Annotated in this window: 52 protein-coding genes and 2 other annotated features (1 of these 54 running past the window's edge); of the genes, 8 read left to right on the top strand and 44 right to left on the bottom strand. The window is 35.5% G+C overall.

Translation table 11 applies throughout. The annotated features are described in order from the left end of the window. From D1606_RS09350 to parE, 6 genes are all read right to left on the bottom strand, one after another. Positions 1-491, bottom strand: partial view of a DUF294 nucleotidyltransferase-like domain-containing protein gene (locus D1606_RS09350; protein ID WP_369973783.1) — the 5' end (the start) only. It extends 493 nt beyond the left edge of the window; only the first 491 of its 984 coding nucleotides appear in the window; it begins with the start codon at positions 489-491; its stop codon lies beyond the left edge, outside the window. Between the two features lie 38 nt (positions 492-529). After that, entirely contained in the window at positions 530-1,828 is a 1,299-nt protein-coding gene (locus D1606_RS09345; protein ID WP_119415743.1) for an ammonium transporter, read from the bottom strand. A 397-nt stretch (positions 1,829-2,225) separates the two neighbouring features. After that, positions 2,226-3,803, bottom strand: coding sequence for an ABC transporter substrate-binding protein (locus D1606_RS09340; RefSeq protein WP_119415742.1), 1,578 nt, complete (start codon positions 3,801-3,803; stop codon positions 2,226-2,228). A gap of 97 nt (positions 3,804-3,900) precedes the next feature. Further along, the gene (locus D1606_RS09335) at positions 3,901-5,112 is read right to left on the bottom strand and encodes an MFS transporter (RefSeq protein ID WP_119415741.1); all 1,212 of its coding nucleotides are present in this window, start codon (positions 5,110-5,112) and stop codon (positions 3,901-3,903) included. Between the two features lie 98 nt (positions 5,113-5,210). After that, positions 5,211-7,649 carry a DNA topoisomerase IV subunit A gene (gene parC / locus D1606_RS09330; protein ID WP_119415740.1) on the bottom strand — a complete coding sequence of 813 codons (2,439 nt, stop codon included), beginning with the start codon at positions 7,647-7,649 and terminating at the stop codon, positions 5,211-5,213. Further along, positions 7,646-9,622: a DNA topoisomerase IV subunit B gene (gene parE / locus D1606_RS09325; RefSeq protein WP_119415739.1), complete on the bottom strand. Its 1,977-nt coding sequence runs from the start codon at positions 9,620-9,622 to the stop codon at positions 7,646-7,648. The genes parC and parE overlap by 4 nt, the downstream gene beginning before the upstream one ends. 248 nt (positions 9,623-9,870) lie before the next feature. Here parE and plsY point away from each other — a divergent pair, with 248 nt between their 5' ends. Further along, positions 9,871-10,473 (top strand): glycerol-3-phosphate 1-O-acyltransferase PlsY, encoded by a 603-nt coding sequence (gene plsY, locus D1606_RS09320; RefSeq protein WP_119415738.1) that lies wholly within the window; start codon positions 9,871-9,873, stop codon positions 10,471-10,473. Positions 10,474-10,497: 24 nt separating this feature from the next. Next, positions 10,498-10,788: a HesB/YadR/YfhF family protein gene (locus D1606_RS09315; RefSeq protein ID WP_119415737.1), complete on the top strand. Its 291-nt coding sequence runs from the start codon at positions 10,498-10,500 to the stop codon at positions 10,786-10,788. Positions 10,789-10,832: 44 nt separating this feature from the next. Here D1606_RS09315 and D1606_RS09310 read toward each other — a convergent pair whose 3' ends face one another. Next, entirely contained in the window at positions 10,833-11,258 is a 426-nt protein-coding gene (locus D1606_RS09310; protein WP_119415736.1) for an acyl-CoA thioesterase, read from the bottom strand. A 189-nt stretch (positions 11,259-11,447) separates the two neighbouring features. On the opposite strand from D1606_RS09310, the gene D1606_RS09305 reads away from it, so the two are divergent. Continuing rightward, the gene (locus D1606_RS09305) at positions 11,448-11,828 is read left to right on the top strand and encodes a VOC family protein (RefSeq protein WP_119415735.1); all 381 of its coding nucleotides are present in this window, start codon (positions 11,448-11,450) and stop codon (positions 11,826-11,828) included. A 164-nt stretch (positions 11,829-11,992) separates the two neighbouring features. Here the strand turns inward: D1606_RS09305 and D1606_RS09300 are convergent, their stop codons facing one another. The 21 genes from D1606_RS09300 to D1606_RS09205 all read right to left on the bottom strand — a co-directional run bounded on the left by D1606_RS09300 (position 11,993) and on the right by D1606_RS09205 (position 37,174). Next, complete coding sequence (locus D1606_RS09300) at positions 11,993-13,900, bottom strand: M14 family zinc carboxypeptidase (RefSeq protein WP_119415734.1); 1,908 nt, start codon at positions 13,898-13,900, stop codon at positions 11,993-11,995. A gap of 124 nt (positions 13,901-14,024) precedes the next feature. Beyond that, positions 14,025-16,730 carry an aconitate hydratase AcnA gene (gene acnA, locus D1606_RS09295; RefSeq protein ID WP_119415733.1) on the bottom strand — a complete coding sequence of 902 codons (2,706 nt, stop codon included), beginning with the start codon at positions 16,728-16,730 and terminating at the stop codon, positions 14,025-14,027. Between the two features lie 140 nt (positions 16,731-16,870). Further along, positions 16,871-17,260 carry a thiol-disulfide oxidoreductase DCC family protein gene (locus D1606_RS09290; RefSeq protein WP_119415732.1) on the bottom strand — a complete coding sequence of 130 codons (390 nt, stop codon included), beginning with the start codon at positions 17,258-17,260 and terminating at the stop codon, positions 16,871-16,873. Positions 17,261-17,438: 178 nt separating this feature from the next. After that, entirely contained in the window at positions 17,439-18,149 is a 711-nt protein-coding gene (locus tag D1606_RS09285; RefSeq protein ID WP_119415731.1) for a LutC/YkgG family protein, read from the bottom strand. Then, positions 18,146-19,582, bottom strand: coding sequence for a LutB/LldF family L-lactate oxidation iron-sulfur protein (locus D1606_RS09280; protein ID WP_119415730.1), 1,437 nt, complete (start codon positions 19,580-19,582; stop codon positions 18,146-18,148). The genes D1606_RS09285 and D1606_RS09280 overlap by 4 nt, the downstream gene beginning before the upstream one ends. A gap of 17 nt (positions 19,583-19,599) precedes the next feature. After that, positions 19,600-20,316, bottom strand: a complete 717-nt coding sequence (locus D1606_RS09275) for a (Fe-S)-binding protein (protein ID WP_119415729.1) — start codon at positions 20,314-20,316, stop codon at positions 19,600-19,602. A gap of 389 nt (positions 20,317-20,705) precedes the next feature. Continuing rightward, the gene (locus D1606_RS09270; RefSeq protein ID WP_119415728.1) at positions 20,706-21,233 is read right to left on the bottom strand and encodes a chromate transporter; all 528 of its coding nucleotides are present in this window, start codon (positions 21,231-21,233) and stop codon (positions 20,706-20,708) included. Further along, positions 21,230-21,781: a chromate transporter gene (locus D1606_RS09265; RefSeq protein WP_119415727.1), complete on the bottom strand. Its 552-nt coding sequence runs from the start codon at positions 21,779-21,781 to the stop codon at positions 21,230-21,232. The genes D1606_RS09270 and D1606_RS09265 overlap by 4 nt, the downstream gene beginning before the upstream one ends. Before the next feature lie 10 nt (positions 21,782-21,791). After that, a complete protein-coding gene (gene ggt, locus D1606_RS09260) occupies positions 21,792-23,429 on the bottom strand; it encodes a gamma-glutamyltransferase (RefSeq protein WP_119415726.1) in 1,638 nt (545 codons plus the stop codon). A gap of 22 nt (positions 23,430-23,451) precedes the next feature. Next, positions 23,452-24,633 carry an amidase gene (locus D1606_RS09255; RefSeq protein WP_119415725.1) on the bottom strand — a complete coding sequence of 394 codons (1,182 nt, stop codon included), beginning with the start codon at positions 24,631-24,633 and terminating at the stop codon, positions 23,452-23,454. A 238-nt stretch (positions 24,634-24,871) separates the two neighbouring features. After that, complete coding sequence (gene leuD, locus D1606_RS09250) at positions 24,872-25,459, bottom strand: 3-isopropylmalate dehydratase small subunit (RefSeq protein ID WP_119415724.1); 588 nt, start codon at positions 25,457-25,459, stop codon at positions 24,872-24,874. 14 nt (positions 25,460-25,473) lie between these two features. Beyond that, positions 25,474-26,883 carry a 3-isopropylmalate dehydratase large subunit gene (gene leuC, locus D1606_RS09245; protein ID WP_119415723.1) on the bottom strand — a complete coding sequence of 470 codons (1,410 nt, stop codon included), beginning with the start codon at positions 26,881-26,883 and terminating at the stop codon, positions 25,474-25,476. Between the two features lie 17 nt (positions 26,884-26,900). Continuing rightward, positions 26,901-28,001, bottom strand: coding sequence for a 3-isopropylmalate dehydrogenase (gene leuB / locus D1606_RS09240; protein WP_119415722.1), 1,101 nt, complete (start codon positions 27,999-28,001; stop codon positions 26,901-26,903). A 142-nt stretch (positions 28,002-28,143) separates the two neighbouring features. Then, entirely contained in the window at positions 28,144-29,166 is a 1,023-nt protein-coding gene (gene ilvC, locus D1606_RS09235) for a ketol-acid reductoisomerase (RefSeq protein ID WP_119415721.1), read from the bottom strand. 44 nt (positions 29,167-29,210) lie between these two features. Then, complete coding sequence (ilvN, locus tag D1606_RS09230; RefSeq protein WP_119415720.1) at positions 29,211-29,726, bottom strand: acetolactate synthase small subunit; 516 nt, start codon at positions 29,724-29,726, stop codon at positions 29,211-29,213. Then, the gene (ilvB, locus tag D1606_RS09225) at positions 29,723-31,480 is read right to left on the bottom strand and encodes a biosynthetic-type acetolactate synthase large subunit (protein WP_119415748.1); all 1,758 of its coding nucleotides are present in this window, start codon (positions 31,478-31,480) and stop codon (positions 29,723-29,725) included. The genes ilvN and ilvB overlap by 4 nt, the downstream gene beginning before the upstream one ends. 76 nt (positions 31,481-31,556) lie before the next feature. Then, positions 31,557-31,803: a binding site (T-box leader), on the bottom strand. Positions 31,804-31,824: 21 nt separating this feature from the next. Further along, on the bottom strand, positions 31,825-33,492 hold the full coding sequence (ilvD, locus tag D1606_RS09220) for a dihydroxy-acid dehydratase (RefSeq protein ID WP_119415719.1): 1,668 nt from the start codon (positions 33,490-33,492) through the stop codon (positions 31,825-31,827). Between the two features lie 12 nt (positions 33,493-33,504). After that, the gene (gene ilvE / locus D1606_RS09215; RefSeq protein WP_119415718.1) at positions 33,505-34,401 is read right to left on the bottom strand and encodes a branched-chain-amino-acid transaminase; all 897 of its coding nucleotides are present in this window, start codon (positions 34,399-34,401) and stop codon (positions 33,505-33,507) included. A 297-nt stretch (positions 34,402-34,698) separates the two neighbouring features. Next, positions 34,699-35,484 carry a D-arabinono-1,4-lactone oxidase gene (locus D1606_RS19065; RefSeq protein WP_233548062.1) on the bottom strand — a complete coding sequence of 262 codons (786 nt, stop codon included), beginning with the start codon at positions 35,482-35,484 and terminating at the stop codon, positions 34,699-34,701. 2 nt (positions 35,485-35,486) lie between these two features. Further along, a complete protein-coding gene (locus tag D1606_RS19060) occupies positions 35,487-36,011 on the bottom strand; it encodes an FAD-binding protein (protein WP_233548061.1) in 525 nt (174 codons plus the stop codon). Continuing rightward, positions 35,999-37,174, bottom strand: coding sequence for an alanine racemase (locus D1606_RS09205; protein ID WP_233548060.1), 1,176 nt, complete (start codon positions 37,172-37,174; stop codon positions 35,999-36,001). Before D1606_RS09205 ends, D1606_RS19060 begins: the two co-directional genes overlap by 13 nt. A gap of 367 nt (positions 37,175-37,541) precedes the next feature. On the opposite strand from D1606_RS09205, the gene D1606_RS09200 reads away from it, so the two are divergent. After that, the gene (locus tag D1606_RS09200; protein ID WP_119415717.1) at positions 37,542-38,090 is read left to right on the top strand and encodes a cysteine hydrolase family protein; all 549 of its coding nucleotides are present in this window, start codon (positions 37,542-37,544) and stop codon (positions 38,088-38,090) included. A 346-nt stretch (positions 38,091-38,436) separates the two neighbouring features. On the opposite strand, the gene D1606_RS09190 is transcribed toward D1606_RS09200, so the two are convergent. After that, positions 38,437-39,879, bottom strand: coding sequence for an MFS transporter (locus D1606_RS09190; RefSeq protein ID WP_119415715.1), 1,443 nt, complete (start codon positions 39,877-39,879; stop codon positions 38,437-38,439). A gap of 247 nt (positions 39,880-40,126) precedes the next feature. Between D1606_RS09190 and mscL the strand changes: the two genes are divergently transcribed. Together mscL and D1606_RS09180 are read left to right on the top strand one after the other, a co-directional pair. Beyond that, positions 40,127-40,498, top strand: coding sequence for a large conductance mechanosensitive channel protein MscL (gene mscL, locus D1606_RS09185; RefSeq protein ID WP_119415714.1), 372 nt, complete (start codon positions 40,127-40,129; stop codon positions 40,496-40,498). An 804-nt stretch (positions 40,499-41,302) separates the two neighbouring features. Further along, entirely contained in the window at positions 41,303-41,818 is a 516-nt protein-coding gene (locus tag D1606_RS09180) for an AAA family ATPase (RefSeq protein WP_255416308.1), read from the top strand. A 156-nt stretch (positions 41,819-41,974) separates the two neighbouring features. On the opposite strand, the gene D1606_RS09175 is transcribed toward D1606_RS09180, so the two are convergent. The 4 genes from D1606_RS09175 to D1606_RS09160 all read right to left on the bottom strand — a co-directional run bounded on the left by D1606_RS09175 (position 41,975) and on the right by D1606_RS09160 (position 43,367). After that, positions 41,975-42,574: an SCO family protein gene (locus tag D1606_RS09175; RefSeq protein ID WP_119415713.1), complete on the bottom strand. Its 600-nt coding sequence runs from the start codon at positions 42,572-42,574 to the stop codon at positions 41,975-41,977. A 105-nt stretch (positions 42,575-42,679) separates the two neighbouring features. After that, positions 42,680-42,802, bottom strand: coding sequence for a YvrJ family protein (locus tag D1606_RS09170; RefSeq protein WP_119415712.1), 123 nt, complete (start codon positions 42,800-42,802; stop codon positions 42,680-42,682). Between the two features lie 92 nt (positions 42,803-42,894). Continuing rightward, the gene (locus tag D1606_RS09165; protein ID WP_119415711.1) at positions 42,895-43,110 is read right to left on the bottom strand and encodes a DUF2922 domain-containing protein; all 216 of its coding nucleotides are present in this window, start codon (positions 43,108-43,110) and stop codon (positions 42,895-42,897) included. Between the two features lie 38 nt (positions 43,111-43,148). Further along, positions 43,149-43,367: a DUF1659 domain-containing protein gene (locus D1606_RS09160; RefSeq protein ID WP_119415710.1), complete on the bottom strand. Its 219-nt coding sequence runs from the start codon at positions 43,365-43,367 to the stop codon at positions 43,149-43,151. A 105-nt stretch (positions 43,368-43,472) separates the two neighbouring features. Between D1606_RS09160 and D1606_RS09155 the strand changes: the two genes are divergently transcribed. Next, on the top strand, positions 43,473-43,901 hold the full coding sequence (locus D1606_RS09155; RefSeq protein ID WP_119415709.1) for a DUF2621 domain-containing protein: 429 nt from the start codon (positions 43,473-43,475) through the stop codon (positions 43,899-43,901). 47 nt (positions 43,902-43,948) lie between these two features. Here the strand turns inward: D1606_RS09155 and D1606_RS09150 are convergent, their stop codons facing one another. The 8 genes from D1606_RS09150 to D1606_RS09115 all read right to left on the bottom strand — a co-directional run bounded on the left by D1606_RS09150 (position 43,949) and on the right by D1606_RS09115 (position 51,366). Further along, the gene (locus tag D1606_RS09150; protein WP_119415708.1) at positions 43,949-44,440 is read right to left on the bottom strand and encodes a CcdC family protein; all 492 of its coding nucleotides are present in this window, start codon (positions 44,438-44,440) and stop codon (positions 43,949-43,951) included. 26 nt (positions 44,441-44,466) lie between these two features. Continuing rightward, positions 44,467-44,826, bottom strand: a complete 360-nt coding sequence (locus tag D1606_RS09145) for a response regulator (protein ID WP_369973782.1) — start codon at positions 44,824-44,826, stop codon at positions 44,467-44,469. A 26-nt stretch (positions 44,827-44,852) separates the two neighbouring features. Beyond that, positions 44,853-45,563 (bottom strand): cytochrome c biogenesis CcdA family protein, encoded by a 711-nt coding sequence (locus D1606_RS09140; RefSeq protein ID WP_119415706.1) that lies wholly within the window; start codon positions 45,561-45,563, stop codon positions 44,853-44,855. Between the two features lie 177 nt (positions 45,564-45,740). Beyond that, entirely contained in the window at positions 45,741-46,406 is a 666-nt protein-coding gene (locus D1606_RS09135) for a nuclease-related domain-containing protein (protein ID WP_119415705.1), read from the bottom strand. Between the two features lie 210 nt (positions 46,407-46,616). Beyond that, complete coding sequence (argH, locus tag D1606_RS09130; protein ID WP_119415704.1) at positions 46,617-47,999, bottom strand: argininosuccinate lyase; 1,383 nt, start codon at positions 47,997-47,999, stop codon at positions 46,617-46,619. Further along, positions 47,996-49,207, bottom strand: a complete 1,212-nt coding sequence (locus D1606_RS09125; protein WP_119415703.1) for an argininosuccinate synthase — start codon at positions 49,205-49,207, stop codon at positions 47,996-47,998. Before D1606_RS09125 ends, argH begins: the two co-directional genes overlap by 4 nt. A gap of 475 nt (positions 49,208-49,682) precedes the next feature. After that, on the bottom strand, positions 49,683-50,435 hold the full coding sequence (locus D1606_RS09120; protein ID WP_119415702.1) for an SDR family NAD(P)-dependent oxidoreductase: 753 nt from the start codon (positions 50,433-50,435) through the stop codon (positions 49,683-49,685). After that, positions 50,422-51,366: an MBL fold metallo-hydrolase gene (locus tag D1606_RS09115; RefSeq protein ID WP_369973781.1), complete on the bottom strand. Its 945-nt coding sequence runs from the start codon at positions 51,364-51,366 to the stop codon at positions 50,422-50,424. Before D1606_RS09115 ends, D1606_RS09120 begins: the two co-directional genes overlap by 14 nt. Positions 51,367-51,481: 115 nt before the next feature. Further along, positions 51,482-51,692: a binding site (T-box leader), on the top strand. Positions 51,693-51,796: 104 nt separating this feature from the next. Between D1606_RS09115 and proC the strand changes: the two genes are divergently transcribed. Next, complete coding sequence (gene proC, locus D1606_RS09110; protein WP_119415701.1) at positions 51,797-52,612, top strand: pyrroline-5-carboxylate reductase; 816 nt, start codon at positions 51,797-51,799, stop codon at positions 52,610-52,612. A gap of 89 nt (positions 52,613-52,701) precedes the next feature. Here proC and D1606_RS09105 read toward each other — a convergent pair whose 3' ends face one another. From D1606_RS09105 to D1606_RS09095, 3 genes are all read right to left on the bottom strand, one after another. Continuing rightward, complete coding sequence (locus tag D1606_RS09105) at positions 52,702-53,025, bottom strand: LPXTG cell wall anchor domain-containing protein (RefSeq protein ID WP_119415700.1); 324 nt, start codon at positions 53,023-53,025, stop codon at positions 52,702-52,704. Between the two features lie 298 nt (positions 53,026-53,323). Beyond that, on the bottom strand, positions 53,324-56,401 hold the full coding sequence (locus D1606_RS09100) for an AAA family ATPase (RefSeq protein ID WP_119415699.1): 3,078 nt from the start codon (positions 56,399-56,401) through the stop codon (positions 53,324-53,326). Next, positions 56,398-57,564, bottom strand: a complete 1,167-nt coding sequence (locus D1606_RS09095; protein ID WP_119415698.1) for an exonuclease SbcCD subunit D — start codon at positions 57,562-57,564, stop codon at positions 56,398-56,400. Before D1606_RS09095 ends, D1606_RS09100 begins: the two co-directional genes overlap by 4 nt. Positions 57,565-57,671 lie beyond the last annotated feature (107 nt).

Below are 57,671 nucleotides of genomic sequence, written 5' to 3'. Positions count from 1 at the left end.
TCACCTACAAGAACTCTTGCATCATAAAAAATTTGCAAATACCGGATAGCTTCCCAACTCTCTGATTCCATCCATGTTCGTAATTGTTCTTTCCAACTTTCCAAAGATTTACACCAAAGCGGATTTGAACTCATGATGTAGCCTTTACAATACGGATAGCCAACTAATGCAAGGCCATCTGAAAGTTCCTCCCCAAGAGCTTTAAAATAGCTACGGCATTCTTCAGTATCTTCCACATAAATCATTCCGTGATCTTGATCACTGATAAAACCTTGTTCGAATCTACCACCACTTCCAGTTATAAACCAGGAAAAAGCACAAGGCGGCAATCCTTTTTGTAATTGAACGATTGCCACCTCTAATACTTTTTTCATAACCTGATCATGAAAAGCGTTCAGACCAGCTAAATCTCCCTTGTATTTAGAAATATTTTGTTCTTTCCAAATCTTGATTGATTTGTATGTTAACACCCCAGTGTCCAACAATAGCACTTCCTTTTGGCGAGTAGCCTACCTATTAGGCTTTTTACTTATGAACTTACATGAGTTTTACTAGCAACAACATTTGCTTCTTTTGCTAATTTATCCATTTGTTCTGGATAGCCATAGCTACCATGTTCACTAATATCTAACCCCATGATTTCTTCTTCTTCAGATACACGAATTCCTCCCATAACTTTCTTCATAACCCAAAGAATTGCGAATGAAACGACAAATGCATAGATTCCAGAAACAGCTACACCCATAAATTGAACGCCTAGTTGATCGAAACCGCCACCGTAGAATAATCCAGGTTTACCAACTGAAGCAAGTTCTTTTGTTGCAAAGAATCCTGTTGATAATGTACCCCAAATACCAGGAATACCATGTACAGAAACTGCGAAGATTGGATCGTCGATTTTTCTTTTTTCTAAGAAACGTGCACCATAGAAAGTTAAAATACCAGCAACAAAACCAATTACGACTGAAGCCCATACATCAACAAATGCACATGACGCTGTAATCGCAACTAACCCTGCTAATGCACCATTTAAAATCGTTGGAATATCAGGTTTACCTAATACAAACCAAGAGATTAAAGTTGCTGCTACCGCACCTGCTCCTGCAGCTAAGTTCGTGTTAAGAGCTACAAATCCGAAGAATGCACCATCTACTGATACAGTACTACCAGCGTTAAATCCAAACCAACCAACCCAAAGGATTAGAACTGCTAATGCAGTATATACTTGGTTGTGACCCGCAATGTTATTAGATGAACCATCTTTGTTGAATTTACCAATACGTGGTTTTAATAGAATTGTTGCTGCAAGAGCTGCCATCGCACCTGTTAAGTGAACTACTGTAGAACCGGCAAAATCTTGTTTACCATGTTCTGCTAACCAACCGCCACCCCAGATCCAGTGAGCAATAACGGGATAAACTAAAATTCCAAAAAGAATGGTGAAGACTACATAAGCTGAAAACTTCGCACGTTCTGCGAAACCGCCAAGAGCAATTGTCACGGAAATTGCCGCAAATGCTAATTGGAATACAAAGAATACAGTTGTAGCAAGACCGCCTTCTTCAGGTTTAGCTAAATCACCTGAGTAGAAAAAGTCTGTCATACCTACTAAGAAGTTTGCGTTACCACCGAAGATCAATCCATAACTGAGTGTCCAAAATACTATTGATGCTAAACCAAATGTAAAAATTGTTTTACCAGCTACGTGCCCCGCATTTTTCATTCTTGTGGAACCGGCTTCTAATAATATAAATCCACCAATCATAAAAATAACTAAAATTGCCGCTACCATCGTCCACAAGCTATTCATCAGATACATTGCATCCATGAACATCAACTCCATTTCTTATGTTATTTTTCTAAACAAATTCATGTTAGTTTTTATAACATGTTTGCTATTAATCTTAATTTTACACATAAATGATTAATAGTCAATACAATTTTCTGAATTTTTTAAAATAACGTAATGTTTTCTAACGCAATATTGTATAAAACGCTTTCATTGCAAATTTTCAATATTTTGTATTTTATCTTTGCCATTCGCCTCAAATTTTGAATATATCTTTAAAGGTTTAGTGAATCGATAGTCATCTTATTATATATTTTAGAAGAAGACTAACTCTCTTTTTTCCTCATTAGAAGTCACATCTTTACGTTGGAATCAAAAGCACCTATTAGTTAAATAGGTGCTTTATAACATATTGCTGACAATCCGTACGCTTTTTTTATTTCACAATTACACTTTTTAAATCATCTGCTTCAGTAGGATGCGGCTTGTAATTTTCCACGTTACTTCTTGCACCTACTATAGGCGTTGAATGAACCAGCGGTAAAACAGGCACAATTTCACGTAAACGATTTTGTATTTCTCCATAAATTTCTTCTCGTTTCGTTTCATCTGTCGTAGAACGTGCTTCTGCTAACCAGTTTTGTATCTTCACATCATTTAGTTGGGAATTATTCAAAGATCCTGATTCATCAAAGAATAAGGATAGCAAATTATCCGGATCCCCATTATCACTTGTACCTCCAAGTAAAAATAACTGTGCTTCACCTTTTCTCGTTTTATCTAAATAAGTTGCCCATTCATACGTAACAATCTTTGTTTTCATCCCAATAGTTTCTAAATTCTTTTGGATTGCTTCTGCAACTTTTTGTCCATCAGGCATGTATGGACGTGGTACCGGCATTGCCCATAATTCTACTACTTTACCGTCATACGAAGATTCTTTTAATAATCCTTTTGCCTTCTCTACATCGAAAGTATATGGCTCTGTATTTTCGTTATAGCCAAGAGAAGTCGGTTGTAAGGGGTTTTTTGCTTCTGTCGCTAATCCCTCAAAAAAGCTACTTACAATTGCTTGACGATCAATTGCTAAACTAACAGCTTGCCTTATTTTTGAATCATTAAGCGGTTTTTGAGTCATCGTCATTCCTAAATACCCCACATTAAACGAAGGCCTTTTTAGTAATTGTAGATTTGAATCTTCTTCAATACGCTTATGATCACTTGGACTTAAGCCATCTGCAATATCAATTTCACCTGTTACCAAACTATTTAATCTAGCAGCGTTGTCTGGCAATGTACGGTAGATTAACTTTGTCACTTTTGGATATCCATTTTGCCAGTAATCTTCATTCTTTGTAAGTTCAATTGAATCATTTCGCTTCCAACTTTTAAATTTAAATGGTCCAGTTCCAACAGGATTTTCACCGAATTTATCTCCTTCTTTTTCAATAGCCGATGGACTTGCAATTGAAAATGCTGTCATTGCCAAATTATTTAATAATGCTGCAGAAGGTTTTTTTAACTTTATTTCGAAGGTATGTTCATCTAATGCTTTCACCGTATCAATAATATGGTTTTTATCATCTACAAAACCCCCAAACATATCACCGTAATATGGAAATTGATCAACAGTGCCATTCATCCAACGCTCAAAGTTTTTGACAACTGCTTCTGCATTAAAAACTGTTCCGTCGTGAAATTTAACACCTTCTTGCAGGGTGAATGTATAGGTCAACTGATCTTCAGATATTTCCCATTCTTTCGCTAAGCTTGGTTTAATCGATGTATCATCTTCCCCAAATTGTACGAGCGTTTCATAAATATTACGAGCTACCTTAAACGATTCACCGTCTGTAATCGTAATTGGATCAAGAGAAACTGAATCGGTGCCCCGGCCATAAACAAGAGAACTTTCTTTCGAATCTGCGCCTTTGTTTCCGGTATCTTTATTCCCACAAGCACTCAAAACAATAACCCCTAACACCATAAAAATGTACAATAACACTTTCTTCATACTATTCCCCCTTTTAAAATACTGAAATTTCAGAATATAATATCTATTATACATAATAGAATTATAGATAGAAATCTCTAAACCAAAAAAGCAGCTATTAGGCAGCTGCTTTTTGTCCTGTTTCTATTTGAATTTTATCTTTCTTCATTTTCCATAAATAATATAAAGTTATCAAAAGACTACAAGCTCCAAAACACATTACCATATTTTCAAGTCCTATGAGATCTAATAATGCACCTGTTGACAATAAAACGATTTGAAATGAAGTGCGATCTAACATATTGCGAAAAGAGAAGAAACGACCATGAAACTCTTTTGGCACTTGTTGTTGGAATATCGTCATGACAGTTGGGTAGAAACACCCTACTGAGAAACCTACTAAACCAAATGTTATAAGGGATAAAATAGGAAGATGCGCGAAATGCAGCAATAATTCAGCGGCTCCAACGATAAACAATGCAAAGAATAATATGTGATTTGTTTTCCACTTTAAACCGATATATTTAATAACAAACGATCCAATCATAAAACAAACCCCTTCGACTGTATAAATAAGCCCTTTAATCGAAGATGAATCTTGAATTTCACTAATAGAAATAACGAGTAAATTAAATGACCCTAAAAATAAAACAGGGATAAAAGACAAAATAAGTGTATATTTAATGCCCGGATCACGTTTTAATAATGGGAATACTTCTTTAAAATTACGTTTAGCATCCTTCTTAGCCGTTTTTTGAAGACTTTCTTGCGTGTTGGGTAGTTTCAGCATAAAAGTAAATAACAACATGACAGAATACGCTACCATCGATATTACGTACAGTGCACTAAGTGGTGCATATACAAGAACTAAGCCTGCAAGTGCAGTACCTGCTACCCTTGCAATTGTTGAGATATTCATATCCCAGCCGTTAAGTTGCAATAAATCTTTTTCCTCTACAATAAGCGGTAAACACGCTTGTAAGGCTGGAAAATAAAATGCAACTGCAATTTGTATAGTGATTAGAAAAATAACCATCCACATAATAGAATCTGTTGCTAACGCTATAAACATAAACACTATACTTACTATACGGGCAGCACTTGAATAAATCATTACTGTTTTTTTGTTAGATTGATCAATAATTCTTCCTGCCATTGGCCCTACTAAAATCCCTGCAAATAATCCACTTGCTAAAATAAGAGATTTCATAAAATCAGACGGTACTTTTTCCTGCATAAATTCTAAGTTTCCAATGATTCCTGCCCATAATCCTAAACCTGCAATCAACTCACCGCTCAAAATAATCCAAACATTGCGATTTTTCAGCATACTTTCACCTCCAAAAAAGAAAGGAACTGATACCAGTTCCTTTCATAACTCATAATGATATTGTAACTTAAATCGAATATTTAGACTACCTAATGTTTTTATGATTTTTTTGCATCAATCGCAGGAAGTTTTTGAACGTGAATAATTTCGCCGTCTGTATCAACATCCACTGCATAGGAACCATTTGAAAATCTGTCGGCCAATCGATAGTGACCTTCTCGAAGTTCTTCTTGAATTCCTTTTTCAGTAGTAAGTTGAATTCCTTCCCCTTCTTCAACATAAACAACAGCACAAACTCTATGTGGATTTTTCTTTAATTCACGTAAAGTAAGAACGCCTCGTAATGCGCGATTACCTGTTTCTACTTCATCTAATGCCATCTTCTTCACTGCTCCGCGTTGAGTCACAATCATTACTTTTCCTTTGTGATGTTCAGGGATAGCATTAGCCGCTTGAATATAATCATCATCTTTTAAATTCATCGCTTTAACACCAGCAGTTTTAATGCCAGTAACTTGTACTTCGTCTAATTTGAAACGAATAGCATAACTGCAATAAGTGGTTAAATAAACTTCAATTGTTGGTTCTACGATGTCAGCAAAAATAACTAAATCGTCTTTCTTAACCTTCATCATTTTCAATGGTTTTGTATATCTTTGGACAAAGAAATCAGCTAATGCTGTGCGCTTAATTTGCCCATTTTTTGTAATTGTTAGAACGTATTGATCTGCTTTAAAGTCTGTTACACCACATGCATTGATAATATTTTCATCTGCATCAAGTGGCACAATACTAGAAATATGCTGTCCTAGGTCTTTCCAACGAATGTCTGGTAACTCATGCACCGGTTGGAAAATATAATGCCCTTTATCAGTGAATAACAATATGTGTTGTTGTGTATTTAACGTAGATTCATATAATAAGTAATCTGATTCCTTCATGGCAATGTCCTTACCATTTGAAGCATTATACGAGCGAATACTTGTACGTTTGATATAACCATCTTGCGTAACTGTAACGACTACTTCTTCACTAGGAATAAGTGCTTCCATATCTAACTTAATATCTTCAATTTTCTCTTGAATCACTGAACGTCTAGGTTCAGCAAATCTTTTCTTAATATCTTGCAATTCTTTTTGAAGTACTTTTACTAATATTACATCACTATCTAAAATGCTTTGTAATTCAAGAACTTTCTTGTGTAGCTCATCTTGTTCTTCTTGCAATTCAGTAATATCAGTATTAGTTAAGCGATACAATTGTAACGAAACGATTGCTTCGGCTTGAACTTCCGTAAAGGCAAATTTTTGTATTAAATTGTTTTTTGCGTCTTTTTTATCTTTGGAAGAACGGATGGTGGCAATAACCTCATCCAAAATCGATAATGCTTTCATCAGACCTTCAACAATATGTAAACGATCTTTTGCCTTTTTTAAGTCGAATTTCGAACGTCTAATAACTACTTCTTTTTGATGATCGATATATGCATCTAAAAGAAGTGGTAAAGTCATCATCGTTGGACGACGATTGTAAATGGCAATCATGTTGAAGTTATAAGTTACTTGAAGATCTGTGTTTTTCAATAAATATTTTAGAATTGGTGCACCGCTAATATCCTTTTTCAGTTCAACAACGATACGTAATCCTGTACGGTCAGATTCATCACGAACTTCTGCAATTCCCTCTAAACGTTTATCAAGGCGCATTTCATCCATTTTCTTAACAAGGTTAGCCTTATTCACATCGTAAGGTATTTCAGTGATAACAATTTGTTCTTTCGATCCTTTTAATTGTTCAATTTCTGTTTTAGCTCGAACAATTATTTTTCCTCTACCTGTTTCGTATGCCTTTTTAATGCCCTCGATACCTTGAATAATAGCACCAGTAGGGAAATCTGGACCTTTAATCACAGTCATTAACTCATCAATTGTTACATTTGGGTTTTTCAAACGCATTAAGACTGCATCTAATACTTCAGCTAAGTTGTGTGGAGGAATATCGGTAGCATAACCAGCAGATATCCCCGTAGAACCATTTACTAATAGATTTGGGAAACGTGATGGTAATACAGTTGGTTCCATGTCTTGGTCATCGAAGTTAGGCACTAAGTCAACTGTTTCTTTTTGAATATCACGTAACATTTCAGCAGAAATAGTAGAAAGTCTTGCCTCTGTATAACGCATTGCTGCTGGTGGGTCACCATCTAAAGAACCATTATTACCATGCATTTCGATCAGTACATGGCGTGCTTTCCAATCTTGGCTCATACGAACCATGGCTTCGTATACGGAGCTATCACCATGTGGATGATAGTTACCAATTACATTACCTACTGTTTTAGCAGATTTACGGAATGGTTTTTCATGTGTATTTCCTTCCATGAACATCGCATATAAAATACGACGTTGCACGGGTTTAAGTCCATCTCTTGCATCTGGAAGAGCACGGTCTTGAATAATATATTTACTATATCGACCGAAACGATCACCGATGACTTCTTCTAAAGGCAAGTCTTGATATTTCTCTGACTGTGTCATTTAAGCTCTTCCTCCTCTTGTTGAATAAAATCACTTTCTAAAATGTTGTTATCTTCTTCTAAACCAAAATCTACATGTGATTCAATCCATTTACGACGAGGTTCAACCTTGTCCCCCATCAATGTCGCTACGCCTTTTTCTGCGCGTTCTACATCATTAATCTTAACACGTACTAATGTACGAGTTTCTGGATTCATCGTAGTTTCCCAAAGTTGGTCGGCATTCATCTCACCAAGACCTTTATAGCGTTGTAAGATATAACCTTTACCGATTTTTTTAATGGCTTTTTGTAAGTCTTTTTCTGTCCAAGCATATTCCACAACTTCTTTTCGTCCAGTACCTTTTGATACTTTATAAAGCGGTGGTAGTGCAATATACACTTTCCCTGCTTCTACAAGCGGTCTCATGTAACGGAAGAAGAATGTTAATAATAATACTTGGATATGCGCACCATCGGTATCAGCATCGGTCATGATAATGACTTTATCGTAAGCTGAGTCTTCTACATTAAAATCAGAACCAACACCCGCACCTATTGCATGTATAATCGTTGAAATTTCTTCGTTTTTCATAATGTCTTGCAATTTAGCTTTTTCCGTATTGATAACTTTACCTCGAAGCGGCAAGATTGCTTGGAACGTACGGTCGCGTCCTTGTTTTGCAGATCCACCGGCAGAGTCACCTTCGACAAGGTACAATTCGTTCTTCGCAGCATTTTTAGATTGTGCTGGTGTTAACTTTCCAGATAAAATTGTACTTTGTTTTTTTGACTTTTTACCGTTTCGGGCATCTTCTCTTGCTTTACGTGCTGCTTCACGAACTTGTTGTGCACGAATAGCTTTGCGGACAAGTGAAGCACTTAACTCAGCATTTTCCTCTAAAATGTACATTAACTTTTGAGAAATTACAGCATCAACTGCTCCACGTGCTTCTGAAGTACCTAGTTTTCCTTTTGTTTGACCTTCAAATTGTAATAGATTTTCAGGAATACGAACGGAAATTATGGCAGATAGGCCTTCTCGAATATCTGAACCGTCTAAGTTTTTATCTTTTTCTTTTAATAGACCAATTTTTCTTGCGTAATCATTGAATACTCGAGTCATTGCTGATTTTGTACCAGTTTCGTGTGTTCCGCCATCACGAGTTCGAACATTATTGACGAATGACAAAATGGTTTCAGAATAGCCATCGTTGAATTGGAATGCAAATTCTACTTCAATATCATCCTGTGTACCTTCTACGTATTTAACCGGATGAAGAACATCTTTTTCCTCATTCAAATATGCTACAAACGCTTCTATACCATTTTCGTAATGATATACTTCATGACGTTCTGTAGCTTCTTCGATTAACTCTATTTTTAAATTTTTCAATAAGAATGCGGATTCGCGTAGTCGTTCTGCTAATGTGTCAAAATTATAATTTGTTGTAGAAAATATCATAGCATCTGGTTTGAAATGTATAAATGTACCTGTTTCTATTGTAGAACCTATTTTCTCTAATGTTGTTACGGGCTTTCCACCATTTTCGAAACGCATACGATATTTACTTCCATCACGATGGATAATTACTTCTAACCATGATGATAATGCATTCACGACGGATGCACCTACACCATGTAATCCACCACTTGTTTTGTAGCCACCTTGTCCAAATTTCCCACCTGCATGTAATATGGTGAAAATTACTTCTGGAGTTGGTTTACCTGTTTTATGCATACCTGTTGGCATACCTCGTCCATAGTCACGTACACTAATGCTTTGATCAGCGTGTATTTTTACAATGATATGATTACCAAAACCAGCTAGTACTTCATCCACAGCATTATCGACGATTTCATACACTAGATGGTGTAAACCTCTACCATCTGTTGAACCGATATACATACCTGGACGTTTTCTAACTGCTTCTAATCCTTCTAGTACTTGAATATCATCTTCATTGTAAGACGTGATTGTCTGTTTACTTGTCAAAAAAATTCCCCCTAAATACAAACACCCGTTCTACTTCTATTCATATTAAACACAAACTTTAGAACTGTCAACTTCTTGCATTTTTATTTACATACAGCATTTATTGTATCAAACGTTGAAACGAAAAGAAAATAAGAATATTATTATAAAGAAGAAATAAAGTTGTTGTATTGTGTATTCTAGCGAATTCATGATAAACTATTAGTACATTATAATAGTACCAACTACTAAGTAAGAAGGAGTTTTTTATGATTATTTTTCTAGTTTTGGTTTTAGCCTATTTAATAGGATCTATTCCTTCTGCGCTATGGATCGGACAAATATTTTATAAAACAGATATTCGTAAACATGGCAGTGGCAATCTAGGTGCAACAAATACCTTCCGTGTGTTAGGAAAAAAAGCGGGTATTGTTGTAATGGTTATGGATATTTTAAAAGGAACAGTTGCTACCCTTTTACCAACATTAGCTATTTTCGCAGACAGTGGCTTGCATCCTCTTGTCGCTGGACTTGTAGCAGTATTCGGTCATATGTTTCCGATTTTCGCCGGTTTTAGAGGTGGTAAAGCAGTTGCAACTTCAGGCGGTATGCTATTAGGTTATCACTGGCCACTCTTTATTTTACTAGTCATTGCCTTTTTAATTTGTTTAAAATTATTTAAAATGGTTAGTCTTGCATCTATTTTTGCAGCTGTTGTTGCATTTATCTACGCACTTATCTTTGCTATTTTGGAAAAAGAATATTTGCTATTATTTATTGTTACAATACTAGCTGTCTTTATATTTTATCGTCATCGTTCCAATATTTCACGTATAAAAGATGGTACAGAACCAAAAGTAAATTGGTTATAACAAGTTTTCCAGAGGAGAGCTCACATGAAAATTGTCATTACAGAACAAGCTTTAAAGTGGTTTTATGATGAAATGAATGCGCAATCGGGTGATTACATTCGCTTTTACGCACGTTATGGGGGCTCTAATCCTTTTCATACAGGGTTTTCACTTGGTATGAGTAAAGATGATCCTCTTACCCCATCCATTGTTTTACAAAGAAATGGAATAACATTCTTTATCGAAAAAGATGATGAATGGTTTTTTAATGACCATGATTTGATCGTAGATTTTGATGAAGAGATCGATGAATTGAAGTACGAATATAAACAATAACAAACAAAAGCATGCTAATAGCATGCTTTTTGTTTTGGACAATATTATTGTTGGATTTCTGCAATTTCTTTATATTTATTAAACCATACTTCATCCACACGATTAAAAGGAACGGGTCGAAAACTTTCTTTTTTTACAACTATATGTTCAGAAGTTGCAGTTGCAGCAACAGTTCCATCAGTATGTAGGATTTCATAAGCATATACGGTACGTAAACGATCTTGTGATTTAACCCAAGTACGTATAATGGCTTTTTCTCCATATCGCATCGCTGCCTTATAACTAACATTGATATTCATAACTGGAGAAAGATAACCATCCTCTTCAAATTTTGTAACAGAAAATCCAAGATCGTGAATCAACTGTGTTCTTCCTAATTCCAACCAAATGACATAGTTCGCATGATATACTACCCCCATTTGGTCCGTTTCTGCATATCGAATTTCTATTTCTTTTTCACTTACAAACATTTCTTTCACCTCTTCTTCAGTATAGCGGACTTTCTATAAAAAATCTTATTGTTTACACTGATATGCCAGGAATCTCAAAGAGAATATTATCGGTAATTGTTAATTAAACTAAGTTAGTTTAATCGAAGAAGGTTTTAACAGATGATTTCTCGAAGTTAGTATTATGTTGTACACAGGAGGTTATATGATATGACAAATGCACTTTTAAAAGGTGTTGAGGGAGTTTTTATCCCCGTTAAAGATCCTGCAAATTCAGCAATATGGTATGAGGATATTCTTGGATTCAAACTAATTTATATAGAAGAAGAGGCTGCAGTAATGAGGATTGGCGAACACTCTCAGACGGTAGTATGCCTGGTTAGAACGCTAAATCACCAACCAATGAATTTTCCAGAAAATAAGTTTGGAGTAAGTAAATATTATAACTTTATTCCCGATGATGACATAGAAGAAATTCATAAACATTTAGTCTCAAAGAAAGTAAAAGTAAACCAAATAAGTGGAGACGAGAATACTAAATTTTTCACCTTTTACGACCCAGACGATAATCCTTTGGGCGTTTGTCAATAGTACGAGCCTTTCATTAATGGGATGATGTTAAATGACATGGGGTGGAACATCCTTTTTGTTGCCCTACCACATTTTTACTCCATACAAAAAACAAAGACAGGAATTTTTCTCCTGCCTTTGTTTTTAATCTAGCTTTTAACTACCTTGAGTTTTTCAATTCAATTTTATTTACTTGCCTCTTTCGCTCCAAATAGACCGATAGATTTGTTTTTGTTCCAAACACTAGTCCAGTAGCGATGCGGAACTGGTCCATTCCCTGCGTATGGTGCAATTTCGATTGTTAAACCTGGTTTCTTTTGATTTAAAATAAACCAATCGGCAGAAGAACCTGATCCTCGATAATACATTGGTGGAACTACTGAATATCCTGTTATTCTAGCTACATTTCTTGCTAATTTTAAATCTCGTTTGTAGTTAGAGCCTTTTTGGAAGTTAAACCAATAAACAATTTGTCCTGATGAATGGTATGATAAGTCCATTTTAAAATGATGACGTTGTACAAATGCTTTTAAAGCTTGTGCTTCGGGTTCTGAGAATGCACTTGGCCCTTTATAATTCATGAATGATTTCGGTGTGTATGCTAAGTATTTCCACAAACCATCGAAGTTGCGGTTCAAATCAACCCCACGGCCATTTGCTTTCCAGCGATTGAAATTATTGCTGCCATGATTATATTTTTTCAAAGTAGATTTATATTTCGAATCCATAGAATTGATGCCTTTTTGAACTAAGGTTACACCATCTGGGTTCATCATTGGCACAAACCAAATACTTGTCTTATTTAATGTACTTTTTACATTATACCCAGCGAAATGTGCTCCTTTACGGTACGCTACTGTATAATTATCTATCATTTCCATTAAAACGTTTGTTGTCATATGTTCTCTAGCATGTATGGCACCATCCATTAAAATTTCCTTTTTACCATTCCCAACTCGTAGTGCATAAATAGATCTACCTTGTACTGATTTTCCTATTTTTTCAATCTCAGTGAATTCGGGGTATAACTGTGCTATAACACGAAGGTAATAATTGTACCTACCATACGTAATACTTTTCTTAGGGTTTACCATATTTGAATGGTTATAGTACTTAAGATTTACATAACCTGATTTACCCATGAAATTGATAATACCCTTATTCTCTTTTAAGCCTTTAAGGGTAATTGATTGTCCTTTTAAAATAGTCCCGATTTTATTTCCCTTAGAAGAATAAACATAATTCGTTGAGCTTACCTTTAATGTGACTGGGTACACTTCTTTTACTAATTTACCTAGAGAAGCAGACTTTTCAGTAGGTATTGTTCCTTTTTTAGGTATTGCATATCTTTGTGAGCCAATTTGGATTTGATGGTAATTCGTTGTCGATTTAGTAACCTTTACAACCGCACCACTTTTTAGTGTACCAATTGTTTTGTATTTACCCTTGATGCTCTTATAGACTTTGATAGATTTAGTGGCAACTTCAACATTGCTATTTTTTTTATAATTGAGATTCACTTGACTGATTGGAATATATCCTTTTACACCAGCAACTTCAACTACATAATAGTCATTAACTATATCTAAAACATGGAATTTTGAAGCTGTTGTTCCTTCTAGTAGAACGTCTGATTGGTTATTATTTGATGCATAAACAGTAAATTTACTTTTTGTTTTAATCGTTAAATGACGCTTTTCTTCCAATTTTTTTGGTTGTTCTTCGGAAGCTGTTAAATTGTCGATTTTAACCCAATATGTATTCCCGCCAATCTGTACTTCAGCATAATCCTTGTTGCTCGATTGCTTTACATTGTATGTATATTGGCTTACAGGTAAAGATAGATGAGTGGATTCTAGTGTTTCTGGCGTGACAAGCTCAACAGATGATAATACTTTAGCAAATTGAAATTCTTGTTGCTGTTCGTTTGTTTCATCTGTAATGGTAGTATCATTTTCATTAATAGTATTTAATGATGTACTTGTTCCATCGTTATGATCCTCTGCGTTTGCATTAACAGAAAATAAAGTCATACCTAAAATGAAACTTGCAGAGTATAATACCTTTCGTTTGTTCAGTTTTATTTTTCTCATTTAAAATATCGCCTCATTTTTATTTATATAGTAATAATATATCATAAAAACATTACATTTTTACTAAAAAAATACACGTGCACAAAATTTTGTGCACGTGTAAGGAGTATTACCTATGATTAACTTATTTAGCTAATTTGTTACGTAATACCATTTGTAGGATACCGCCGTTACGGTAGTAATCTACTTCCACTTCTGAGTCGAAACGAGCAAGTGCTTTGAATTGTTTTGTAGAACCATCTTTAGCAGTTGCTGTTACAGTTAAGATATCACGAGGTTTAACACCTTCAGCGATGTTAACTGCAAATGTTTCTTCACCAGTAAGGCCTAGAGATTCAGCGTTTTGACCATCAACAAATTGTAATGGAAGAACACCCATCATTACTAGGTTAGAACGGTGGATACGTTCGTAAGATTCAGCGATAACTGTTTTAACACCTAGAAGGTTAGTACCTTTAGCTGCCCAGTCACGTGAAGAACCCATACCGTAATCTTTACCAGCAAGTACTACTAAACCTGTGTGGTTTTTAGCGTATTTCATTGCTGCATCATAGATGTATTCCACTTCGCCTGTTGGCCAGTAAGTAGTGAAGCCACCTTCTGTACCCGGAGCGATTTGGTTACGGATACGGATGTTTGCAAATGTACCACGCATCATTACTTCGTGGTTACCACGACGAGAACCGTAAGAGTTGAAGTTACGTGGTTCTACACCGTTTTCACGTAAGTATTTACCAGCAGGAGTATCTTTACCAATTGCACCTGCAGGAGAAATGTGGTCAGTTGTAATAGAATCACCAAATTTAGCTAACACACGTAAGCCAGAAAGTGTTTGGATATCTTCTGGTTTAGCAGATAAGTGTTGGAAGAATGGTGGGTTTTGGATGTAAGTTGATTTGTCATCAAATTCATATAATGAGTCAGATGAAATTTCAATTGCATTCCATTTTTCGTTTGCGTTGAATACTGTTTCATATTCTTTTTGGAATAATTCACGAGTAACAACTTTAGAAAGTACTGCGTTTACTTCGTCAGCTGATGGCCAGATATCATCGAAGAATACGTCTTTACCATCTTTGTCTTTACCGAATGAATCTTTACGTAGGTCAACATCTACAGTACCAGCTAATGCATAAGCAACAACCAATGGAGGTGAAGCTAAGTAGTTAGCTTTTACTAATGGGTGTACACGACCTTCGAAGTTACGGTTACCAGAAAGTACAGATGTTACGAATAAATCGTTAGATCTGATTGCATCTTCGATTTCAGGAAGTAATGGACCTGAGTTACCGATACATGTAGTACAACCGTAACCTACAATGTTGAAACCAAGTTGATCAAGGTATGGTTGTAAACCAGCGTCTTTTAAGTAACCAGTAACAACTTTTGAACCTGGTGCCAATGAAGTTTTAACCCATTTAGGAACTTCTAAGCCTTTTTCAACAGCTTTTTTCGCAACAAGACCTGCAGCGATTAAAACGTATGGGTTTGAAGTATTTGTACAAGAAGTGATTGCAGCAATACCAACAGCACCTGCTGGGATTTCTACATCGCCATCTGCAAATTTAGCAGTTGCAGTTTTAGTGAATTCTTCTTCAGTTAAACCGAAGCCTTGAACACCAGCTGGAGCAACTACTACTTCGTGGTAGCGTTTTTTCATTTCAGAAAGTGGAATCAAGTCTTGTGGACGTTTAGGACCTGAAAGGTTTGATTCGATATCTGCTAAGTTAATTTCTACAACGTCAGTGTAAGTTGGTTCTAATTCTGGGTCAAAGAACATGTTGTTTGCTTTTAAGTAAGCTTCAACAACTTGGATATGTTCTTCGTCACGACCAGTTAAACGCATGTAATCAAGTGATACGTTATCGATTGCGAAGTAACCACAAGTTGCACCATATTCAGGAGCCATATTAGAGATTGTTGCACGGTCAGCTAAAGGAAGTTCAGGTACGCCAGGTCCGAAGAACTCAACGAATTTACCTACAACACCTTTTTTACGTAGTTCTTGTGTAACTTTAAGAGCTAAGTCAGTAGCTGTAGAACCACTTGGAAGTTTACCAACTAGTTTTACACCGATAACTTCTGGAATTGGGAAGTATGAAGGTTGTCCAAGCATACCTGCTTCGGCTTCGATACCACCAACGCCCCAACCAAGAACGCCTAGACCGTTGATCATTGTAGTATGAGAGTCAGTACCTACAACTGAATCTGGGAAAGTTTCGAATGTCCCATCAGCATTTTCGTTTACGTGTACAACTGGAGCTAAATACTCTAAGTTTACTTGGTGAACGATACCAGTTGCTGGTGGAACAGCACGGAAATTATCATATGCAGTTTGAGCCCATTTAAGGAAGTTGTAACGTTCTGCATTACGTTCAAATTCAAGATCCATGTTAGCTTGTAAAGCTGAAGAGTTACCGTATTTATCAACTTGAACTGAGTGGTCGATAACTAAATCAACTGGAATTGCAGGGTTGATTTCGTTAGGGTCGCCGCCCATTTCTTTCATAGCTGTACGTAGTGATGTTAAGTCAACTACTACTGGTACACCAGTGAAATCTTGAAGTACAACACGAGATGGTTTGAAAGGTACTTCAGCATTTGCATCTGAATCTTTACCCCATTTAGCCAAATTGTCTACGTGTTCTTCTTTGATTACGTAACCATCATATTGACGTAATACTGATTCTAATAATACTTTGATTGAATAAGGAAGGCGTGATACTTTTGCAACGCCTGCTTCTTCGATTGCAGCTAAACGATAAAAGTTATAAGTTTTACCGTTAACTTCAAATGAAGAGCGACTGTTATGCAAGTTTTTGTTTGCCATTGTTCGGTTCCCCCTCTAATTAACTTATGAAAAGGCTTAAATAATTGAGCTACTTTTCTCCACACACAATAATAAGCGATTATTATACATAAGTAAATAACATTAAAATTATACTTTGTTATAAATTTTTTGAATGACCTCTAGTTAAGAAAACGTTTTCGTTGAATTTCATCAGGAATTTTACACATTTTACTTAATCCTGTAAATTTATAACGATTTCTAGCAACTAATTGGTAAAAATAATTGCGAATTGAAACCGGCACTAATTTAAAAATAAGAAGAATGATAAAAGGAAATTTTAATTTCCTTACTATTAAAAGTATTGCATCGGATTCAGTTAACACTTTTCCATTTTGATAAACAACGACAGAATCCAGATTTTGTGTTAAATCTTGTGGCAATAATTTTGCAGCTACTTCCCCTTGTAAGGAAGCGAAACTCAAAGAATGTTTCCGCTCATGTTTTAAAACAAATTGAACGGATTGTTGACAAAATCCACAGTCTCCATCATAGAAAAGAATTGAATTCATAACATCCTCCCTTCTTTCTATAGTAAAAACATTCCTTCTTTCTAATCGTGCATCTCTAGATGATTAGTGTGGATATAAAATTCCGTTTGGGTCATTCTAATGATTACACAGACAGAGATGCTTTAAACGTTTTAAAATATCCAACTTAGGCTTAGCAATTTCCGAGAATTTATTCACATTATTGGTCGGTTAAAACAATATATGTCGCGTGTATTGGTCCGTGAACACCGACAACTAATTTCATCTCTATATCAGCAGAATTACTTGGTCCTGAAACAAAATCAATTGCAGATGGTAAGACTTCTCCATTTTCTACACGCTTTGTTAAGGCTTCGGAAACTTGAGTCATGCGTGGAACGATTGTACTTTTTTTCACAATAGCTACAAAATTAGTCGGTAATAGCCCAACTGATTTACCATGATGTTGGTTAGAATATAATACAACTGTACCAGATTCAGCTAAAACGTTCTCTGCAAACGTAATACCGATATTCGCTTTCTCTGCATTTTGAATGTTTTGATCTGCTAACTCTTCTTTCCAAAGATGCACGTTGTAACCTTTTTCAATCCACTGATCATTATAAAGGTTTTGTAATTGGTATTGTTCAAATCGGGGATCTTGCCACATCGAAATGGAACCACCATTATAATTTTCAACTACTTGATCTAATATTTGTGGTAATTGACTAGCTGTTGTTTTGACAACATCCGTATGAATGTTCTTGCATTGTACTTCAAGAATTGCAAGTAGTTCATCATTTGTTAATCCTTCATATCCTTTTTTTTGAGGAGCATATTTCCAATTTCTTTCTGGCTTTTTGGTTGTATTAACAGGACGGCCAAGTGATTGCCCAATAGTTGTTAAAAATTCTTCACGGTTTTGAATCATTTTTTGTCACTTCCCTTTTCATGTTCTTTAAACCAGTCTCTTAATCGTTCTTTTTTAGGCGCTGGGAAGTCACGTATTTCGGTCCAAGCTTTTAACGGTCCTGGCCCTTTTGAAATTTTACCATTTTTTGCAATTGGCGAGATAACTCTAGAAGCGATTTTAGCACCCGTTGCGTATATAGAACTTGAAGAGCCGCCTAAACTAAATGCTTTCATCAACATCGCTTCTGAAATTGGTGCTTTCCCTTCAATTTCAACAATTCTTTCTCGATGTTTTAAAAGTAACTCGTGTAGTGGGATTTTAACAGGACACGCTTCCGAACAAGCTCCACAAAGAGATGATGCATATGGTAATTCTTTATGTTGATCATAACCGTCAAGTAACGGTGTTAGAACTGCTCCGATTGGTCCAGAATAGATTGAGTTATAGGAATGTCCGCCAATGTGTCGATAGACTGGGCATACATTAACACAAGCAGCACAGCGAATACATTGTAAAATGGATTGGAAGTCGGTTCCTAAAATATCTGAACGACCATTATCTACAATGACTAAATGAAAATCTTCTGGTCCATCCGTTTCACCTGATTTACGTGGACCAGTAATGACATTGACATAACTAGGTAATTTTTGACCTACTGCACTTCTAGTAAGCATATTGACTAAAACTTCTAATTCTTCAAATGTAGGTACGATTCTTTCCATACCCATAACTGTTATTTGCGTTTTTGGAATAGTCGTTACCATCCCTGCATTTCCTTCGTTTGTCACAAGACTAATCGAACCAGATTCTGCAACGGCAAAGTTACATCCTGTAATACCAACATCAGCTGTTAAAAAGTCGTTTCTTAGTATAGAACGAACGTGTCTTGCTAGATCTGCTGCTTCAGCAGGTTTTTCTGGATCGTACCCTAACTTGTCAACAAATACATCTTTTACTTGATGCGCATTTTTATGTAATGCTGGTGCTACAATATGTGAAGGCTTATCATGATTATCAGTTTGTAGAATATATTCGCCTAAATCCGTTTCAACAACATTACATCCTATATCTTCAAGTGCTTCGTTTAAGCTAATTTCTTCTGTTACCATCGACTTCGATTTAACAATTTTCTTAGCATTCTTTTCCTTCACCACTTGTTGAATATAATCTGTCGCATCTTTTGGTGTTTTTGCAAAAAATACATGACCACCAGCTTTTTCAACATTGTCAGCTAATTCGTTTAGATAATAATCTAGATTATTGAGAACATGTTGGCGAATTTCTTCTCCATGGTTTCGCCATTCTTCCCAATCGCCTAATTCTTCTGCTGCATTTAGACGACCTGTTCTTAAACGATTTTGAGCGGATACAACTGCACCTCTCATAAATGTATTTTTTAAGTTTTCTTCAACGTTATCTTTAAATTTTTGATCGTTATATTTGATAGACATGTAGTTTCCTCCCCTCTTTAATGATGATTAAGTACTTCTGCAATATGCATTACTTTTACATTTTCCTCGCGACGTTGCATACGACCTCCGATATTCATCAAACAACCACCGTCTGCACCGATTAAATAATCTGCACCAGTTTGTAAAGTACAATCTACCTTTTCATCAACCATTTGTTCGGATATATTGCCCATTTTCACTGAGAATGTTCCGCCAAAGCCACAACAGTTAAAACTATTTGGCAACTCGACCATTTCTAATCCATCTACGTGACTTAGTAGTTTTCTAGGAGATTCAGAAACGCCTAAAAGTCTTGTCATATGGCATGAAGGGTGATAGGTAGCTTTTCCTTCTAACTTTGCACCCACATCTTCTACTTTTAATACGTTCACGATAAAATCCGTTAATTCATATGTTTTTGCTGCGACTTTTTTTGCTTTTTCAAAATATATAGGATCATCTTTGAATACTTTTGGATACTCTTTGAACATGAATGCGCATGACCCAGATGGTGCTACAATCACTTCTGCATCTTCAAAAGCTTCAATCATTTTTTTCATTGGTTCTTTTGCGTTCTTTACATAGCCTGAGTTATAGGCAGGTTGCCCGCAACAAACCTGACCTTTAGGGAATACAACTTCACAGCCTAATCTCTCTAATAGTTCTACTGTTGCTTTCCCCACATCCGTTTGAAACATATCTACTATACATGTTGCAAATAATGAAACTTTCATTAATAATCCCCCTTCATTGGACATACAGTCATCAGATGACCTTATCCATGTATAATATAGTACACTTATAATTTAATATTTTCAAACTATTTCGGTAATAGAATCAATTCTATCAATTAGGTAGATTTAAGTGAATTATATACTTAATTTAGTAATTAAATCTCTTTTGAAATATTGTCATTTTAAGCTATTTGGTGAGTGTAAGAACATTACTCTATTTTGTGTTTATTTTTAGAATGATTTAGTTTTGAAGGACTGTGCTTGTTTTTGAAGTAGCTTTGAGAGCTAGCGGATGTTTTTCCATAACTCTTGGAATCTATCCAAATAATTTTATAGATAAAAAAAGAGCTACTCATTGATTAGAGTAGCCCCCATTTCTCTTAGATTGTCTATAAGAAAAATCCGCCAATTACTAATCCTACAACGATTACGAAAACAGGATGGATTTTAAATTTTTCAAGTGCTATATAACTTATAACGCCTAAGATGAGCGTCACTAGAATACCAATAGATTGTCTAGACGTATTAAAAAAATCAAATGTTAACTGTGCCATTAATACAGTTATTGCTGGTAATACAAAAGTAGACAAGCGTTTTACACGAGCGGAATCTCGGTATCGATTTAAAATATTTAATAGTAGAATCATGATAATAAGCGAAGGCGCAATGGTAGCAAATAAAGCAATAACCGCACCAATAATCCCTGCTTGTTCGTAGCCGATGTAGCCTGCCATTTTTGTAGCGATTGGACCAGGTAGAGAGTTTCCGAAAGCTAATGCATTACTAAATTCATGATTGGTCATCCAGCCATACTTATCTACGACATCATGTTGAATTAGTGGAATTGTTGCTGGGCCTCCGCCATATCCTAATATATTACAGATAAAAAATGATAAAAGTAATTGCCAATAGATCAAGATTCATGACCTCCTTTTACAGGAAGTACTAATGATAGTACGAGCAATATTCCAATAACAATGCCAGGATGTACTCCTAATAATAAAATACCAACTGCACTAGGGATTAAAATAATCAATGCAATCAGCCAGCCTAATTTCTTATATGACTTTTTAAGAAAATCAACTGTCATTCCTAACATCATCGCTGCTACGATTGGCACGACACCTTTTGTCATGCTTTCTACAAAGCTAAATTTTGAAAACTGTGTAAGTGATGCCAATAGGATAATCATTGCTAAAACAGTCGGTAACACGGATGCTATTAAAGCATTCAAGCATCCCCAAATTCCTCCCATCCGCTTTCCGATATATCCTGCTAATTTAGTGGCAATTGGACCCGGTAAAGTATTTGCGATTGAAACAACATTCGCAAATTCCTCACCATCCATCATTTTATATTTTTCTACTACTTCTTTTTGTATAAGCGGTATTACAGATGGTCCCCCACCAAACGCTAAAATACCAGAGCGGAAAAAGGCGATGAATATTTCTTGTTGTTTTCCCATATTGGCCTCCTTAATAACCTATTGCAATGCCGTCACCTCTAGGATCAGCCCCTCCATATTTCACTTCATTTTCTGCAATCCATATAGCACCTGCATGGCCCATAACTTCTGTAAATGGTTCAAGAATCTCGATTTCATGACCTTTTGATAGCAAATCATTGATGACATTTCCAGTTATACGGGATTCTAATTTTAAAGTGTTGGAAGCGGCTCCCCATGTCCTTCCGTACAAAAACCGTGGTGCTTCGATTGCTTGTTGAACATTCATCCCATAATCAATGATACGTGTTACAAGCATTGCTTGTGTCTGAGGTTGACCTTCGCCACCCATCGTACCGTAAATTAGTTTTGGCTTTCCATTATGTAATAACATAGCAGGATTTAATGTATGAAATGGTCGTTTTCGCGGTTTAAGTGCATTCAGATGATTATTGTCTAATGAAAAGAAGCTCCCACGATTTTGAAGCAACACTCCTGTTCCTTTTGGAATAATGCCTGAACCAAATTCATGATAAATACTTTGGATAAAGCTTACAGCATTTCCTTCATCATCAACAATCCCCATCCAAACAGTATCACCTTTTGGATCGAGTTTCACTAATGCTTGTGGCTTTTCGCTTGATTTAATCTGATCAGCATATAGCTTACCACGTTTTTTACTTAATAATTCATCAATTGGTATATTTGTGAAATCTGGATCGGTTATATAATCATCTCTGTCTCTAAATGCACACTTAATCGCTTCCACTAAGTAATGGTAGTATTCCCCACTCCCCTCTTCTACATTAGATAAGTCTATATTTTCAAGAATATTTAATATTGATAAAGATGCTAAACCTTGAGTATTTGGTGGTAAATTGTAAACTTGATACCTTCGATAATCAACTGATAATGGGTCTACAAAATCGGCACAGTGTGCATGAAAATCTGCCTCCGTTAAAATGCCACCTTGTTCTTTTAAATTTTTAACTAAATTCGCTGTAAAATCACTTTTGTAAAAATAGTCCGCACCAAATTGCGCTATATTTTCTAATGTATCTGCGAGATCACTTTGCTTCATAATTTGACCTGGCTCATACGCATTTCCATTGTTTAAAAATATTCTGCAAAATTCATCAAAGCGCCCTAATGCTCGAAACTCTTGATCACCTGGATCTAAATTGACTTTTGTCCAAGAACTTTGACTAGGAGTAACCGGAAAGCCATCTTTTGCATAATGTATGGCCTCACTTAATAATAGGTTAAACTGCAATTGTCCACCTATTTCTTCTTTGGAATAATCATACGCTTTTTGCCATCCAGCGATTGCTCCAGGTACTGTATTTGCTGCAAGAGGGCCTCGAGAAGGAATTTTCTCAAATCCTTTTTTCTTATAAAAATCAATAGAAGTATTTTCACTGGAGCGACCACTACTATTAATCGCCTTCAATTCACCTTTTTTTGCATTGTAGATTAACCAAAAGTTGTCTCCTCCAATACCATTCATATGAGGATAAACAACTCCGATTGTTGAAGCAGCAGCAATCATAGCTTCAACTGCATTTCCCCCTTGTTTTAAAATAGATAATGCAGCCTGAGAAGCTAAATAATGTGGCGTAGTCACCATTGCAGACTGTCCCATTGCCGTTGAACGGTATTGTAAAGTCATCTCCAAACACCCCTTAGTTAATTTATTTATTAGAAGTAAACTTACCTTCTTTCGCACCCAATAGATGTTGAGCGACGAATTGTAACAATGATCGATCAAAATGTTTTCCAGCTATTAGTGATAGTCCAATAGACAATCCATCATTTGTTTGAATTGGTATTGTGACTTGAGGTAATTCCGCTAGACCTGCTATGGAGTTGATCTTTAATGCTTGTGCTCTTGTTTTTTCGACAGATGAAGCATCTTCTCCTTTTAAAGGAGCGGCAGTAGCTGTAGTTGGTACGATTAAAATCGTATCATTACTTAAAATTCCACACATTTTGAGTATAATTTCATTTTGTTTTCTCTTTGCAGCTTCATAGTCCTCTTTCGTCACTTCACTTGCTTTCTTAAAACGATCAGCTATGGCTGGTGCAAACGGTGGATTGTATTTTTCAATCCATTCCCCATGAATATCCCAAGCTTCTTTTCCTTGAATGGTTTTAAACAAATTTGTCCATTCAGATAAGTCACCTTCTGTAACATTTATGTACGTTTTTTCAAATGGAAGATTTTCTACAACGTCTTTAAGGATTGTTTGATAAGGTTCTTGTACAAAACTCCAACATTGTTCCTCTAACAAAATTTTATCTATTTTAGGAGTTGTCGCCTTAGGTAAAAGAATGTCCCCCACTTTTATAAGTGTTTCTAAATCTCGTGCCATCCATCCCACCGTATCAAAACTTGGGGCAAGTGGTATGACTTGCTCAATTGGTACGTCATTGTGGGAAGGACGCATTCCGTATACCCCGCAATAAGATGAAGGTAATCGTACGGAACCACCTGTATCTGTCCCTATCGAGAAATCTACGAGACCTGCTGCCACAGCAACTGCAGAACCACTAGAAGAACCACCTGGAATCCGATTCATGTCAATAGGATTTACCGGTGTCCCATAATGTATATTTTCTCCATTTAGGCTGAACATCAATTCATCCGTAATCGTTATACCCGAAAGAGTTGCTCCCTCCTCTAATAACATGGTTAAAGCTCTAGCTGTTTTATTGGAAGGGGCATGAGTTTCAAACCATTTAGGATTACCTGCTGTATTCTTGTAGTCTTTTATGTTATAAACATCTTTCACTGCAAATGTTAAATTATCAAGTTTCCCACTAGAATGTGGTTTCAAAGTAAATTCTTCATTTATAAATGCACCATAATCCATACAGCCCAACTCCTATAATTCATTTTATAGCATTAATTGTAATAAATTCTAACATGAATAACATTAGAAAATGTGTAAATTTACAATATCTTAATTAGTTATTTTATACAATTTTCTGAATTTTATATAGAGCAAAAACAAGCCATGAAAATTTTAGAGATTGAGAAATTTTCATGGCTTTCATTTTTAAGATATTATTTGATTATATACTTTCATAATACTAGTTTATAAAGCTTTTCTAAAACGCAACTCGATTTGCTTCAAATTTTTCGATTGCATCTTCATATTTGAAAGTGAGTGCGATTTCATCCCAGCCGTTAAGTAACATTTCTTTATAATATGGATCGATATCAAAGTGATATTCTTTTCCGTCAGCTGTTAAGGTTTGCGCTTCTAGATTTACTTCAGCTTCTAGTGCGGATTGTTCACCTTTTGCTAATAGCTCTTCAATTTCTGGTACTTTTAATTCGATTGGTAAGATACCATTCTTGAAACAGTTATTATGGAAGATATCCGCGAAGCTTGGTGCTACGACTACATTAAATCCATAATCTAAAATTGCCCATGGTGCATGTTCACGAGATGAACCACAACCAAAGTTTTCATGTGCCACTAAGATTTTAGATCCTTTATATTGCGGTTGATTTAAAACAAAGTCTTCAATCGGGTTACCATTTTGGTCGAAGCGCCAATGGTAAAAGACATACTGTCCAAAACCTGTGCGTTCGATGCGTTTTAAAAATTCTTTTGAAATAATTTGATCGGTATCGACATTTTTTCGATTTAAAGGAGTGATTACACTCTTTACAACATTAATAGGTTCCATATTTTACGCCTCCATCACACAGGTACATTCATGATTTCACGAACATCTACAAAATGACCAGCAATTGCAGCTGCTGCAGCCATTGGTGGACTGACTAAATGGGTTCTTGAACCTGCACCTTGTCGTCCTTCGAAATTACGATTTGAAGTTGAAGCACATCTTTCACCTGCAGGAACTACATCCTCATTCATAGCTAGACACATACTACATCCTGATTCACGCCATTCGAAACCAGCTTCTATGAAAATCTTATCTAATCCTTCTTCTTCCGCTTGTTTTTTCACTGAATATGAGCCCGGAACAACGATTGCTCGAACATTTGGATGAACGTGTTTACCTTGAATCACTGCAGCTGCAGCGCGTAAATCGTGTAAACGGGAGTTGGTACAAGAACCGATAAACACGTGTTGAATTTCAATGTCTGTTAACGGTGTACCTTCTTGTAAATCCATATATGTTAGCGCTTTTTGTAATGATTGTTTATCTGATTCATCTTTAAAATCTGAAGCATACGGTACGGATTTTGATATCCCACTACCCATTGAAGGATTTGTCCCCCATGTTACGAACGGTTCAATTTCTGAAGTTTGAATAACTAGCGTTTTGTCATATGTTGCATCCGCATCAGATGCTAAAGATAACCAGTATTGTTTAGCTTCTTCAAATTTTTCACCTTGTGGGGCATAGCGACGTCCTTTAATATAGTCAACAGTTATATCATCAGGGCTGATCAAACCCGCTTTTGCTCCAGCTTCAATCGACATATTACAAATTGTCATACGTTCTTCCATTGACAACTTATGAATAGCGTCACCAGTAAACTCAACGATATGTCCAGTACCTACATCGATACCAAATTTAGCGATGATGGCAAGAATAATGTCTTTAGCTGTTACACCAAAGCCAAGTTCACCTTCTACATGTATTTGCATCGTTTTAGGTTTGCTTTGCCATAGTGTTTGAGTAGATAAGACATGTTCTACTTCACTCGTACCGATACCAAATGCTATAGCACCAAAAGCACCGTGAGTAGATGTATGTGAATCCCCACATACAATTGTTTTACCTGGTTGTGTTAAACCAAGTTGTGGTCCAATTACATGAACTATCCCTTGATCTGGGTGACCCATATCTGCTAATTGAATGCCGAATTCTTCACAGTTTTTAGCTAATGTGTTGATCTGTGTTTTCGCAATCGGATCATTGATAATAGGTAAATTACGCGTTGGTACGTTATGATCCATCGTTGCAAAGCAAAGATCTGGTCGACGTACTTTGCGATTATTTAGGCGAAGTCCTTCAAAAGCTTGAGGTGAGGTAACTTCGTGAATTAAATGAAGATCGATGTAGAGTAAATCTGGTTTACCATCCTCATGGTATACTACATGTTGGTCCCATACTTTTTCTATAATATTTTTCCCCATTATTCTTCACCTTTTTCCTATATATAAGTAGTCATAATACTATCTGAAACAAAACTAGTATCAAGCTCATTTAGTACTTTTTCTGTCCATTCATTGGTTGTAAGTGAACGGCTTCCTGGTGTTGCAAGATCAGCAGTATAGTAGCCATCACTGTATACTGCGTTTACTGCACGTTCTATTTCTGCAGCCTCTTCATGTAAACCAAATGAATAGCGAAGCATCATCGCAACAGATAAAATCGTTGCTGCTGGATTTGCAATTCCTTTTCCTGCAATTTCAGGTGCAGAACCGTGGACTGGTTCATATAAACCAAAATTATCAGAACGAATACTTGCAGAAGGAAGTACTCCAAGTGATCCAGTAATAACTGATGCTTCATCACTTAAAATATCGCCAAACATATTTTCTGTGACGATGACATCATATGCACCTGGGTTTGTAATAAGCTTCATAGCAGTTGAGTCGACTAAACTATGCTCAACTTCTACTTCTGGATATTTTTCTTTTTTCTCATCGACAATTTGTCTCCATAATCTAGAAGTATCAAGTACATTAGCTTTATCAACAGAAGTAAGCTTACCTTTTCTTACTTTTGCTAATTCAAATGCATTTTCAACTATTCGTTCAATTTCAGGACGGCTATATACTAGGGAATCTAACGCTTCATCGTTTGTGCGTTTTCGGGGTTCACCAAAATATAAACCTCCTGTTAACTCTCGAACAATTAGTAGATCTACTTTATTTACTAAATCATCTTTTAGAGGAGAAGATTTTATGAGAGATGGAATCGCCTGTACAGGACGAAGATTTGAAAATAGATCAAAATGCTTACGAATACGGAGCAAGCCTTTTTCAGGTCTTAGTTCAGCTGGGTTATGATCCCATTTTGGACCCCCAACTGCGCCTAAAAGTAGCGCGTCGCTTTGTTCGCATAACTCAATTGTTTCTTTTGGAAGTGGATCTTCATGTTGATCGATTGCTGCACCTCCAATCGTTGCGTAAGCGATATGAAATGTATGTTGAAATCTTTTTCCTACAGCTTTTAATACTTCTACAGCTGAAGCAACAACTTCAGGTCCAATACCATCACCGGGTAAAACCGTGATTTTCTTTTCCATAATATCTCCCCCTCAAATACTTAACCTTTTAACATAATAGATAAAGAAAATATTCTATTAAATTTACTTAAAGAAGCAAGAGACCTTGCTTCTTTAAGATTTGTTTTCTATTTATAAAGCTTTTTAGTTTAAAAGCAGCTTCTTACGCTTTTGTGCCAACTGTTTCTTTGTTTACTTTTTGGCCAACAAATGGCATCATGCCGCGTAGTTCTTCTCCAACTTTTTCGATTGGATGTTTTGCTTCAGATTCTTTAATAGCGTTATATTTTGGACGACCTGTTTCGTTTTCTTCAATCCATTCTTTCGCAAATTTACCGTTTTGGATATCTGTTAAAACAGCTTTCATATTCGCTTTTACATCTTCTGTAATTACGCGAGGACCTGATACATAATCTCCCCATTCAGCAGTATCTGAGATTGAGTAACGCATGTTAGAGAAGCCTCCTTCGTAGATTAGGTCTACGATTAACTTCATTTCGTGTAGACATTCGAAGTAAGCACTTTCTGGTTCATATCCAGCTTCAACTAATGTTTCGAAACCAGCTTTGATAAGATGTGTTACACCACCACATAAAACCGCTTGTTCACCGAATAGATCTGTTTCTGTTTCTTCTCTGAATGTTGTTTCAAGTACACCAGCACGAGCGCCGCCGATACCTTTTGCATAAGCAAGACCGATTTCTTTTGCTTGACCAGTTGCATCTTGGTATACACCTACTAAAGCGGGAACACCTGCTCCAGATACATATGTGCGACGTACTAGATGTCCTGGACCTTTAGGAGCTACTAAGAATACATCTACATCAGCTGGAGGTACGATTTGTTTGTAATGGATGTTGAAACCATGTGCGAATACTAAAGCATTACCTGCTTCAAGACCTGGTGCGATTTCTGCTTCGTAAACTGCTTTTTGTTTTTCATCTGGAAGTAAGATCATGATTACATCAGCTTCTTTAGCAGCTTCTGCAACTGATTTCACGTCAAGTCCATCATTTTTTGCTTTTTCAGCAGATTTCCCTGGACGGATACCTACACGAACGTCAAAACCTGATTCTTTAAGATTTTGTGCATGTGCGTGACCTTGAGAGCCGTAACCGATGATTGCGATTTTCTTTCCTTCTAGTACTTTCTCGTTGATGTCTTGGTTATAATACAATTTTGCCATTTTAAATTCCCCCTGAATTGTTTTTGTTTTTTTGATTTTTATATTTATTGTAAAATCGAAAGTTGCGGTAATGGTTTTACTTGAGCATCACGAACAAATGCTGTTGCACCAGTTCGTGTCAACTCTTTAACACCATATGGGCGAATCAATTCGATAAATGCATCAATCTTTTCTGGATTACCAACAATTTGATATGTGATGACATTTTTGCCCATATCAATGATGGATCCTCGGAAAGGTTCAACAATTGAATTGATTTCGGGACGCAAATTCGGTGGAGCAACAACTTTAATAAGTGCCAGTTCTCTCATAACGATTGCTTTTTCAGTAATGTCAGTGACTTTAATGACATCGATTTGTTTAGATACTTGTTTTACAAGTTGTTCAATTTTTGCTTGATCTTCCACATTGACGATAAACGTCATTTTGGAAATGCCTTGTTGTTCTGTATGACCTACAGTGATACTTTCAATATTAAATTGGCGTTTCATCAATAAGCCAGTAACCCGGTTTAAAACGCCGCTTTGGTTAATAACTGTAACAGTGATTACTCTTCTCATCCTTTTTTCACTCCAATCATTTCAGATAGTCCTTTACCTGGTGCTACCATTGGATTGACTAATGTCAATTCTTTTACGCGACAGTCTACCAATACAGGTTCATCTGATTCGATTGCTTTTTTAAATACAGATTCAACATCTTCCACTTTATCTACTTTGTATCCTTTAATACCATAAGCTTCAGCAAGTTTGACAAAGTCTGGCTGTACAGGCATTAAGGAAGAAGAATAACGTTCTTCGTAGAAAGTTTCTTGCCATTGACGTACCATACCTAAGCAACTGTTATTTAAGATGAATATTTTCACCGGTAATTTGAACTCTTTTAGCAATGCAAGTTCTTGTATTGTCATCTGGAACCCTGCATCACCAACGATGGAAATAACTGTTTGATCAGGATGAGCAAATTGAGCACCAATTGCTGCTGGGAAACCGAAGCCCATTGTTCCTAAACCACCTGATGTTACCCAATGATGGTCTTTTTTAAATTGATAATATTGAGCAGTCCACATTTGATGTTGACCTACATCGGTAGTAATAATAGCTTCACCATCAGTAAGGCGATGAATCGTTTCAACTGCATATTGTGGATAAATCGCTTCATCTCCATCTTCACCATACCAAAGTGGATATTGTTCTTGGCATTCGTGTAAATATTCATGCCAAAGAGTTAAATCTTGAGCTTCAAATGGTTGTTCCAACAATGACCGTAATGCTTCTTTAGCATCAGCTACAATTGGAATTTCAGTAGGTACATTCTTACCAATTTCAGCTGGATCAATATCGATATGAATAACTTTTGCATTTGGCGCAAATTTCTTAAGATTACCTGTTAAACGGTCATCAAAGCGAGAACCAATATTTAATAGTACGTCGCAATTATTGATAGCCATATTAGCTGTAAATGTTCCATGCATACCTGCCATTCCAAGGAAAAGTTCATGATCTCCATCAATGCTACCAAGGCCCAAAAGCGTATTAACTACTGGGAATTTATATTTTTCTACAAATTCAGTTAATTCTTTTGATGCATCAGCTGCTAACACACCCGCTCCAACTAATACGACTGGTTGTTTTGCTTGACTAAGCAATGTTACGGCTTTTTTAATTTGCAAATAGTTTGGATGTAAAGTTGGTTGATAGCCTGGCAAGTTGATTGTTGCTTCTTGTACTGCATCTACATCAAAAATGGCATTTGCAATATTCTTTGGAATATCAACGACTACAGGTCCTTTACGTCCAGTTGAAGCTATATGAAAAGCTTCTTTGACGATTCTTGGTAGGTCCTGAACATTTTTCACTTGATAATTGTGTTTTGTAATCGGTTGAGTAATTCCGATAATATCCGCTTCTTGGAAAGCATCCGTACCAACAACAGTTGTCGCAACTTGACCTGTAAATACAACGAGTGGTAAAGAATCCATCATCGCATCAGTGATACCCGTAACTAAGTTAGTAGCACCTGGTCCAGAAGTCGCAATGACTACCCCAGGTTTCCCTGATACTCTTGCATAACCTTCAGCTGCATGAATAGCACCTTGTTCATGGCGAGCAAGTATATGCTTAATCGGATTACGGTAAATTGCGTCATATAATGGTAAGACGGCTCCACCTGGATATCCGAATATTATTTCAACATCTTGGTTTTGCAACGATTCGACAAAAATCTCTGCACCCGTTTTACTGGCCTTACATTCTTGATCAACTTCTTGATCAGTTGCAGATTGTTGTTTCTTTAGTGGAACTTGTGCATTCATCATTGAACTCCTCCCTAGGAAATTGATTTTTTAAGAAATAAAAAAGCTTTTTCATCCACGCAAAAAAAGCCTGTTGCGTAGGGATGAAAAAAGCTTCCATGGTACCACCCTATTTTATAGTCATTTAAAGACTACCTCATGAATAGATCACTCTATTCTTTACTTAACGAGCACAAAAGAATGCGCCCGTAGCCACCTAATTGCAATGCGTTTAGTAGCTCACTCCGAGGGGATGTCAGTATTAGTTGTATCATCGGCTCTCAGCAACCCGACTCTCTGTAAATACAAGGTTCTAATACCTTTAACCTCATCAACGTTTTAACAATATTCAATTTTAGAAAGAATTATATTTTCATAACGCCGCCAGTAGAAGCGGAAGTAACGAGTTTTGAATAACGAGCTAGATAACCTTTTTTAATCTTTGGTTCAAATGGTTTTAATTTGGATTTTCTTTCAGCTAAAACTTCATCAGAAACATTTAACTCGATTGTTCTATTAATCAAATCGATTGAAATCGTGTCTCCATTTTCGACTAACGCAATTGGACCACCGTCTGCAGCTTCTGGTGAAATATGACCGATGGAAATACCACGAGATGCTCCTGAAAAACGTCCATCTGTAATAAGTGCAACATCTTTACCTAAGCCCCGACCCATAATGGCAGAAGTTGGTGCTAACATTTCTGGCATCCCTGGTCCACCTTTTGGACCTTCGTAACGGATGACGACAACATGACCTTTTTGCACCGTTCCATCATCGATTCTTGCTTGTGCTTCTTCTTGCGAATCAAATACGATTGCTTCACCAGTAAACTCTTTAATAGATGGGTCAACTGCACCTACTTTAATAACGGCGCCGTCTGGAGCGATATTACCAAATAGAACTGATAAGCCACCTACAGGACTATATGGATCATCTTTTGTACGAATTACTTTCGTATTTGTTATTTCATGTCCTTTTACCTGTTCTTCAATCGTTTTACCTGATACTGTAATCCGATCTTTATGAATAGCACCTGGAATCTTACATAACTCATTAATAATGGCACTTACGCCTCCAGCAAGATGAACGTCATGCATAGAGTAGTTTGATGCAGGCATTATTTTCGCTAAGTAAGGGACACGTTTTGCGACTTTATTGATATCTTCGATGTTGTAGTCGATTTCAGCCTCATGTGCAATAGCCAATGTATGTAAAACTGTATTTGTAGAACCACCCATGGCCATATCAAGTGCAAACGCATCATCAATTGTTTCTTTCGTAATGATGTCACGAGGTTTGATGTCCTCTTTAATCATTCTCACTAAATGTTTTGCCGCTTCTTTGATCAATTCATATCGTTCTTCCGAAGTAGCAACAATTGTACCATTGCCAGGTAATGCCATACCTAACATTTCCATTAATGAGTTCATAGAGTTCGCTGTGAACATCCCTGAACAAGAACCACAAGTTGGACATGCACTTTCTTCAATCTCTTTTAGCTTTTCTGCAGTCATTAAACCACTTTTATATGAACCTACACCTTCGAAAACGGAAGTTAATGATAACTGTTCACCAGTTGAAGAAACGCCTGCTTCCATTGGTCCTCCTGATACAAAAACAGATGGTACATTTGTACGAACAGCTGCCATTAACATGCCTGGTGTGATCTTATCGCAGTTTGGTATGTAAAACACACCGTCAAACCAATGGGCATTGATAACTGTTTCGGCTGAATCTGCGATTAACTCACGACTTGGCAATGAATACCGCATTCCGATATGACCCATTGCAATACCGTCATCCACACCAATCGTATTAAATTCAAATGGAATACCACCAGCTTCACGGATTGCTTGTTTGACAACTTCACCAAATTTTTGAAGATGAACGTGTCCTGGAATAATATCAATATATGAGTTACAAACTCCGATAAATGGTTTATCTAAATCTCTTGTTTTAACACCTGCAGCATATAGAAGACTGCGGTGAGGAGCACGATCGACTCCTTTTTTAATCATGTCACTTCTCATGTGAAACGCCCCTTATTTTACTGTAGCTTCTTCGTATACTTTGACGCCCTCTTTTTCAACGATATCACGGAAACCTTTTAAAATATCATTTGTTACTTTACCTGGTTTTCCATCGCGGATTATTCGACCATCAACATTTACGACTGCGATGACTTCAGCAGCTGTTCCTGTTAGAAAGACTTCATCAGCAACATATACATCATGTCTTGTAAATACGCCTTCTTCAGCGACATAACCTCTTTGTCTTGCAACTTCTAAGATGGCATTACGTGTAATACCTTCTAGAGCACCAATATAACCTGGCGGTGTCACCAACTTATTTCCTTTTACGATAAAGATGTTATCTCCAGAGCCTTCAGCAACATAACCTTCGTCATTCATCATCATTGCTTCGGAAACACCAGCTTGTGTCGCTTCTAGCTTTACAAGAATATTATTTAAGTAATTCAATGTTTTCGTTTTTGGACTTAAGACATCGGAACGATTCCGTCTACTTGATGCTGAAACAATTGAAATACCCGTTTCATATAAATGCGGTGGGAATAATGCAAGCGGCTCTGCTATAACGATTACACTTGCTACCTTACATGTAGATGGATCTATTCCTAAGTTTCCAACACCACGTGATACAATTAGGCGAATGTATGCACTTTGTAACTGATTCGCTTTTAAAGTATCTTTCACAATTTCTGTCATTTCTTCAATTGTGTAAGGTATATCTAATAAGATTGACTTTGCTGATTCATATAATCGAACTAAATGTTCATGTAAGCGAAAGACGTTACCATTGTAAGAGCGAATCCCTTCAAATACACCGTCTCCGTATAAAAAACCATGATCATAAACAGAAATTTTAGCATCTTCCTTTTTCACTAAATTTCCGTCAAGAAAAATAAATTGCTCCCCCACACTCTCACTTCTTTCTGTAATGTACAATAATCTGTTTTTCAGCTATTCGCTTAAAACATTTATTAAATTGTTGCTATCATAGTACGTATTCTGAATGAAGTCAACACTATTTTTTGAATTGTCAATTAATTTAGAATTTTTGTAACTGATTGAATGCGTTTTCATTCCCTACAAATAAATATATTTCTTACTTTTGCTCAAAAATAAATTTTTAGAAAAATTTATAAATTGACTTAATTTCGAATATTTTAGATGACATTGTTCCGGTAGTTTTCACACAATTGTGTCAGTTAGCCTTTAGATAAATGATTTAAAATAGTCAGTGACAAATACATTTTCAGGATCATATTTCTCTCTTATTTTTAAAAACAACGGGTATTCAGGATAAAGTTCTAGTAATCTATCTTTCGTTAAATCATTCAATTTCCCCCAATGAGGTCTGCCACCATACTTTTTCATCAAGGATTGAACCCATCTAAAATAATCTTTTTCATCCATGCCTTTATACATATGGAAGGCTAAATAAGCACTTTCTTTCCCTTGTGTTGGGCTTAAAATGCCAGATTCCCCCATCATTGTTCTACATTCTATTGGGAAATGGACTTTGAATGGATGGGATTTTAAAGTGAAATGAATTTCTTGCATACACTCTTGGAAATTTTCTAAAGGAATTGCATACTCCATCTCTAAAAACTTTACATTTCTAGCTGAAGGGAAGATTTCGTAACATAATCCTTCTTTAATACCGGTAGGAACTGTTTTTGAAGCGAGAAGACTAACCCATTTGGTCATTTTCGGTTGTCTTTTGCATAATTCTGATGCGATGAATAATAAACCATTTTCAACTATATTGGTTTTTAAATCTTCTATTTTTTTGGATGTTCTCGGTTGTTTGACGATAGGAATTTGATCCATAATCTTGACTTGTATCTGTTCTTCTCCGGGAAAGTAATACCACTCTACATGCCGATGTTCACGAATCATTGTGCTCCATAGCTGACTTCCTTCTGTAAATGGATAATGCATTGATTGGTATTTTAAACTATAAAGAGGAACTGTTTCGATTGTTACTTTTACAAGCACACCTAAAAGTCCAAGTGAAATGTGTAAAGCTCGAGATAAATCGTCATCACCTCATGTTCATGGTAATTACCTAGACCATCAACAAATCCCCATTTGACGATTTGGCTTGATAAAGAGCCTAAGGTAACACCCGTACCATGTGTTCCAGTTGAAATAGCCCCTGCAATTGTTTGTTGTTGAATATCCCCCATATTCTCAAGTGCTAATCCAAACTGCTCCAAAATCGGGCCAATCTCGTATAAGTATGTTCCGGCCCAAAAAGTGGCTTCGTTCGTTTCTTGGTCGATTTCTATTAATCCTCTCATATGATGAAGTGAAATGGCTACGTCATCAGGCTTGGCAACAGGGCTAAAAGAATGTGCAGCACCGGTTACACGGATTGTCTTATGTTGTTTTTGTGAATTCCATATGAGATTGGATAATTGTTTTACATCACGAGGAAGTAAAGTCTGTGATGGCTCTCCTTTCACATTTCCAGCCCAATTTTGCCATTTACTCGTACCTACCGAATCCTTTACAAAAAACATTGCCCATCCCCCCTATACGTTTTGAAACTATTGATATGCTGCCCATTTCTAACGGCCTCAAGTTTCGTAAATCTCTCGCATAATTCCCCGGCTTTGGCATGGCGGAAGTATAAGGTATCGCCTAATTTGAGCGTTTCTTTTGTAATCACTTTCAGCGGTGTTTGGACTTCCCCTGCACCTTCAAGTGAAAAATATTCGAACTTGCCTTTTTCATATAATACAGGTTGTTTATCAATGCTTATAGCTCCTGAAGCGATATAACCACCACCATGACAAACGACTACATTTTCTTCTGGATTTCTTGTAATACGCAAAGCAAAACCAGCAGCAGGACGCAAATTCAACGCACTATACTGGTCAAACAATGCCGGATTAAAAAAGGCGGAACCTACTGTAATTTCTGTTACCTCTGGACACTGCGAAGTAAAATCGATACTTCCTGATCCACCACCATTTACAAATTCTAGATCACCTGTTACCGATAAAATGGTATCTACTGCTTCATTTCTAAATTTGGCAACTTGCTTTCGTGACCTTTTTTGAAGTTGTTGAATAATTGGCCTTTTCCATTTTTGAATAGGTACATCACCTACACCAGCCAACTGGGCTTCATACCCCATGACACCATTAATCTGTAAATGTGATAGTTTTTGAAGTGAGTCTAGCAACTCTTTTAGAACCTTAATAGTTTTTATAGATGATCGCCTCGTACCAAAGTAGATAATCGATGATTCTATTGAAAGATTAATATCAATACAAATGCTAATCTCCAAATTCTCCCGCTTCGCTAACGCATTCAACCATTTTGCTTGCCGAACATCATCGATCATAAAACATACATCATAACCCTTTTTTATATAATCAAATATTGGCAATACGCTATTCTCTTCCCAAACAGGATAGCCAATAAGCAAATGATCAAAGCCGTTTTCTAATAAATAACAAGTTTCACTCGCTGTATAAGTCATAAATCCTGAAACATTTTCAAGCTTTTCGCTAATATAATTTAAAACCTGTACAGAGCGAATAGATTTTGTAGCGATACGGATTTTTTTATCTCGAACACGTTGATTGATAAACCCGATATTAGCATCAAGTGCATGCAGATCAAGCCAAGCGAATGGCCTTTCCAAATGTTGAAAGGCTTTGTCAAATAACTGCACAATAGTCACCCCTTTGGACATCAATAACAAAATGCCCCTTCTTAGGCGAAATGTGTTTTTCCGTCGAAGAAGGAGCATTTATATTCTTTATAATCATTGATTAGCTTACATGGATCTCCCAAAAGTCAAAAGCAATATTAAAAACAAAAAGTGTATGAAACGCAACAAAAAGAAGAGCCTGTTTGTTATATTTTTTCTTCAAAGATTGATCCATAAGCTACAACTCCCTTCAAATTTTTCTGAATTATAATACAATATTCTATAATTAATAAAATATTTCTTCTTTTTAATTTTTTTATTAATATTAGGTGAAATTCCTCAGCTATGTATGTCATGATATATGTAAAGACAATTATGAGGTGATAAAATGGAGAAAGCTTTACTTGTGATTGATTATACTGTGGACTTTGTTGCAGAAAATGGCGCATTAACTTGCGAGGAACCTGGGCAACAACTTGAAAGCAATTTATTGAAGCATATTATGCAATTTGCAGATCAGGAAGAACTAATTATTTTCGCTTGCGATTTACATGATGAGGAAGACCCTTATCATCCTGAAACTAAACTTTTCCCACCACATAATATACGCAACACAAAAGGAAGAGAACTGTATCATACTATTCAACAATGGTATGAAGAGAATAAGGAGTTGCCGAATGTCATTTGGATGGATAAAACAAGGTATAGCTCTTTTGCAGGAACGAATTTAGAGCAACTTTTACGAGAACGGAACATCAATGATATTTATCTAACAGGTGTGTGCACGGATATTTGTGTGTTACATACAGCAGTGGACGCTTATAACAAAGGATTCCATACTTTTATCTACGAGGATTCTGTTGCAAGTTTCAATCAAGCTGGTCATGATTGGGCAATAGGTCATTTTAAAAATACATTAGGAGCAACAATTCTATAAGATCAAGGCTGGTACAATAGAATTTTAGCTAATGAAAAATCCGAACTATAATGTGAAATTCTATTTAAAATTTCACATTTGTTCGGATTTTTTATACAGTTTTGTGTTCCGTTCCAGACGGCGCTTTCCGCGGGCTTGGCTTCAATCTCCTCGTCACTAAAAGATGTGCTCCTGCATCGCTTCGCTAGCTTCGTCGCAGGAGTCGCCATCCTCCACTTCACACCATTCTATATGATGTTCATCATCAAATATTCATATTTTCTCATGCTTTTTGAATTTGATTCTATTTAGTTCAATTATTCAGCTTTGGTAAAGACTAATTTTTATTTGTCCTAACCTCTTTTTATTAATTAGTCTTAGATGTTTTTTTAGAGATTAAAATAGCTAATACGAAACCGATGATGGCAAAAACAACTGAGCCAGTATAGACGGAACGTATCCCACTTGCTATGATCTCGATGATACGATTGATTTGTTCGGATGAAAAGATTGAATGGTCAAACGAGCCGTTTAAATTTATATGTTCTGCACCCATTTTCGCCAATCTACCACTTGTTGCAGTATTGAATAGTACACCAAAAATAGCTGCACCGATTGATTGGCTAAAGGTATTAATAAATGAATTTAAACCGATTGCTGTTCCTAATTGTTCTCTTGTTGTAGAGGCTTGTACAACTATGATTAGAAGTGGTGCTATAAAACCCATTCCTAGCCCAAGAATTCCAGTTGCTAGGTAAATATATATTGGGAGAGTAGTAGCCGACAAGAACATCAACATCGTTGTTGCAATTACTAAGAAAACAGTACCCAGTTGAATGATACTTTTGTTTGTAATTCTCCCTACTAAATTCCCTGATAATATAGCCCCGACGGTCCACATAACTGAAACGGGCGTTAACATCAACCCTGCTTGTGTTGCGTTTTTCCCTAAAACAGATTGTGCATAGATTGGTAAGTATGCAGAAACACCAATGACTATTGCCATACAAAAAAGTGTTAGGCCGTTTATAACATTTAACCGTTTATTTTTAAATAATGATAGCGGAATGATTGGCTCAACAGCTTTATTTTCAACAAAGATAAATAACCCTATAAATATAATTGCAATTACATAATAGATGATTTGAGAAGTTGTAAGCCACTGTTGTGTATTACTTCCAGCTATAAGTGCATACAGTAACGCCACCATACCAATTGAAAATACAAGCGCCCCTGCATAATCTATTTTACGTGATTGAATTTTTCTTTCTTCTTGATAATATTTTGCGATTAATAAAATAGCTCCTAAACCAAATGGAATGTTTAGCAAAAAGATAAAATGCCATGTCAATTGGTCAACGATAAATCCACCAATTAAAGGTCCTATAATGCCGGAAACTCCCCATACCATACTAATATATCCTTGACCCTTAGCTCGTGCTTTTTCTGTATCAAAAAGCTCTCCTACTATGGTCAATGTAATCGGAAGTATTGATCCTGCACCAATCCCTTGAATGGCTCTAAAAACGATTAATAGTTCCATAGAAGTCGCCATACCACAAAGTAGTGAACCGATTAAGAAAATACTAATACCCGTAATAACCATTTTCTTTCGGCCAAATAAATCTGCTAACTTACCAAAAATGATCGCTGAAATAGCCGAAGTTAATAGATATGCTGAATAGATCCAGCTGATTAACTCAACGCCAGAGAGATCTGAAGTAATACTTGGAATCGCTGTAGAAACGATTGTTCCCTCTATCGCTGCTAATGCTGTTGCCAGCAATACTGCTACAAAAACTTTATTCATTCAATAACCTCAATTCTATGATAATTCCATTATTAACGATAATTAATCATAATATAAAATATCAAAATAAAATTATAACATAATTTTGATGTATTTTGTCTAGTATCTAGTAATCATTAAAATTATTTGGTAATATAATAACCAGTTATTTCTAATAATACCTATGAAATTAGAATACAGTATTATTCTGAAATATTTGGTAGGTTTATTTTTAACCTATGCTATATAATTTATTGGAGGCATACATATGTGGGAAGATTTTAAGAAGTTTGCTTTAAAAGGAAATGTCCTTGATTTAGCAGTTGGGGTTATTATCGGTGGAGCTTTCGGTAAAATAGTTACTTCATTAGTTAATGATATTATTATGCCTATTGTAAGCCTATTAATAGGAAAAGTAGATTTTAATGAGTTACATTATCACCAAATTAAGTATGGGAGTTTCATCCAGAATATTGTGGACTTCTTTATTATTGCATTTTCAATTTTTATTTTTATCCGTGTTATTACAAAACTAAATTACAAGAAGAAACAAGAAGAAGTTGTAGAAGAATCAGTACCTGTTGAAACAACAGAAGATTTATTAAAAGATATCCGTGCTTTACTGCAAGAAAAGAAATAAATCGAAACTTCATCAACCTCGCTCATTAAAAGTCGAGATTTTAAGTAATATACTTAATTTATCAGTATTCTTTATACAATGTGTAATATTATAATTAAGTTTATTTTAAAGAGGCTGGGACAGAACAAAATTAGTGTTTTCCAAATCCGAACAATTGAATTTATAGAATCAATTTCATCAAGCGTCTTTCTTTGAGAAAATACGATTCTTTGTTGATGACCATTATATAGAATGGTATGTGGAGTGTAGGATGGCGACTCCTGCGGGAATAGCTTGAGCTGAAAGCCCCACAGGAACGTAGTGACGAGGAGATTGAAGCCAAGCCCGCGGAAAGCGCCGTCCGGAACGAAACACAAAACTGAATATACTGAAGAAATATATATTAAAAGTTCGCCCTTTGTACAAAATCCTGATTAGGCTTTAATAGATATGAATAAAAAGAAAATCCGAACAAATGTGAAACTTTAAATAGAATTTCACATTATTGTTCGGATTTTTCATTGGCTAAAACTCTTTTGTCCCAGCCCCCTTTATTTGTTTTTAAATATATACTTTATGTTTAACAATCGGTTTTGTTTGATATGAAGGGGTTTTGTCTATGTGGATGAACTAACACTTACATAAAGAACTAGAATCGCTGATGGAGTATACAGTTGGAAAGATATTATTTATAATGAAAAAGTTAAAATTCAGAGGTATTATCGAAATATAAATATGAAATGAGTTTATGAAGTGATGTACTTAAACTAACGCAGCAGTTAACTTTAACAAGCGTATGATTTTTACGATGAATTTAGATTGAGGGTGAGACTAATAAAAAATCTTATTTTCATTAATGGGACAATGGGCGTTGGAAAGACTACTACAAGTAAAGAATTGAAAAAAATTTTGCCTAGATGTGTTTTTCTTGACGGAGATTGGTGTTGGGATATGTCTCCATTTATTGTGACAGAGGAAACGATTAACATGGTAATTAATAATATTAGTTACCTCTTAAACAATTATATTTCATGCTCTGAATATGAGAATGTAGTTTTCTGTTGGGTAATGCACGAACAAAGCATTCTCGATGATGTGTTATCAAGACTTAATAAAAATGACTGTAACTTACACAAATTTTCTCTCGTATGCTCTGAGAAAGCATTAATTTCAAGAGTTACAAGAGATATACAGCAAGGGATAAGGAACAGTGAAGTTATTGAAAGAAGTGTTCCGAGATTAAAAAATTATACCAAAATGGATACGAAAAAAATTGATGTAAGTGAAATTTCTCCTAAAGAAGCAGCAGAAATAATATTTAGACATATCAGAGAACATTGAACTACTCCCACTTATAGAGGTGAAGTGGAGATTCATGCCAAAATAAAAAATGTACACTACTAAATTGATTTTAGTAATGTACATTTTTATTAATATGTGCAACATTATAAACAAGTTATGATCATGTACAATTACTTGTCTTAGTTGCTTTTTGTGTTATTTTCCATCCTCAATAAGTGTTTCCATATCAACTGCGATCGTATCGTATGGAACATCTTTATATCCGCTGTAATTTTTGACTACTACTCCATCTTGATTTACTAAGAAGAAGCTTGAGCCGTGAATAACTTGGTTTGAATTTGGATCATCTTTTACTAATGTTTTAAAAGATTTTAAGGCGAATGCAGAAATATCATCTTGAGAGTAGCCAGTAAGAAGATCCCATTTTGAATCATCCGCTACAGGGTATTGACCTAAATATTTTTTTAGCTTTGCAGGTGTGTCGGTATCAGGGTCTACACTAAACCCAACGATTCTGTAATCTTTTAACCCTTTTTTCTTAAATGATTCTTGGATTTCTGTCATATTACGGGTCATAGGTGGACAAACCGTTGTACAGTTCGTAAAGATAAACATAGCTAACCATGGTTTTCCTTTCAAACTGTCTTTTGATACTTTGTCACCATTTTGATTTGTATAAGAAAAATCTTGCACTTTCCAATCTGTTTCTGCTTTAAATTTCTCACTGCCTCCACAAGCAGATAACAGTACTGATAAAACTAATACTAAAGATGCTATGATCAATCTATTTTTCACTTTGTATGTCACTCCTCATCTGCATCCATCTTATCGAATTGTACCACATTTTACAAGCACACTGTGTGATAGCTTTAAGACAAATTTGTGAAACAGATGATTATGTTATTTTAAGTTCAGTAAAGCATCGTGAATTGCTTGGAGTTTGGTTTCAACTCGGTGCATTAAATAGAATGACACAAATATAGGAAATCCTATTTCTTGAATTAGAGTAACCCATTCTTCCATCACAATCCCTCCTTCCTATATCCCTCAAAAAGTTATTAATTCTAAAAAAACTGCCTAATCTATCCAACAGATAGAATAGGCAGCTTCTTCATTTACGCTTTTAATTCTGTAACATTACGTTCTACATATCGGGCACCAACAATTTCAGAAAGTGGTGACCCTTCAATTTCAAATACATTATTAGATAGAATTGTGTTCATCACTTGATAAACTTCTGCAGTTGTTAAATTGTCCTTTGGTGTATCAATACTCAAAGAACAATTTGCTCCTCCTGTCGTTTTAAATTGTAATTGTAAAACTTTTGCCATTTTGTTTCCTCCCTCCTATTCCTGATTTAGTTTTTAGTTTAGTTTTGAATGATTTCTTGGGTTGTTACACCAGAACCAATCCATTGAAGATCATAAAGACCAGCAAGTGCAGCCCCTACTGTAGCCAAGTTTTCAATTGAAGCTTGTTCAGAAACATTTTGATATGTTTTTGTTTTTTCCATCACTTGGCCTTTTTCATTTAACCCTAGCGAAAACTTTAAACGAAGAGTTGCTTTTTCAAATGTCTTTGACGCCATTTCTATCACCTCTCTTTCACCTATTACATAGATTTAAAATTTAAAAAGCGGACAAAGGGTGCAATTTTTTTCGTTACATTTTATAATGATAGAGAGGTGAATACTGTGTTAAATGGGCCATTTTTGTGGTTTATATTATTTTGGGTAGTTGTACTAATCGGTACAATGGCAATAGGCGGTTTCTTCATGTTCCGCAAATTTTTAAAATCTATGCCAAAAGATGACGGAAAGTCCACATTAGATTGGCAAGATTATTATGTAAATAAGACATTAGATTTATGGCATCAAGATGAAAAAGATCTATTAAACGAATTAGTAAGCCCAGTTCCAGAACTATTCCGTGATGTTGCAAAACAAAAAATCGCGGGTAAAATTGGCCAACTGGCATTAGAAGAAAAGGCAAAGAAGATTGATGTAGATTTAATCATTCGAGGATACATAATCGCTTCACCGAAACGCGATCATAAATTCTTACGTAAAAAGTTAAACCAGATGAAGATTGATGTTACGCCTTATGAAGATTTACTTGATTAGAACACAGAAAAACGGTACTTTTCCATTTGAAAAGCACCGTTTTTTCATTAGCTATGTTGTAATTTCTTTTCTAATTTCTTGTATTGTAATAACATCGCAATACGCCATGGTAAAATCATAGAGAATGCTAAGATCCAGAACATTCCACCAAGTTCCCCTAAATGGAAAGAACCACTTAAGTAAACTTTTGCAACTGTTCGGATGATTAATAATCCTATTAAAATAAAGAAAAATGCTTTAGAAGGCTTTAAGAATACATCATCATCAACAATCTCAAATTTAGATGTTGCTATGAGAACAGTCGAAAAGATTACACCTGCTAAAACCGCTTCCAAAACTTGTGGCCATGGTACTCTGAAATAATCAAAGCAAAACATTAATGCACCTGTTGACATAGCAATTGGGGGTATAATGATTTTCTTCGCATTTGCCGGTCTTTTCGCTGATTTCGAACGAATAATCATCATCATAATCCCCATGAATACAACAGCTACTGTAGAACCAACTAACATAAATTGAGAAGGAATTGAACTAAACATAAACAATCACCTGTCTTTGAAAAAAATTATTCTATCATTTGACGTATCGTCGTCTCTAAACGTTCCCTCTCAAAAGGTTTTGTGATAAAATCTTTTGCACCATTTTTCAATGCTTGTAAAATAACTTTTTGTTGCCCTAGTGCAGAGACAATACAGATCTTTGCATTTGGGTCATCTTTTATAATTTCTTTTGTTGCATCTAACCCGGACATTACTGGCATCGTAATATCCATCGTAACAACATCGGGATGCAATTTAAAATATTGTTCAATTGCTTGCTTACCATTTTCAGCTTCTCCAATTACGTCGAAGCCTGTTTCTTGCAGCATTGCTTTCATCGCATCACGCATAAACAATGTATCGTCTACTACTAAAACTGTTGGCAACATTTTCACCCCATAATTTTCTCTTTTTAAAAGCCTTGGAAACCACCAAAAATTGGTGTTAAGATTTGGTTAAGGTAAGTCATTCCATCAAAGAATAAAATAATCCCAACAGCAATCATTATATAGCCACCAACCTTAACAATTTTTTGGCTATTTTTTCGAATCCAGTTCATCCGAGAGATAAAGAATGAAAGGACAAAGAATGGGATAGAAAATCCAAGTACGTAGGCTAACATATACCAAATCGCAGAATCTGGATTAGTAGTACCTAGTGCAATAATTGCAGCTAAAATCGGCCCTGTACATGGTGTCCACCCTGCTGCAAAAACGAGTCCGATTAACATTGAACCCAGATAGCCTGAAGGTCGATTTTTAAATTCAAACTTACGATCCTTCATCAAAAACTCTGGTGTGAAAATTCCTGTAATAACCAGTCCAAATACTACTATTAAAATACCACCAATTTGGCGAATTAACTCGTCATATTGAACAAAGAAACCTTTCACAAAAGACGTACTAAAACCTAAGGCTATAAATATTACAGAAAAGCCCAGTAAAAAAAATAGTGTGTGCAATATTGCCCTTTTTTGCAACATTCCTTTTTCATTTTTTAACTGATTAAATGATACGCCAGTTATGTATGAAAGAAATGCTGGATAAAGAGGCAATGTACATGGTGAGATAAAGCTTAAAAAACCTGCACCAAAAGCAAAGAATAAATTTATATCCGTATTCATATGCAGATGTCTCCTTATAATTACTACTACCATGTTACCAAACTATGCATAATAATTCTCATTTTTTAACTGTGACAAATTCATGAACATTTATTGCACTAATAATTATAAATTTAAATGATATAAAAAGCGAAAAATTTTGTTATTGAAGGTTCCATTTTAAATGATGTATTCTTTCTAAGATAGTTTTTCATTGATACGCTCTATATGTTCATTTTTCACTTGATCAGAAACATTTGTATACTTTTGTAATTTTGTATAAATGGTATAGACAGGAAGACTATAAGATGAAGTACTATTCTTACACCTGCTTAATAGATTTTTTCTTTTCATTACTTGAACATTTTGTGAAGTGACTTCGATAGATTTTAAAGTACAACGGTCACTGAAAATGATTAGTGAAGAAAATATATCTGTTGGTAGATTTGAAAGAAGTTTTTGTAATGCATTTACATGGGTTCTATTTTGTTTTACTGGATTATAAAATTTGAACTTCTTCCCATTTTTGAACACTTGTGTCCATTTATAATCCTTTTCTCGCCCATAAATCCAACCGCTGTAGTTTTTAGATTCAATCACATAGAGTCCATTTTCATGTATAAATAGAATATCAATCTCCGTTAAGCCCTCCCCTTTTGCTTTTGGGATATACAAATTCACTAAGGTTTTATGTATACCAGGAATCTTTTGCAATTCATTTACAATCCTATATTCTCCGTAAAGTCCCGTATTAAAACGAACTTTCCAAAAAGATGCGTTGGTTATTTGCTTATAATAACTTTTTTCAAAACTGACATAAGAAATGAATAATAGAATTAAAATCGTAGTAATTATAAAAATCACCTCTTTGTATATAGTAAAAACATACCAATACTATATACTAATTTTTATGTAAAATAAAGGTTATTCATATTTATTTTTACACATTATGATTTATATATATAAAACAAAAAGCCAATCTCCCTCTGGAAATTGGCTTTTCTGTTAGCACACTATGTATGCTTTATTATGGAATTAGTCCCCCTCTGTGGACAGCCTTCCAAGTTAACTAATCTAATTTAGCGTCAATTTTTCTTTTGCATTTGCAATTTGGATTTTTACTTGATCGAAGCCTGTTCCACCAAGAGAATGACGACGTTTAACAGCTGCCTCCGGTGCTAATACATCGTACACATCCGCTTCGATTAGATTACTTGCCTCTTGCAAGTCCTCAAGAGAAAGATCTAATAAGTAAATACCTCGTTGAATACATAAGAAAACTAATTTACCTGTTACTGCATGTGCTTCACGGAATGGCATACCTTTAGTAGCTAAGTAATCCGCAAGCTCAGTGGCATTTGAAAAGTCTTGATGAACTGCTTTGTTTAACGTATCTTTTGAAACAGTCATCGTACGGACCATACCTTCGAAGATTTTAAGTGCTCCTACAATCGTATGAAGTGTATCGAACATACCCTCTTTGTCTTCTTGCATATCTTTGTTATAAGCAAGTGGGATACCTTTTAATACAGTTAATAAGCCCATTAAATTCCCGTATACACGCCCAGCTTTCCCGCGTATCAATTCTGCCATATCAGGATTTTTCTTTTGTGGCATAATACTTGAGCCAGTTGAGAAAGCATCGTCTAATTCGACAAATTTGAATTCTTCACTTGACCAAAGGATAATCTCTTCAGCAAATCTTGATAAATGCGCCATTAATAATGAACTGTTGCTTAAGAATTCAACGATAAAATCGCGATCACTTACTGCATCCATACTGTTTTGATACACATTAGAGAATCCCATTAGTTTTGCGCTTAACTCACGATCGATTGGGAATGTTGTTCCAGCAAGAGCCCCTGCTCCGAGTGGAGAGATATCTATACGTTTAACCGACTCGTTAAAACGTTCTTTATCTCGTTGCAACATCCAAAAGTAAGTCATCAAGTGATGCGCGAAAGAAATTGGTTGCGCTCTTTGTAAATGTGTATATCCAGGAGCTAATGTATCGATATTCGCCTCTGCTTTTTCGACAATTGTTTCTTGGAATTTTGCAATGAGTTCAACGACTTCTTTTACTCTCTTTTTCAAGAATAAATGCATATCTGTTGCAACTTGGTCATTTCGACTACGGCCTGTGTGAAGTTTTCCTCCCACAGGACCGACTAAATCGATGAGCATTTTTTCAAGATTCAAATGAATATCTTCATTTGCTACTGAAAATGTAAGTTCGTTATTATGTGCTTTTACTTTTAGTTGTTCTAGGCCATCTTTGATCGTGTTGACTTCTTCTTTACTAAGAATTCCGGTTTCGCCAAGCATTGTGACATGCGCAATGCTACCCTCTAAATCCTCTGTAACAAGCTGTTGGTCAAACCCGATGGATGCCCCAAATTCATCTACCCATTGTTCGGCAGATTTTTGGAAACGGCCTCCCCAAAGTTTACCACTCATGCTTGCACCTTCTTTACTCCTTTGTTATTAACCATTGCATTAACTTTTGTAGGAAGACCGAATAATTCGATAAAGCCTACTGCAGAAGCATGGTTGAACTCATCATCTTTTGTATAAGTAGCTAATTTTTCATCATATAATGAGTTTGGTGATTTACGTCCTTCTACAATTGCATGACCTTTGAATAATTTCACACGTACTGTACCATTAACGAATTTTTGTGTTTCTTTTAAGAATGCTTCGATTGCTACACGTAATGGTGAGAACCATAAACCATCATAGATGATTTCAGTAAGTTTTTTCTCAATGATTGGTTTGAAGTGAGCTAGTTCTTTTACAAGAGTGATATCTTCAAGTTCTTTATGTGCAACAAGTAATGTATGAGCACCTGGAACTTCGTAAACTTCACGAGATTTAATACCAACAAGTCTGTTTTCAACGTGGTCGATACGGCCAACACCATGTTTACCAGCTAGTTCATTTAATTTTAAGATTAAATCTGCTAATTTATATTGAACACCGTTAAGTGCTACTGGAACACCTTGTTCGAATTCGATTTCAACAACATCTGGTGTATCAGGAGTATCTTCAAGTGCTACTGTTAAATCGTAAGCATCTGCTGGTGGAGCAGCCCAAGGATCTTCTAAAATACCACATTCGTTTGCGCGACCCCATAAGTTTTGGTCAATTGAGAATGGGCTGTCTAAGTTGATAGGAATCGGAATATTTTTAGATTTTGCATATTCGATTTCTTCTTCACGGCTCCATGCCCATTCACGAACTGGTGCAAGAACTTCTAAATCTGGATTTAAAGATTTGATAGATACTTCGAAACGAACTTGGTCATTCCCTTTACCTGTGCAACCATGTGCAACTGCAACTGCTCCAGTTTTTTCTGCGATTTCTACTAATTTTTTAGAGATTAGTGGACGAGATAATGCAGAAACTAAAGGATATTTTTGTTCGTACCAAGTATGACCTTGAAGTGAGATTAATGCGTATTCTTCAGCGAATTCGTCTTTTGCATCTACGATATAAGATTCAACTGCACCAACTTCAAGTGCTTTCTTTTGAACGAATTCTAAGTCTTTACCTTCACCAACGTCTAAGCAACAAGCTACTACGTTGTAACCTTTGTCTTTCAACCATTGGATTGCAACAGATGTATCTAAGCCGCCTGAATAAGCTAACACTAATTTTTTTGCCATTTTGTATTCCTCCATGTTATTACTGTATGTTTATACGGTGTTTCTTAATATTTATGCATTTATCTTAACATGGAATAAAAATGAATACAAGTGTATTTTCTTGCATTTTTAAAAAACTTTTAAATTGGCAATAGATTTCTATATTTTTATAAATAAAGTGAAAATTCTTTCATTTTATTTCGTTCAAAAATCTCTATATATCAGCATTACCAGAACCTATCCCCTACTTTTCGACTCTTTCCATTTAGTCTTCTGTTATGTAACTTTTTATGAATAAAAATCTATAAAACGACTTTGCATACGATACAAAGTCGTTCATGTATTTACTTTACTTATTATAAAGCGATTATATAAATTTACTTTTGTTGATTTGTTCATAAAGACGCTCAATCATTTCATATGGAAATTACATTAGAGTTTAAGAGAATTAATTTTCATAAAAATTGTAATTAACATGCATAAATATGAATATCCTTTACTTCTTATTGAAGAACGGTTTGCCAAGTTTTTCTATAATGGTTGGAGCTAGTGCATATAATTTACTGGAAATCCCCATATAGCTCGGTAAGTTGACTTCTCTCGTTTTTTTCCCGATTGTATGAATGGTTGCACTTGCCACTTTTTCAGGATCTAACAATATATGTTTCATCGCTTGTCTATAAGATGCTGTTCGATCGGCATGGTCTATGAATGGTGTATCTATCGGACCAGGGTGTATAACCGTTACGCCAATATGATATGGAGCAAGTTCCATACGTAAAGCATTTGTGTAGCCTATGATTGCATGTTTTGTTGCTGCATAAACAGAAGCCTTTGGTGTAGCTACCTTTCCTGCTTGCGATCCTATGAAAATAAGTTGACCTCGGCCTTGTTCTTTCATTTTTTTAGCGATATATTTTGTAAGCAACATTGGGGCTTGAATATTGACATTTATCATTGCCAACAGGTCCTCATCATCCATATCTGTTGCGTATTCAAAAGTACCGATTCCTGCTGAAAAAATTGCAACATCTAGTTGTGGTAGTTGTTGCAACAGATTTTTTACGCCATCAACCGAATCTAAGTTACTTGGGATGACCATGATATTCTGTTTCGCCAATTCGCTTAATACGTTTTTATTTCTTCCGGTAGCAATGACTCGATGGCCTTTTTTAGCTAATTTCTGAGCAATTAGAAAACCAACACCTGATGTTGCACCCGTTACGAGTATACTTTTACTTTTTTGCATACCAAAACACACCATTCTCGTCTTGCTCTTCAGTCACTAAATCTACATCCATTAAATAATCCATTTGACCAATCGTTTGAGATAAAGTTAAGCCTAGTTGTCTTTCATAGACTGCTGGGAAAATTTCCATATTGATCTCAAAAATTGTTTTAGGTCTTTCATTAAGCAATTGCAATACATTCATAGCTCTTAAATTTTGTTTTTCAAGTCTTGCATGCACTAGCTCATTGACATTTGTGATTTCGTCTCCATGACCACTGTAGAGCTTTTCAATAGGCATCGTTAATAATTTTTTTAATGACGCGTTATATTGAAGTATTGATTTAGCTCTCTTCGCTTTAGGGTTAAGTGGCGGTTCAATAAGAGGATTAGAAGAGATATTCGCCAATAAAAGATCCCCGCCAATCATCACCTTCTTCTCTTCATGCCAAAAAGCAAGATGACTTTGGGCATGACCTAATGTTTCTACCGCAACGAGACCTTTATGGCCCGGAATCTCGTCACCATCATGAATAATCCCTGTTAGTGTTCGTTCACCAAGCATTTCCACCGAACGCGTCATTTTTTTTGCCCAAGTAAAATATTTCTCTGGTACGCCTTCTTCTTTCATCCGGTCAATGTAAAATTGATAATGTGACCCAATAAACAATGGGTCTCGACGAAGCCATGCATCCACATATACATGCCCTAAAACATCTGCATTTGGAAAAGCATCAATCCATCCGACATGGTCTGGGTGATGGTGCGTTAATATAACTTGCTCAATATCCTCCATCTGATAACCTGCATTTTTTACGCCTTCTTTTATAGCTTCTAAGGCTTCAGGTGTTTTTGTTCCTACATCAACTATTGATAATGCATCATCTTTTATAATAAATGAATTTACTGTTCCTTCTGGGAAAGGTACAGGTGAAATAATTTTATGTATCATCATTAGTCCCCTTTTAAATGAATATCGATTCATTATATTGTACAGTTTTTTTAAAAAAACGTCACCTTTTTGCATTGACAAATCTCATTAGATTTCATATACTCATTTTTACATATATCAAGCTAAGATGAAGACTAGTACAAAATAGACTGGTTTCTAGAGAGTGTGATCATTGGCTGTAAGTCACATAACTAGTTTTTTTGGAACCTACTTCGGAGCTACTGTGCAAACACAGTCGTATCTCTGCGATAAAGAGAAATGAAGTTGTGCTACTTTATGTAGCAAAACAAGGTGGTACCGCGGAATCAAGCATTTTCGTCCTTATTTAGGATGAAGATGCTTTTTATTTTACTTTAAAGAACATTTTTTAGAAGATGAGAAATCGTCAAACTAGCTTTTAAGAGCTAGAAAAAAATAGGAGGCGACCAAAGTGGAAACAATTGTATTTGCTGGTGCTGGCTCAATGGCTGAAGCATTAATTCATGGCTGGGTTAAAGAAGGTGTTGTTTTACCCAAAAGTATTTATGTTATGAATAAATCGGATCAACAAAAACTTCAACGATTAGCTGATACCTACGGCGTACAAATTGTTTGTGGAAGTCGCGAAATAGTGAAAAAAGCTGATTGCTTAATATTAGCAATGAAACCAAAAGATATTCAGCATGCAATGGAAGATTTAGTCCCATTCTTGCCAACTCATACAGCCATTTTATCCGTAGTAGCCGGTGTATCCATGAACACAATCGAAGAATCTTTAGGAAAAAGACCAATTGCACGAATTATGCCTAATACTTCTGCAACCATTGGAATGTCTGCAACGGGTGTTGCATTTAATACATCTGTTACATCTTCATTAAAAAATGAATTTATGCATATGCTTGAAGCAATTGGATTAGTCATTGAAGTTCAAGAAGATGAATTACATGCAGTAACTGCTTTATCAGGAAGTGGCCCTGCATATCTTTATTATTTAGTTGAAGCATTCGAGCAAGCAGGTATGAAATTCGGTTTAAATCAAGAAGTCGTGCGTAAATTAGCGGTACAAACGATTGCAGGAGCAGCTGAAATGTTAAAACAATCAAGCGAAGAGCCAACGGAACTACGCCGAAAAGTAACAAGTCCTGGTGGTACAACTGAAGCTGGTATTCAAGCTTTAGAAAAGTATCATTTTATAGATGCGATCAACGCGTGTATTCAAAATGCCGAAGCAAAATCCCGAGAACTTGCTTCTATTAAGACAAAATAAACTTCTAACGAATCTTCATCAACTAAAAAAGGCCTGTAAATTCACGAAGAATTTACAGGCCAAATTTTAAAAGTAAACAATTTAATTGTTTACTTTTTTTGTTTTAGTTGTCTAGATGATTTAGAACGACTAGTGAATACTGCTAGTAATAAGAAGAACCCTGCGATTGTGAAATACAATCCTGAATGATTCGCTTCAACACCAGTTTGTGGTAATGTATCTTGTACGAATTTTGCTTTATTTGTATCGGTAGAAATTTTTTGTTGCGCATCTGTTGAATTTGATGCTGTCGTATAAGTAGACGAATTTGTTTGCGTAATTGAAGTTTCAGCATTTGCAGTAATACTATGTGAAAAGTTAAAAGTAATTACAAAAACACTTAGCATTAAAACAAAAATATATTGTTTAATCATTTTGTTTCCCCTCGATTATAAAGATTAAATAATAGACTGGAATTTTTTTATCCCGTCGGTACATTATATACCTTTATCTTCATTTTAACTATAAATCTTTACGATTCTTTAACGAATTTTATTGAAATTAAGGCTTTTTTCTTATTAATGAGGGAGTATCATTAATCTTTTTATAGTAAAAAAACACAAATAGTTGGTTGTTTATGGAATCCAAATTTCTATATAAATATATTCCATCAAAATAGTTTTGTGAACCTTATAAATTTGAATCATACATATAAATCAATCTACTACATGTTTACTTTATAATAAATTTTGTATGACTATATCCTTCTTTGCTTTTTTTCACTTCTAATAACGCTGGCATAGCTTCTTTTAATTCTGAAACGTGTGAGATAATACCAACCATTCTGCCTGTATTTTGCAATTCGATTAGTGTATCAATTGCTTTATTTAACGCTTCTTCGTCAAGCGTGCCAAAACCTTCGTCGATAAACATCGTATCTATTTGTATATTTCCTTGGAAAGATTGGATGACATCTGACATTCCAAGTGCAAGTGACAAGGATGCATTAAACTTTTCTCCGCCTGATAATGTTTTAACATCACGGTTTTGTCCTGTATATGCATCATAGACATCCAAACCTAGACCACTTTGTTTCCCTCTCGCTTCTTGACGGTCGCTTCGGATTAAACGATATTGACCATTAGAGATTGGCTTTAGGCGTTCATTTGCTGCTTGAATAATTTGCTCTAAATACTCTATTTGTAAATAACGCTCAAATGAAATTTTCAACTGATTTTGTCCACGAAGTAGATCATATAGATCAATAATCCTAGAACATTTTCTTTCTAGTTCAATTATTTCAGTACTTATTTTTTCAATGTCTGTTGCTAGTTGTATAGCATTTGTAAGGTATTCTTTCGTCTTGTGAAGTTCATCACTAGCCTCAATCAGTTTTTGGCGAAGGAATTCTAATTGTTGTTCTAACACTACTTCGTCTTTTAAAGTCTTATCTGCGAAATCAGCTGCTCCCTCTTTTAGCTGTTCTTTTAAAGCATATTTTTGCTTCATATATTCTGTATACTTCATTTCAAGTCTTTCTATCTCTGGTTGTTGAAGACGAGCGGCTTGATAGTCACTACCTTTTGCAAAACCTGCAGATAATACGGCATCTTTAAAGCGATTTTGAGCTAATAGTAGAGCTTCTTCCGCTTCTTGTTGACGTTGTTTCGCACTATTAATAGAAGCTTCTAATGAAATGACTTCTCTTTGTTTCAGATTGACTTGTTGTTCAGCATACTCAAAGCGTGTTTTCAACTGATTTCGAGTAGTCGTTTTTGTATCGATTAACGCATGAAGTGCTTGCAATGATGAAATAGATTCTGGAATTTCTTTTTGAATACTTGTCAATTTCGCTTGAGCTTCATAGAATTTTTCTAAATGTGTATTCTTTTCAATAACAAATTGTTGTTGTTTTTGAGTTTGTACATCTAGTTGCGCTTCAACTTGTTGCTTTAAGTTTTCGATTTTTTCTAATTCACTTTTTAATTTTTTTAGTTCCATAATTTCTATTTGTAGTTGGTTGTATTGTTCGATGATTTTTTGACCATCTTTAGTCTCTACACCTAAAAGAACTAGTTTTTCTTCTAATTGACTAAGCTGTTGTCTACTTGCTTGAACTCTACCATGTAGTTCAAAGTATTGGTTTGTAGCTAGTTCTGCTTGTGATTTTAACTTAGATAATTGTTCTTCACTAATTTTTTCAATATGTTTTGTTTGAAGAGATTGGTGGTTCAGGCTACCGCAAACGGGACAAGGTTCTCCATCAACAAGTTGAGCGGCTAAAATACTTGCCTGGTTACTAATCCATTTTCCTTCTTCTTCTTTATAGCGAGCATTATATTCGTTATATAGGCGTTCTTTTTCAGACTCTTGCTCCTGAAGTTGTTTGAGTATGCCCATTTGTTGTTGCCAGTTTTGCCATGCAGTTGTTTTTTCTCTTAAAGATAGAAGTCGATCATTTTTTTCATCGAACTGATGCAACCGTTGTGATAAATTTGTACCTTTTTGCAGATATTGAGATTTTAAGTGATTTAACTTTTCAACTTCTTTGTTAAACGCCTCTAGTGACTTTTTATCTTGTTCGATAATTTTTTGATGTTGGTTTAACACATTTTCTGCATTTTGTAATTCTTTAAATTTATCCTCAAGTTTTTTCAATGAAGCAATTTCTATTGTTAGAGCTTCGATTTTAGGTTGCTCTATTTTTTCATGGTCAAATTGTTGTACGGCCTGTTCGAAAGCTTTTTTGGCTATTAGATAGGACTGTTGTAACTGTTCGAGTGCTTGTACTTTTTCTTTCTTTACTTGGACGTTCTCATAATAGCGCTCTTCTAATGGTATAATATGACTTGCTTTTTTAGCAGCCTCAATTTTTTGCTGTAGCTCATCAAACACTTTAGATTGCTGCTCCAACAAAGTAAGTTGTTGTTCTTTTTCTTGATAAGCTCGTAATCTTTTGTTAAATTCTTTCGTTTCTAATACGATTTTTTGTTGTCTTTCGACTTCAAGTGTACTATTTTGATAAATTCCTTCTTTTTGTTGAACTTCAGTGGAATAGAAGTGTTGTTCTTCTTTTAGCCCTTCTATTAATTGGTACATATTCACATGTTCTGAAGATAGTACTTGTTGTAATTGAGATTCACGCTTTGGAAGTGAGTTTCTAACACGTTCAATATAAAGTTGCTGTATAGAATTTGCACGAGTTAAAGCCTTTTCTGCTTCGTCTTTCTTAGCTTTTAAGCGATCTGCTAGATGACGATACGAATCTGTTTTGAAGATTTTACGTAGAATAGCTTCTTTGTTTTCCGTTTCTGAAGTAAGTAATTTTCGAAATTCTCCTTGTGGTAACATCACAATTTGTTTGAATTGATCTTTTGAAAGCCCAATGATTTCTTCCATTTTTCTATTAATTTCTGTAACTTTTTGTGATTCAACGACAGGTTTTTCTTCGTCTCCTAGAATTTCTACAAATTCCAACTTATCTCCTGTCGCACTTTTGTTGCCACTTTTCTTATGTGCAAGTTGACGTAAAATACGATACGTTTTACCTTTTATAGAAAAGATTAATTCGGCAGATGTATGGATATCTTCACTAGCAAAATCACTGCGTATTTCTTTAATCTCCGCACGGTCTTCCCCACTTGCAGCGCCATATAACGCAAAACAAATACCATCAAAAATCGTCGTTTTACCTGCTCCAGTTAAACCGGAAATCACGAAGATTTTATGTTCGCCTAGTTTTCGAAAATCAATGGTTTCTGTATCTTTATATGGACCAAAGGCGGTTAGTTTTAATTGTAATGGTTTCATGAATGTTTCACCTCAACTTCGCGTTTTGCTAATAATTCTTCTTGCAGTACTTCTTGGAAAAGATCCATTGTTTGATCGTCAGCATTTTTGCCTAATATTTCTTTATAAAATGACTTAAATAAGGTCATATCATCCATTTTTTGTCGAGATTCTACTTCTTGTTCCACATTGCTATAATCCTTTAATAATACGCGTTCTACATGCATAGCATTTGGATATACTGAACGGATTTTTTCCATTGGTGAAATAATTGGCGTATCATCTAACAGTTTTACAAAGACATAATCTTCACTTTTTGGTGATTTTAATATCTCATCCATTGTTTTTTCCACTGTTCTAAGTTCTCGTCTAGGTACTAAAGGCTTTTTGGTTACTTGTATAGAACCATCTGCTGCTAGATCAATGATTAGATAACCTTTTTTATGAGTTTCTTCAGAGATAGAGTACTTTAATGGCGAACCTGAATAGCGAATTTTTTCTTGATCTACAAAATGGGCTTGATGTAAATGACCAAGTGCAGTGTAATGGAATGGCTCAAAAAGCTTAGCATCCACACATTCTGAACCCCCAATTGATAATGGTCGCTCTGCATCGGTATTATTCTCTTCTTTTACTCCGTCCTTCGTCACAAAAGCATGTCCAACTAATACATGTCTCACATTTGGATCTAATGATTCGACAACATGTTCGAGAATTTTCGTCATAGCATCTTGTTGCGTTTTAACCGTATCATCGCCATAGATGTAACGGACATGAGACGGATCTGTATATGGTATTAAGTGAAAATGGACTTCACCAAATTCATCATTCAAAACAACCGGTTTTAATTCTTTTGATAGGTTTCCAATAATATGAAGACCTTTAGCATCCATAAATTGTGAACCGAAGTGAATACGTCCTGGGCTATCATGATTACCTGCAATCGCTACTACAGGAATTTCACGTTTAATGGCAATTTCAGAGAAAATATTATCCAGTAGCGAGACAGCTTCAGTCGGTGGAACTGAACGATCATATAAATCACCCGCAATAACGACTACATCGGGTTTTTCTTTGTCGATTTCTTGTAAAAATTGAGATAAAATATAGGCTTGGTCTTCAATCATCGATACACCTTGAACTAATTTTCCCAAATGCCAATCAGCTGTGTGAAAAATTTTCATATTATCACTCCATCCCTCTAAAATCTATTTTAATAATTTTATCATAAAACTCATAAAAGAACGAACGTTCGATAGATAACTTTTAAATTTTAGCTTAGTTCTTGGGC

Origin of the sequence: Rummeliibacillus sp. POC4 (assembly GCF_003576525.1) — a bacterium.
GTDB lineage: Bacteria > Bacillota > Bacilli > Bacillales_A > Planococcaceae > Rummeliibacillus.
This window is presented reverse-complemented; position numbering and strand designations above follow the sequence as displayed.

Bases quoted from the DNA above. Each gene is read 5' to 3' on its own strand.
- D1606_RS09335 (WP_119415741.1), bottom strand. From the start codon at position 5,112: ATGCTGAAAAATCGCAATGTTTGGATTATTTTGAGCGGTGAGTTGATT.
- leuD (WP_119415724.1), bottom strand. From the start codon at position 25,459: ATGGAACCTATTAATGTTGTAAAGAGTGTAATCACTCCTTTAAATCGA.
- plsY (WP_119415738.1), top strand. From the start codon at position 9,871: ATGATTATTTTTCTAGTTTTGGTTTTAGCCTATTTAATAGGATCTATT.
- acnA (WP_119415733.1), bottom strand. From the start codon at position 16,730: ATGGCAAACAAAAACTTGCATAACAGTCGCTCTTCATTTGAAGTTAAC.
- argH (WP_119415704.1), bottom strand. From the start codon at position 47,999: ATGAGTGGTAAACTTTGGGGAGGCCGTTTCCAAAAATCTGCCGAACAA.
- ilvB (WP_119415748.1), bottom strand. From the start codon at position 31,480: ATGAATGCACAAGTTCCACTAAAGAAACAACAATCTGCAACTGATCAA.
- D1606_RS09165 (WP_119415711.1), bottom strand. From the start codon at position 43,110: ATGGCAAAAGTTTTACAATTACAATTTAAAACGACAGGAGGAGCAAAT.
- D1606_RS09150 (WP_119415708.1), bottom strand. From the start codon at position 44,440: ATGTTTAGTTCAATTCCTTCTCAATTTATGTTAGTTGGTTCTACAGTA.
- leuB (WP_119415722.1), bottom strand. From the start codon at position 28,001: ATGGAAAAGAAAATCACGGTTTTACCCGGTGATGGTATTGGACCTGAA.
- ilvD (WP_119415719.1), bottom strand. From the start codon at position 33,492: ATGAGAAGTGACATGATTAAAAAAGGAGTCGATCGTGCTCCTCACCGC.
- leuC (WP_119415723.1), bottom strand. From the start codon at position 26,883: ATGGGGAAAAATATTATAGAAAAAGTATGGGACCAACATGTAGTATAC.
- mscL (WP_119415714.1), top strand. From the start codon at position 40,127: ATGTGGGAAGATTTTAAGAAGTTTGCTTTAAAAGGAAATGTCCTTGAT.
- D1606_RS09170 (WP_119415712.1), bottom strand. From the start codon at position 42,802: ATGGAAGAATGGGTTACTCTAATTCAAGAAATAGGATTTCCTATATTT.
- D1606_RS09125 (WP_119415703.1), bottom strand. From the start codon at position 49,207: ATGGCAAAAAAATTAGTGTTAGCTTATTCAGGCGGCTTAGATACATCT.
- D1606_RS09315 (WP_119415737.1), top strand. From the start codon at position 10,498: ATGAAAATTGTCATTACAGAACAAGCTTTAAAGTGGTTTTATGATGAA.
- D1606_RS09120 (WP_119415702.1), bottom strand. From the start codon at position 50,435: ATGCAAAAAAGTAAAAGTATACTCGTAACGGGTGCAACATCAGGTGTT.
- D1606_RS09265 (WP_119415727.1), bottom strand. From the start codon at position 21,781: ATGGGAAAACAACAAGAAATATTCATCGCCTTTTTCCGCTCTGGTATT.
- D1606_RS09140 (WP_119415706.1), bottom strand. From the start codon at position 45,563: ATGAATACGGATATAAATTTATTCTTTGCTTTTGGTGCAGGTTTTTTA.
- D1606_RS19060 (WP_233548061.1), bottom strand. From the start codon at position 36,011: ATGTTTTTTGTAAAGGATTCGGTAGGTACGAGTAAATGGCAAAATTGG.
- D1606_RS09310 (WP_119415736.1), bottom strand. From the start codon at position 11,258: ATGTTTGTAAGTGAAAAAGAAATAGAAATTCGATATGCAGAAACGGAC.
- D1606_RS09115 (WP_369973781.1), bottom strand. From the start codon at position 51,366: ATGATACATAAAATTATTTCACCTGTACCTTTCCCAGAAGGAACAGTA.
- D1606_RS09290 (WP_119415732.1), bottom strand. From the start codon at position 17,260: ATGAATTCAATTCTTTTCTATGATGGAGACTGTGGATTTTGTCAACAA.
- D1606_RS09305 (WP_119415735.1), top strand. From the start codon at position 11,448: ATGACAAATGCACTTTTAAAAGGTGTTGAGGGAGTTTTTATCCCCGTT.
- D1606_RS09300 (WP_119415734.1), bottom strand. From the start codon at position 13,900: ATGAGAAAAATAAAACTGAACAAACGAAAGGTATTATACTCTGCAAGT.
- D1606_RS09280 (WP_119415730.1), bottom strand. From the start codon at position 19,582: ATGTCTATCAAATATAACGATCAAAAATTTAAAGATAACGTTGAAGAA.
- D1606_RS09285 (WP_119415731.1), bottom strand. From the start codon at position 18,149: ATGATTCAAAACCGTGAAGAATTTTTAACAACTATTGGGCAATCACTT.
- D1606_RS09340 (WP_119415742.1), bottom strand. From the start codon at position 3,803: ATGAAGAAAGTGTTATTGTACATTTTTATGGTGTTAGGGGTTATTGTT.
- D1606_RS09255 (WP_119415725.1), bottom strand. From the start codon at position 24,633: ATGGATTATGGTGCATTTATAAATGAAGAATTTACTTTGAAACCACAT.
- D1606_RS09275 (WP_119415729.1), bottom strand. From the start codon at position 20,316: ATGAAAGTTTCATTATTTGCAACATGTATAGTAGATATGTTTCAAACG.
- ilvC (WP_119415721.1), bottom strand. From the start codon at position 29,166: ATGGCAAAATTGTATTATAACCAAGACATCAACGAGAAAGTACTAGAA.
- parC (WP_119415740.1), bottom strand. From the start codon at position 7,649: ATGACACAGTCAGAGAAATATCAAGACTTGCCTTTAGAAGAAGTCATC.
- D1606_RS09160 (WP_119415710.1), bottom strand. From the start codon at position 43,367: ATGGCGTCAAAGACATTTGAAAAAGCAACTCTTCGTTTAAAGTTTTCG.
- D1606_RS09345 (WP_119415743.1), bottom strand. From the start codon at position 1,828: ATGGATGCAATGTATCTGATGAATAGCTTGTGGACGATGGTAGCGGCA.
- D1606_RS09190 (WP_119415715.1), bottom strand. From the start codon at position 39,879: ATGAATAAAGTTTTTGTAGCAGTATTGCTGGCAACAGCATTAGCAGCG.
- D1606_RS09200 (WP_119415717.1), top strand. From the start codon at position 37,542: ATGGAGAAAGCTTTACTTGTGATTGATTATACTGTGGACTTTGTTGCA.
- D1606_RS09105 (WP_119415700.1), bottom strand. From the start codon at position 53,025: ATGATTAAACAATATATTTTTGTTTTAATGCTAAGTGTTTTTGTAATT.
- ggt (WP_119415726.1), bottom strand. From the start codon at position 23,429: ATGACTTTACAATACCGTTCAACGGCAATGGGACAGTCTGCAATGGTG.
- ilvN (WP_119415720.1), bottom strand. From the start codon at position 29,726: ATGAGAAGAGTAATCACTGTTACAGTTATTAACCAAAGCGGCGTTTTA.
- D1606_RS09100 (WP_119415699.1), bottom strand. From the start codon at position 56,401: ATGAAACCATTACAATTAAAACTAACCGCCTTTGGTCCATATAAAGAT.
- D1606_RS09095 (WP_119415698.1), bottom strand. From the start codon at position 57,564: ATGAAAATTTTTCACACAGCTGATTGGCATTTGGGAAAATTAGTTCAA.